The following is a 57,671-nucleotide window of genomic DNA, read 5'->3' as shown; positions in this document are numbered from 1 at the left end:
ACCAGCACATGTAATTGATGATGCTTGAGCAGGATCTAATCCTTCTGGTACTTTTACCGCATAATCAGCTGTAACGATACATTGTTCAGCCATACCACCATCTACTGAATAACCTGCGTTTTTAACTTCACGGCAAAATGTTTCTCTACCAGTTACGCAATATTCACAACGTCCACAAGATTGGAACATCCATGCAATACTTACACGGTCACCTATCTTTAGCGAATTTACATCATCAGCTATTTTCGTAACAATACCTACACCCTCATGACCAAGAATACGGCCATCAGTGTTACCAAAATCATGATTCGCAACGTGTAAATCAGTGTGGCAAACTCCACAATACTCTACATCTACTAACGCTTCGCCTGAGCGTAACGGACGTAATTCTTTTTCAATCACTTCGATGTTTGCTTTGCTGTTTTTATTAACCACTACTGCTTTCATATGTGATCTCCCCTTTAGTGTTTTAGCGTTTTAATGAGTTTATCTCACAACTACTTTCCTCACTACTTTGGCTAGTTATTGTACCAAATTTAAGTGTTCAATCATCATTACATGTTCATCATAACATGACACTTCATAAACAAATTGTGAAATTATGAACAATATTTGAATTATTACACAAATCGGTCTTTATTTTTAATTTTTAAAAATGAGAGTTTATCACTGACTATAAGTAAGTCATACATTTCTAAAAGAAAAAAAATAAATTAACAAACTTCTCAACGATAAAAAAAAGCTCTTTACTCAATATTTTCTACATTTAAACACTTAGTTTCACAGTAATATCCTTTGCCACCAACATAAACTTTTTCTATTTTATTTTTGCTATTGGTTGCTAATTTAACTAATATTTCAGAAGGCGAGTGTAAAGAATAACCTTGTTCAAATACATAGACTTCTTTTTTCAAGTAGTCCTGTTCATAAAGGTAGCAAGCTAATGCACCGTTCGAAGTTCCAGTCGCTGCTTCTTCATTAATGTCGTATAGCGGAGCAAAATTTCTGCATATAATTCGATTGTCATTAAAAGTATATAGATGCATCCCGACAACATTATAATACTTGCTGATTTCTTTAATTTTTTCAAAATTAGGTTGCAGTGCATGTAATTGTGTTTCGCTTTTTATAGGAATTAAAATATCTTTTAAGCCCGTGGAGACAATTTGAATTGGGTATTTATTTTCTATATCTTTACTATCAAAACAGTCGATGAACTCGTTTGGAGATACAACATCATAGAATATCGGTTTATTTTGTTCCATGAATATGATGTCATCTTTTATAGTAATAGTAAGAACACCGCTGTTCGTTTCAATCGTATAGCGATTCCTGAAAAGTTTATTTAAATGCATCAGTATCGCGAAAGAGCCAATTGTGGCATGACCACATAAATCAACTTCTTCTTTTGGAGTAAAATACTCAAATTTATAATCAGCAATTTCAGATTCTGATATAAATGCGGTTTCCGCATAACCCAGTTGTTTCGCTATTGCCATTTTTTGAGTAGTGGTCAATGTATTTGTATTCTCAATAAATACCACTCCTGCTTTATTTCCGCCTTTATGATTCTTGCTAAATGCACTTGCAACATAAACGGATATTTTCATAAGACACCTTCCTCACTTATAGTAAATTATATATAGAAAGCACTACATATAAATACAATTAGATAAATTATCCATAAAATACGAGACAAACTATTTTTAGCATTTGAACTCTCCAAAAATAGTTTGTCTACAATCTGAAAGCTCTTCATTTGAAGAGCTTTTTTATATTCGCTTCATCGAAATCGTTTCACGTATACTTTGTAAATTTTTTAGTGTTTCTTCTTGTCGCTGCAACGACAACCCTACATACAAAGTATCTAATAAGCTTAACTGTGCTAATCGTGATGAACTTGCTTCTGTACGGAATTCAGTCTCACGTGTTGATGTATATAACGTTATATCAGCAAGTTGACTTAATGCTGATTTCTTATAGCTCGTAATCGCAATAATTTTGGCCCCTCTTGCTTTCGCTACTTCTAACGCTTCAAGTAATCCTTTATTGCTACCAGAATGAGAAATGCCAATAACAACTGAATTTTCCGAGAGTAAACCTGCTCCCATAATTTGAAAATGCGAATCAGTATGAGCGATACAAGAAATACCCGTTCTCATAAACTTATGATACGCATCCATCGCAATAATACCAGAGCCACCATTTCCATAAAACTCAATTCGACTTGCTTCTTGCAAAGCTCGTACAGCCTGCTCAAGTGCTGTTTCATTTAGCAAATGTAAAGTATCTTGCAGTCCTGTAATATGCGAATGAAAAACTTTTTTAGCAACAGTTACCATACTATCTTCTGCTGATACCTCTTCATGAATATTTTGCATCGGTGTATGTACAATTTCACGAGCTAATGTAATCTTTAAATCTTGAAAACCTTGCAAACCAAGGTGTTTACATAAGCGGAATATCGTCGCTTCAGAACTACTCGTAGCTTCAGCTAATTCTGTAATAGATTTATGTACAACATCTTGTGGATGTTTCAAAATATGTTCGGCAATACTTCGCAATTTCGGTGATAAACCATTTAACGAAGCCTGAATCTTTCCAATCCCACTCCTTGTACCAGGCATAGCATATCCTCCTCTTCTATCGTAGCTTTATCCTGTAAAAACCGATTAGTTTAACTTTATTGTACCTAATTATTGAAAGAAGAAAAACCTATATTAGGGATTACTATAAATTTTAATTGCTCCTATGTATTCTGTCATACGATATAACAGAATTATTCATGCTTATGAATAATTCTCCCCATGTTTCACTGCGTATAATGCGGCTTGCGTACGATCATCCACTTCCAATTTAGCTAAAACGTTTGAAACGTGTGTTTTCACAGTTTGTTCTGTAATATGAAGTTCTGCTGCAATCTCCTTGTTGCTTCTTCCTTTCGCAATTTCGCGAAGTACCTCTTGCTCTCTTTTCGTTAACATTGAAAAAGGATTTTCTATTTCCTTCTTTACTGCGGTACGCCCCATTAATGCAGGTGTTACTTTCGGGTGAAAATTTGCATTTCCTTGATGCACTGCAATAATAGAAGCGACAAGTTGCTCAGGTTGTACTTCTTTTAATTGATAACCATCTGCTCCAGCTTCAAGTGCTGGTATAACATAATCTTGCTCTGAAAAACTACTTAATATAAGTACCTTTATCGTCTCATCGTATTGCTTTAGACGTTTTGTTGCCTCAATTCCATCCATTTTCGGCATCGATACATCCATTAGCACGACATCCGGTCTTTCTTTTTGCACGAAATGTAATGCCTCTTCGCCATTTTCTGCTTCCCCAATAATTTCAAATTCTTCTCTCGTTTTCAAAAAGAATACAAGTCCTCTTCGAACGATATGATGATCCTCAACTAGTAGCAATTTAATCTTCAATCTTATTCTCCCCTTCAAATCGGCAATTGAATTTCTATTTTTGTACCCTTTCTCAGCTCTGTTATAATTTGAAACGACCCCTTCATTAACTGAATACGTTCCTTCATACTTTTCAGGCCAAGTGCTGACTCCCTTACTTGCTCTTGTATAAATCCTATTCCATTATCTTCTATGTAAAAATGTAACTGGTTATTTTCTATTTTCAAAAGAACATGTACCTTTTCACACGAAGCATGCTTTTTACAATTATGTAGCGCCTCTTGGCTAATACGCCATAAAACTTCTTCTATTTCATCCCCAATTGAAACCATCCCATCAATTCGAACTTCCACTTGAACTCCTAATAACTTCCCGTAATTTTGAATTGCTTCTGCTAACCCTTTCTCTAATCCTTCAGGTCTTAATTGCCAAATTAATAGAGTCATCTCTTGTAATGCTTCTTGTGATAATTCTCCAATATAACTTAACATCTCTTGCAATTCTCTATCTTGCGTCATATTCAAAGTACCTTTCGCTGTTAGCATAATAGAAAATAACAATTGTTTTACTGAATCATGTAAATCACGTGCAAGTCGATTTCTTTCCGCTACCACTACATATTTACGTTCTTTCTCAACTAACTGAATACGTTGTATTGTCGTTCCAATTTGAAATGCAATTGATTCTAATAATGCTAACTCTTCCTCTGAAAAATGAGTCTTATGAGGCGCAGCCACATTTAGTAGACCAAATTTTTCTGATCCAGACCTAAGCGGAATTGTCGCATGATGTGTAACATCTTCTGTCTCTCCCCAATTACATTCAATTGCATCTTCTATTCGCTTACATTCAATAATATTAGTCGCTTTTTCTAATCTCCCATTCACAAAACGTTCTACACACCAACAGTTTCCTTCACACATCGGCTTCTTCTCTTGCCACGTAAGAGCCTCTGGTAAATTTTCGTCTACAAGCATGCTATGCTTTCCACTTTCATCAATAAAGAATATCCACCCTGTTTGTAAATTCATTACTTGTAACAATGTATGCAACACTTTTTCTAACATATCCTGTAAGTTTGTTGCTTCATTTAATAATTCAGCAATTTCTTTTAATGCTTCTAAACGATGCATCTCTTTTTCTTCAAAGTTCATTCTCATCACCAACTACAATTATAACATTAAGAAATTTCTAAATTCTATAAATAAAAAAAGAACCGAATCCCTTCAGCCCTTTCTTTATATCAATCATTTTATTATTGTTATTCTATCCAATGTTGGAATCAGAATTTTTGTTAACAAACGATTCTACTTTAGCTGTCCGATAAAGATTGTCCACCATGGATATGCTGTAAACCTTCAGTAGTAACAACCATATTCGCTGCTGGCATTTGCACTTGATTCTTATGGAACATAGACATTAATTCAAATCTTACTTGTCTAGAAGTTTCAAAATAATCTTCTGGCTTTATTAAACCTGTAATACAAAATTCATAGCCAACATATTTCAAGTTAGGATTTAAGTCTGTAACACCGACGTATTTAAATGGTTCAACAGCGTCATCCTCTACTCTATAAAGAGTTTGATTCAATTTTTCATTGCATATAACACATACTTCTTCTAACAATTCCTTCACTCTTGTTGGATCTTCCTGATAACTTACCGTGATGCGTTCAATTACACGCATCCATCCTTTATTAAAATTTTGTATCGTTCTAATCTCTCCGTGCGGGATGGTAAGTAGTTTTCCTGACCATTCACGAATTTGCATAAAACGAATACTAATCTCTTCAATAGTTCCTGAATTTGTTCCGTTAAAAGTTACAAAATCACCAACTCGAAACTCTTTGTCCGCTAATCTGGCAAAGCCTAATATAACATCTTTTAGCATCTGTTGTGCTGCAAAACCGATGACAACTCCAGCTATCCCTGCACCTGCAATAATACTTTTTATATCTACAAATTGGCTAATTAAATATATGATAAGACTGATGATAATGATATATCTAAAAATAGATCGAATTACACTTTGAATCGTCTGCTCTACCTCTTCATCAAAAAAGCTTGATTTCCTAAAAAACCAATCAATAATACGGTTTATTACAAACGAAATAATGATTAAAACTAAAGCAAATAGTAAAAATCTTAAAAGTAAAAACTCCCTTACATAATTAAAAAATTCTTCCGTATACGTTAATAAGCTCATTTAACCACTTCCTTACTAATTAAAAAATTCATAATCGCCTAAGTTTGTTCCAGAAAAATCTATTATCCTAATCTAAAATGCCGCTACCCTTACTATGTATTTTGACTCTATTACTAATTCACTTTAAACAGTATGTCTAGCTGTTCTTTTTCCTTTCCCTTTAAATATACCCTTTTTAATAACCTAAGGGGGAGCAAATCGTGAAATTTTTTTATACGTTAAAACTTTATTCATCTCATTACGATTTCAACTCATTTATTCATTAACTACGTAAAAAAAGAGCTGAATTTATCAGCTCTTTTATTCAATATTAATTGTTGTCTTACTACTTTTTTCTTCTTTCAATTTTGGCAATTCAATTGTCAGTACGCCATCTTTATAATTTGCTTTAACCTTTTCTTCCTCAACTTGTTTAAAATTAAAGCGTCGAGTTACAGAACCTATAGAACGTTCTTTACGAATATATGTGCCATTCTCATTTTTTTCGTCTACTTCATTATGATTCGTTGCTTGGATCGTTAATATATCTTGTTCAAAATTAACTTGAATGTTTTCTTTTTGAAAACCTGGTAAATCTGCTTTCACTGTATATTTATCAGATTGTTCATGAATATCTACTTTAAAAGTATCCATGTTCATCGGTTTAAAGAAAGCATCTGTCATCCCCTCTAATAAAGAAGGCCCAAAATCAAAAATACCATTTTGACGTTTTGTTATTTCTGGAAATAAATTACGCATATTTTTTCCTCCTTATTGTTTATGAATGAAAGATTATCTCTTTCTGTCTTTATTATAACACTTGGTCAAAAAAGGTCAAAGATTTTGTTTGACCTTTTTTGATGTATATTTTACCAAATAAAACAAATAAGTTATATGTCATCTCTCCCCTTATAAAGAGGAATATATTTACATAATAACGAATAGTTTATTTGCTCTTATTTTTTCTTACGGAGGTTACATACAATGGGATATATTGAAGAACTTAGAAAAGTTGTCGGATCAAGACCACTCAATCTAGCAGGAGTTGCTGTAGCTGTTTTCAATGAACAAGGACAAATATTACTTCAACAAAGGCAAAATGGTATTTGGGGTGTTCCTGGTGGATTCGTTGAACTTGGTGAATCAACAGAAGAAGCTGGGAGACGAGAAGTGCTCGAAGAAACAGGGATTGAAATAGGAACCTTACAATTAATAAGCGTATTTTCTGGAAAAGAATGTTTTGTGAAATTACCGAACGGAGATGAATTTTACCCTATAACAATCGCTTACCTTTGCAAAGATATTACAGGTGGCTTGCTAAAAGCTGATGGAGTCGAATCATTACATGTACAATTTTTTAATTTAAATGAGCTACCACAAAATATTAGCCCATTCATAAAAAAATTAATTGAACAAAATGTCGTCTCAGTTTAAACGCAAAAAAGAGACCTTTTTAAAGGCCTCTTTTTCATTTCACTTCTGCATGTAAACAAGATTTAAAATGTCCAAGTGCAAATTCATGCCCTTGCGCATTAAAAGATGCAACTGCCTTTTCATAAACAACAATTTTAAATCCTTTATTATAAGCGTCTACTGCTGTGTGAAGAACACAAATATCAGTACAAACACCTACAAGATGAACTTCTTCTATTCCTCTTTCTCTTAACTTCATTTCTAAGTCGGTTCCTGCAAATGCACTATATCGTGTTTTATCCATGTAATATACATTTTCAGCATTTTTATATGTTTCGTATACATCTTGTAATTCCCCAAACAAATCTCTTCCACTTGTACCAGCTATATTATGGGGTGGGAATAATTTTGATTCTGGATGATATACATCATTTTTTTCATGTTTATCAATCGCAAAGACAACGTAATCTCCATTTTCAATATATTGCGTCGTTATATGTACAATTTCCTTCTCAATTTCTTGACCTGGTTTTCCGCAAGTTAAAGCACCTTTTTCCGCTACAAAATCATATGTATAATCAATATTAATAAGAGCTCGTTTCATAACTACTATCTCTCCTTCTTCTGTTTCACAGTAAACAATAGAAAATTTGTTATTACGACATCGTATGTACTATTCGACATTTCAAATGAAATACCTACATTTTTCTTGTAAAACTTACCTTAATTCGAGTTTATCATAAAGTGAAACTTTAATCATTGGAGAGTTTGTTCATCTCCAATGATTATTAGTTAAACCAATCGGACAGTTGATCTCCCACCTATTCTCCTCACATATACCGATTTTTAAGGCGAGGTCTTACTGCCCATTAATGCGGGATATAATAGATACACAATGGTAAAACAACTAGCTCCTATTACTAAGTCATGAATTTGGTAATTAAACGTAATTTGAATCACCTCTTGTATCGTAAACCAAATTACTGCCATCATTATACTAATCAAGACGATACGAATACACCGATTCACATCTTCAACCTCTTTCTCTGTCATAGTAGTAGCAAGTGATTTCTTCCTATTTAATCGCATTAGAAAACGAAACAAGTTATTCACTCTTGCACACTCTAGTCCAAATAAAAAAGCACACTACTTTTTTGAGTAATGTACTTTTTATTCTTATTAAGACGCAGGCTTTGTCTCAAATGTTGCTTGATTAAAACTAATAACCTTTCCTTTCGGGTCATTGTTTTCATACTGAACTGCAGTAATCGTATGACTACCTGTTTCAAGCGTCTTTTCTTTTAATTGTACTGTTGTCTGCGTTGTACTAGTTACTTGATGTCTATCTGTATACATTTGATCTACAAATATGAAGGTTTCTTTATCACTTTGAAAATTAGAAAGTTCTAATTCAACTTGCTGAATTAAAGTATCCTTTTTAATGAATACAGTCGGTATATTGCCATTTTCAGAAGTACCATCTGGAGTAATAACTTTTACTTTCCCTTCTCCAATTGACATTGCACCTTCAGGAAATACAACCATATTCTCATCACTTGCGTTTACAACTTGTTCTTCCTGTTTTGATTGCGCGTCCTCTTTTTCCTGTGGAGCACCGCAACCTACTAATAACAATACAGACAATCCAGTGATTATGAATTTTTTCAAAATTCATCCCCCCTGTCATTTGATTATAATTTATTATACAAAAATAACTTTTAAATTTTAAGACAACTTTTAAAACTTTTATGAACATATAGAAGCTTGCTCACGATTAATGTATCATACTTTCCTTAATAGAACATTAATTTTTTTTATGAAATAAATAGTAATTCCTTCTTATTTATCATTTTAGCCCAACAAATCGATATAATACCCGCTCAAAAATAAAAAGACATTGATATGTCCAATGTCTTTTCTATGTAGCACTTTAAAAAACAAATGTTGTGATTTCTTCTACTTCTTTTCTTGGAAGTTTTTTTGGCTTATCTTTCGGAAATCCGAGTGAAATAACCATATTTATTTGTTTTTCAGGCTCAATTTGTAAATATTGGCGCAGTTCATCTTGAGCTAGCAATACTGGCCCTGTCATTGGACAAGTACCAAGTCCCTTTGCATGTGCAGCTAACATTAAGTTTTGTGCCGCTAAACAGCTACTCTTAATCCCTTCTTCTTCCCAAACTGAATCTGGAACAAAAGCAATTGGATCAAATACCTTTTCACGAAACTTTGATTCATATGGTGTTGCCAAACATACGATTAATACTGGTGCCTCCGAGAAAGCTGTTGCATATGGTCCGAAAGAACGTGTAAGTAATTTCCCTGCTTTCTCTTCTCCATTTTCTGCTGCTTTTGTCGCAAGTTTATGTAATGCATCCCATGTCATTTGTTCAATTTCTTTAATCTTCTCTCGATTCATGACAACTAAGAATTCCCACGTTTGTGAATTCGTATCACTCGGTGCGTAACGCGCACAATCAATTATTTCTTTTATATCATTAGTAGATACTTCTTGATCTGTAAACTTTCTAACACTTCGTCTTCCGTGAATTACTTCTTTAAAATCTTCATAATTCATATATTAAATCCCCTTTTTACAGCGTTTTCAAAACTTGTCCTATGCTTGAATTATATCATGAAAAAAAGCCGGAAGAATACCAGCTTTTTTCTTCATGATTAATTTGTCACTTTAAACAAACGAATACTCTCTTCATATGCAGCTTGTAATTTTTTCGTAATTGGTCCTCTTTCACCAGCTCCAAACTGTTCATCACCAATTTGAACGACTGGGAATATTTCAAGTGGCGTCGCTGTAAAGAAGCACTCATCAGCTTCATATACTTCTTGTAATGAAAACTCTCGTTCTTCTACTTCGATATGTAACTCTGTCGCTAATGTAATCACGTAGTGACGTGTAATACCATGTAAAATTAAATGATCCGCTGGATGTGTAATTAACTTATTATTTTTCACGATAAAGAAATTGGAATGACATCCTTCAGTCACAATGCCACCTCGTACTAATATTGCTTCTTGATACCCTTGTTCATTTATTTTGTTTTTGATCATGATATTAGGAAGCAAATTTAAAGATTTTATATGGCAAAACTTCCACCTGATGTCCTCTTCTACTGTTACCTTAATCCCTGCCTCCATTGAAGCAACTGGTCTTGGGAACGAAACAAGATTTGCAAAATATGTCGGTTGTAAATCTGATTCATATACATGATTGCGCGGTTGTGCACCTCTTGATATTTGTAAATATACATTCCCATCTTCTTGAAATTGATTTTTTTCAATCATTTGATATAACTCTTCTACTAATTCTTCCTTCGTAAATGGTGGAATTAGTTTTATTTCTGCCATAGAGTTAAAGAATCGTTCTAAATGTAAATCTAATAAATGAGGCTTGCCATCGTATAGTCTAAATACTTCATAAATACCATCACCAAATTGGAAACCGCGCTCTTCTAATGCGACCATCGGCTGTTCTTCCTTCGTATTAATCATTCTCCCATTAAACAAGATCCAATCTTTATGAGTAGCTTTCATTCTTCCCCACTCCTTTATCACATGATTGATTTTATTGTACAACTTATGTCACCCCGAAAGAAGGAATTTTCTGTATTTTCACAAACAAAAAATACATCACTTCGTAAAAGTGATGTATTTTATCATTTATTTAAGGAAATATTTTTCAATATCATCTAACATAAGATTTGCAGCTACAATACCACCTGCTGTATTCCAAATCACTTCATCTACTTGGAATACTTTATTATTTTTAGAAGCCTGTAGTTGCTTAAAGAGTGGATCTTCTGTCCATTCCTTCGCTAACGAATTTCCTTCATTATTCTTATCTGCATCTTTATCAGACGTGAAATAGAATAAGTAGTCTCCGTCCATATTTGGAATCTGCTCTTTTGTAATTCCTTTTATCGCAAAATCATCTTTATCTTGTAATGGTGGTCGTTTAAATCCAATATCATTTAAAACAACACCCGAGAATGAGTTTTTTTGATAAATACGAACATCACCTGGCACGAAACGAATAATAGAAACTTTAGAATTCAATTTATCGCCTAACTTCTCTTTCATTCCTTCAATGCGTTTTTTATAATCATCAAGAGCTTTTTGCCCTTCTTTTTCTTTATTTACAGCTTTTGTATAAAGTGTAAAGTTTTCTTTCCAATCACCGCGTAATGTTTCTGCATAAACAGTTGGTGCGATTTCTTTTAGCTGATCATATATTTTTTCATGACGCATTTTATTTCCGATAATTAAATCTGGCTTAAGCTTCATTACAGCCTCTAAATTAATATCACGTTCAGTTCCTACAACTTCCGTGTTTTTTAACTCTTTCGCTACATGAGGATACCATTCATCACCAGCACGTGGTTTCGTAGTCCCCACTGGCGTTACGCCCACAGCTAGGAGAGCCTCTGCGCCTTCATTTGTTAAAACAACAACTTTTTTAGGTGTACCATTTACTGTCGTTTCACCCATTGCATGCTTTACCGTATATGAATCTTTTGCTTTCGCTGATATATTATTTTCTTTTTTCTCTTCTTTACTACATCCTGCAATTACAACCATGAGTATCATAATGCAGAACATAATTAGTTTTTTAGTATGTATCATATGTCCTCCCTAGATGAAATCGATTATCATTAACATTTAAAGATTAATGTATCTTATATACATTGTCAATGTATATAAGAAAACTTTTTTAATATATACTATTTAGATTCTATCCGCTTTTCTAATGTTTCTTTTTAAAACATAGTGCATAAGTATGAAAATAAATGTTGTTATTAAAATGCGTATCCTTGTTATACATAACAAGGATACGCATCCATATTGCATTATCATTTTAATTCCTAATATTGAGTATATTTAATATACGCTGGGTCATTATATACCCACTGATTTCCACCAAGGTTTAACCAACCATTTTCATTTATATATACTAAATAAGATTCTGGAGAATTTAATTGGCGGATAACTGCAGATGTAGTTGATGGACCACTTCTTAAATTTACATTCATCCCTTGTATATATGCAACCCCAATCGGGCTTCCATCACTATTGCTTGTCTTTACAAAATTAATGTACGAAGGATCATTATACACCCATTGCCCATTCCCCAAATCTAGCCATCCGTTACTTTCCTGATATACAACGTAAGATTCTGGAGAATTTAATTGACGAATAACTGAGGAAGAAGTTGATGGACCATTTCTTAAATTTACATTTTTCCCAAGAATATAAGCGATTCCCTTCGTTTGAGGTGTCGGTTGTGGGTTAGGGGGTTGTGGATTTGGAGCTACTCCAAAAATAGCTGCTATTCCATTTGCATACGCTTGACTTAGATCTTCAATAAATTGTGGATTTTTTAATAAATTTGCATCAAACGCTGTATCAATAAAAGCAGTCTCAGTTAAAATTGCATCCATTGTGGTTTCTCTTAATACCGCATAATTTTCTTTTTTTGCTCCTCGATCACGAAGACCATATTTTGTTAATACAGGATTGACAGCTGTATGCATTTTTTGTTGCTTTGCATATGCAGTGCTGCTATTGGATAACGCATTATAAATATAACTTTCAAAACCTGTACCCCCGCCGCTATTAATATGAAATGAAATAAAATAATCCGCACCAAAAGCATTAGCAATATTAGCACGTTCAGATAAAGAAATAAACACATCACTATCACGTGTCATTTTAATTGTAATTGGGTAATTTACCGTTAAAATGTCTCGAACGCGTCTAGCAATTTGAAGTGTTAAGTTTTTTTCTACTAAACCATTACCAACAGCACCAGAATCATATCCACCGTGCCCTGCGTCTATAACAAGTTTCATTTTATTGCCCCGCCCCTTTCTTGTAATATGTTTGCATTGCTACTCGTCCTATTTTATGTGAAATGTACAAGTTCTGTTACAATTACAAATAAAAAAACGCCTTATGTAAGGCGTTTTCTATCATCTTGCTTTAACCAATTTAAAATAAATATATACGATTGATAGTGAACATAACGTATGCAAAATAAAATAAATAAAAGTGTTATTCCAGCACCACTATAAAGTAAACCGAACTTTAAAAAAACATTCACAAGTGGTGGAAAGTTCATTAGATTTTGTAATGTACTAAGCATACAAAACATAATGAAAAAGACAGGGACGTATTGTAATTCATACGGCTTTTTTTTCTTACTCATTCTTTTCCGAATGAGTATATGACATAATTCTGCTACTATAAAGCACCCTCCAATTAATACAAGACCAGAAGTCATCGTCATACATCCACCTGCCTTATATTTATTTTATCGCATAAGTAATCATCGTTATATTTTCTTTACATACTCTTCATCTTCTGAAGTAAAACCAAAACTCTCTATGAAAGACTTCGCCTTTTCTGTTAATTCCTCTTGTAGCACTTTTATTTCTTTCACATTTCTTTGTTTCATCATTTCTTCAAATGTAAAATACGTATTTGCACCATAACCGTAACCTTGGTAATCAAAATGAATAATTAGCTGTGATAAAACAGCTCGTTCCTCTTGAACACTATAATCTATTACACCAATATATGTATCATCAACTTTCACACAGTACTGTACCTTTTTCTCACCTAAACTATGCGATTTAAACATTTCTTTAACAACGCTTTCATTTTCTACAGTAACTTTCTCAAACGTAATCATATGTTGTCCATCCTTTTACTATTATTGTATCAATAATACTTCCTATTTATGAAAAAAACCTTAAGACCGTATGCGATCTTAAGGTTTTTCTAATTAAACTAAGCTATACGCACGTTTTGTTTCTTCATGGAACTTATTCGTATCGTATTTATGCTCAACATAAATTTGGTGCCATACCATAAACGCAAGGACAGTCCAAATTTTACGGCTATAATCGCCTTTATCTGCACAATGTGCTTCCAGTAAGTTTAATACATACTGTTTGTCGATTAAATGCTCTGTTTTACTCTCGTTTATAATATTGATAGCCCAATCATGCATTTCGTCTTTTAACCAGTGACGAATTGGTACTGGGAATCCAAGTTTTTTACGATCTAATACGTGATCTGGAACGATTCCGCGTGCTGCTTCACGTAAAATAGCTTTTGTAGTTCCGTTAGCAATCTTAAATTCAGTTGGAATTTTAGATGCAACATCGAATACTTCTTTATCTAAGAACGGTACACGAAGTTCTAATGAGTTTGCCATTGTCATTTTATCAGCTTTTAATAAAATGTCACCACGTAACCATGTGAACATGTCAATGTACTGCATTTTGCTTACATCATCATAATCTTTAATCTCGTTATACAATGGTTTCGTGATATCCATATAGTTAACACTTTCATTGTAATACTTCATTAATTCAACTTTCTCTTCTTCACGGAAGATTTTCGCGTTTCCATAGTAACGCTCTTCAATTGGCGTACATCCACGCTCTAGGAAGCTCTTACCTTTAAATCCTTCTTTAAGAGCACCACTTAATGCTTTTAGAACGCTCTTACCTGGGCTAGGAATGTAAGAGAACATTTTTAGTGAGTTTGGCTCACGATAAATGTTATAACCACCAAATAGCTCGTCTGCACCTTCACCTGAAAGAACAACTGTTACATGCTTACGTGCTTCTTTTGCAACGAAGTACAATGGTACAGCTGCTGGATCTGCTAAAGGATCATCCATATGCCAAATGATTTTTGGGAACTCATCCATAAACTCTTTCGCTGAAATGAATACGTTATGGTTTTTAACGCCTAATTTCTCAGCAGTTTCTTTGGCAACATCAACTTCACTGAAACCACGTTGTTCAAAACCAATAGAGAATGTTAAAAGATTTGGATTCATTTCTCTTGCGATAGAAGCGATAATAGATGAATCGATACCACCAGATAAGAATGAACCTACTGGTACATCACTGCGCATATGCACTTTTACTGAATCGTATAACACATCACGAATTGCTTGGATATGCTCCTCTTTCGTTGCGCTTGAAGCATTGAAATAAGGTTTCCAGTAGCGATGGATCTCCATCTCTTTACCGATTTCTTTTACGAAATAATGACCAGGCTCGATTTTATTAACATCAATTGTTAATGTTTCTGGCTCTGGACCATATTGGTACGTAAAGTAATGTTGTAGTGACGTTGGATTAACTCCTTTATCTTCCATCACATGCATAATACTTTTCTTCTCAGATGCGAAGAATGTAGTATCACCTTGTTGTGCGACGTATAAAGGTTTAATACCGAAGTGGTCACGTGCACCGAAAAGTTTCTTCTCTTCACGATCCCAAATCATAAATGCAAACATACCACGAAGATAGTCTACACATTTTTCTTTCATATGTGCATACAATGCAATGATAACTTCTGTATCAGATTGTGTTGCAAACGTTGCACCTTTTTCAAGTAACATTTCACGTAATTCTACATAGTTGTAAATTTCACCATTAAAAATAATTACATATCGATCATTTTCATAAGTTAGCGGCTGATGTCCTGCCTCTAAGTCAATGATACTTAAACGGCGGAAGCCAAATTGTACATGTTCATCACGAAAATATCCTTCGTCATCTGGACCACGGTGGAAAATCATCGTGTTCATATTTTCAAATTGATGTTTTTCTGTTTCTGAAAACTCTCTAGGGTTTTCACATAAACATCCTACAAAACCACACATACTTCTTACCCTCTTTCGGTTTTCATTCTGTTTCTATACTACTATATCAACCCTATTTATACTAGCATAATCAACTGAATATGGCGACCAAAAACTATAAAAAAATCACTCCATTTCACATTTTTAACAATTTTTTATGAAAACATGAAAACTAGGCACTCACCTTTCTCCGCTTTTGTCATATGATATTGCAAATTGATTTCTAGGAGGGAATACCATGAGTGAAGAAAAAAAAGATTCTTCTCGCCCACCGGTTCGTAATTACTTAAAGCAAATTGATGATTTCTTCGAGCAAACACCTCTTCGCAATGTAATCGCTGATTTAAATCATTTTTTCCAAAAAGGAAACCGTTTATTAACATTCCCTGTAGATTTATATGAAGTTGGTGAAGAACTCGTTGTTACAGCTGAACTACCAGGTATACAAAAAGAGCAAATTCAAATTGAAATACAAAGTGAATACTTAAAAGTCTCTGTAAAAGAAGAGATACTCGAAGAAGAAGAAACATCCCATAACTATTATCGCCGGGAACGTTCCATTTCAGAAGCATCAAGATTGATTAAGTTGCCGTATTCAATTAATAAAAAAGCAGCAAAAGCTTCTTATCAAAACGGCGTATTAGAAATTCGGGCGCCGAAACTTCCCCAACAACATGACATTTTATCCATAGACTAATGCAAAAAAATAAGGGTGCTATGCACCCTTATTTTTAATCCACTAATCGCTTCATATCACGTATAATGTCTTCGTATGGCGTATTACTAATGCCACTATACTTTTTCATTACTTTTCCGTTTTGATCAATTAAATAAAATGATGTACCATGCATGACCTGACCATTCTCCGGCTTATCTACAAGTGATTGGAAATTATCTTTTGAAAACTTCGTAATATCTTCTAACGAATATCCCGTTAATAAATTCCAGTTACTAGTATCCTCTGTAAACTTTTGAATAAAAGCTTTCAGATTTTCTGGTTTATCAAGGTCTGGATCTACACTAAATGAAACAAACTGAACGTCTATCTTCTCTTCTTTTGCCATCTTTTGCAGCTTGGCCATATTTGCAGTCATTGGTGGACAAACTGTTTGACAATTTGTGAACATAAAATCTGCAACCCAAACTTTCCCTTTTAAATCTTTTGTACCAAATTGCTTTCCATCTTGATTTGTAAATTGGAAAGTTTCTAAATCCCAATTTAATGGTTTACGAAGCTTTGAACCTGATTCACTACATCCAGCAAGTACAAAGAGACAAAATACAACCATAAGACCAATTATTTTTTGATAACGCTTCATTTATAAACCTCTTTTCTCTATCCTAAATTTAAATAGGTTATGTTTATAATAACAAAAGTTAACACTACGAGAAAATTGTTTACTACATTTGTTCACGAAATCGTACGAATTTACGTATGTTACTTCTTTATTTCAAGCGAATTACTAGACAAAATATATTTTTTTACTATTATTTCTATAAATAGAATTGATAAAACTAATTTTATTGTTACTTTTGTAAATACCTCTCCCTATTTTTTAACAATTCCTTAAACATTAATCCATGTTTTACACTGTATTCCTTAACAACATTTCGGTACAATACAAATACAACGATTGTAAATGAGGTGATGTTCATGGCAAAGCGCTATGAAAATATGGATAATGTTAGTACAAAAAAATCAATTCGCTCTTTTTTACGCTGGCGTAAAGAACGAAAGCAAAACAAAAAAGATTTTTCTTTCTTAGTAGAACAATCACCCGTTAAACAAAGTGCATTTTTGCAAAGTAATGTAAAAAAAACGACTGTCACATGGATTGGGCATTCTACTTTTCTTATCCAAACGAATGGACTTAATATATTAACAGATCCAGTATGGGCCAATAAATTAAAGCTAGTTACAAGACTTACAGAACCTGGACTCTCTATAGAAGCACTGCCTAAAATTGATATTGTCCTTATTTCACATGGTCATTATGATCATTTAGATTTTTCAACTCTTCGTCAGTTGAATGATGATGTTCTATATCTTGTACCTATCGGATTAAAAAAATTATTTACTCGTAAGAAATTTAAACATGTAGAAGAGTATAAATGGTGGGAAAGTACGATAATTAACGAAGTTTCTTTTCACTTCGTACCTGCTCAGCACTGGACGAGAAGATTCTTATTTGATATGAATACGTCTCACTGGGGCGGATGGATTATTGATAATGAAACGACTATGGAGACCATATATTTTTGTGGCGACAGTGGCTATTTCCAAGGTTTCAAAGAAATTGGTGAACGCTTTTCAATTGATATTGCTCTTATGCCCATTGGCGCTTATGAACCAGAATGGTTTATGAAAGTATCTCATGTTTCACCTGAAGAAGCTGTGCAAGCTTATTTAGATTTAAACGCTACGCATTTTATACCGATGCATTACGGAGCTTTTGCGCTCGCCGATGAAACACCTCGTGAAGCAATAACTAGACTTCGAAATAATTGGAATTTGCGCATGTTACCATGGGAACAACTGCATGTACTCTTTTTAGGCCAAACTTTTATTTATAGTAACACAACAAATGATAAGCAAGTAAATGAAAAAATTGAAACTTTACATGTGTAACGTAACGACTGATTTTCTATATCCAACATATAATATAGAAAATCCTATAATGAAACTTTAATCAGTGGGAGTTTCTTTATCCCCACTGATTATTAACCTTCACCAATCGGGCTTTTACGGACAGCCCGCCACCTAACCTCTTTGCTCCAGCTAAATTTTGAGGTGGGAGTTTTACTGTCCGCAAATAGCGGGATAAAGGGTGTTATCTATGAATGAATATTTACAGACTCGCTATATCATTAGCGGTAGTGCCTGTATAGCTCTTCTTATTTCTTACTTTCTATTTACATAAAAAAGCTACTTGAAATATATTTTCAAGTAGCTTTTTTATTACTCTGCTAAATACATAAATCCGATTGCACCTGGACCTGTATGAGTACTAATTATAGGCGTTGTATAGAAAATTTCTGATTGAGCAAACCCACTCACTTTTTCAACCGCCGCTTTCATACTTTCAGCTAAAGGAATTGCTTTCGCATGCGGAATTGCAACAGCCTTTACAACTTTTCCAGCTGTATCTTGCTCAAATAACTTAGCTAATGTTTTTACAATTTGGCCTTGGCTACGAACTTTCGTTACAGGATTATAAACACCGTCTTCAAGACTAGCAATTGGCTTTATATTAAGTAGCGAACCGATAAACGCTTTTCCTTTACCGATACGTCCACCCTTCACTAAGTTTTCTAATGTATCTACTACTACATATAAACGAGTATTCTTTCTTACTTCATCTACACGTTTTAAAATTTCTTCTAGTGAGCGTCCTTCATTTGCCATTTTTGCAGCTTCAATTACTTGATATGCTAAAGCATGTGTAATAAATTGAGAATCAACAACTGTTACTTTTGTATCGGTCATTGATGCAGCACTATTTGCAGTTGCTACAGTACCACTCATTCCACTTGTCATATGAATGGAAAGTACTTCACTTCCATCTTCACCTAACTTGTCATACATTTCTACAAATGTACCCATTGCTGGTTGTGATGTTTTTGGTAGTTCCTCTGATTTAAGCATTTCTTCAATAAATTCATCTGGTTGTAGATCAACGCGATCTAAATATGTTTGTCCATTTACAGAGATTGATAATGGTAGAACATGAATGTCATACTTCTCGATTACCTCTTGTGATAAATCTGCTGTTGAATCTGTTACAATTTTAATTTTTTGCATATTATATTCTTCCCTTTCCAATACGCTCTCCTTGTTATTATACTAGTATTCCCAATGCTTTCAACAATTTGGAACGAAATTTCATCAAATTAATTATATTTTTATATCTAAAATGAAAAAGACAGAGCTCCTAACCCTGTCTCTACTCTATATCATGCATTTTTTTCAAGAGTATTTGTTTTATATACATTTAAATAATCATTCCACTTCAAACAATTTTGTAAATATTCACGGAAAGAATATGAAAATCTTGGATGTTTTTGTTTTTGAATTTTTGCAATAAATAATTGAAGACGAGACTGAATTAGAAACGATAATGGATGCTGTGCCTGTAGGACAGGGATTTCGAATATTTTAATACAATCCCCTGTTGAATGAGTGAAATAAAAACTTTTCGTAATCACAATATCAATCCTCTTTTTCATTGGATTTTTGAACTTCCTCTACTTTGCGCTGTAAGACGTTGTTTAAAGTGGAGTAAAATCAGACTTATATGATTTCTGTAGTCCTTATGGCTAGAAGATACTCTATTCATCTCCACCTAATCCATCTTCCCGTCCTAAATATCCCTGAGACGGGAACCTCATTACCCATCAATTGTTTAATACATTTAGTATAAGCTTATAAAAGCGCAAAGTTTGTCTAAATTTTGGAGATTCTATAATTTTTTTCTTCTATATATTGTATACGTTTATAGCTATAGTATAACAAATAAATAAAAAAGTGCCTTTATAACGAGGCACTTTTCGACTGCATTTCTTCTCTTTTCTTTTTTCTCTTACTAACAACCTTTGATAAAGCAATACTTACTTCATAAATACAAATAAGCGGCACCGCAACTAAACTATGAGATAAAAAGTCAGGCGGTGATATGCAAGATGCAATGATAATCAACGCTACGTAAGCATACTTTCTTATTGTTATTAAAAATTCCGCCGTAAGTATTCCAATACTAGTTAAAAACATTACAACGACTGGCAATTCAAAAATCACAGCAAATGGAACTGTTAAATTAAGTACAAAATGAAAATACTTTTCTGTCGTAAACATCGTATTAAACATTTCATTACCTATAGTAGTTAAAAAGTGAAATAGAAACGGCATTACAATAAAGTATCCAAAACATAAACCTGCGATAAATAATATAGACAATACCGGTATATACATTATTGTCACCTTTTGTTCATTTGGATGTAAACCCGGTTTTACAAATAACCAAATTTGTATAGCAGCAAAAGGAATTGTACAAACGATAGCAAATACTGTAGCAATCGAGAAAAAAATCCACAATACATCACTTGGACCGAGAACAGTTAATTTCATTGGTAAATCTTTTACAAGCCAAAAATAAATATCCTTTGTAAAAGTAAATCCAATAATTAAAAATAGTACAAAGGATAACACCGTATATATTACTCTTTTTCGAAGCTCAACAATATGTTCTACTACGCTCATTTCCCGATCTTCCATCTCGTTCACCACACTTTATTTATCCATTACAAGGAAAATACATTACAGTTTTTCTTTCTTTTCCTTTTCTTGAAATGCGTCATCTGTCAATTCTTTCGTTGATTTTTTAAACTCTTTTAACGTTTCCCCTAAAGCCTTCCCGATTTCCGGCAATTTTTTAGGTCCAAATAAAATGAGTACTGCTACTAAAATTAAAATTAACCCTGGAAAGCCAATATTTGAAAACATTTCCCCATCCCCTTTATTAGTAGTTTCCTTGTCCTACTATTACATAATTTTATTTTGTCAAAAAAGTTTGAAAACGTCAACAAATCCATTGCCTTTTGTCAAAAAAATTAAAAAATATAATCAATTATACAAATTTCATTTTCTATTGCTCTTGTGTATGATATGGTAAGGGAAATGACATATTATTTTATGATAGTAGAAAGGATTTGCATTATGACTGAAAAAATGACACGAATGACCCAATTTGTAAAAGAAGAAATTGCAAATGCAATTACACATGGTATCGGTGCCATTTTAAGCATCCCTGCCTTAATCATATTGATTATTCATGCTTCTAAGCACGGTACCGCATCAGCTGTAGTTGCATTTACTGTTTATGGTGTAAGTATGTTCTTACTGTACTTGTTTTCAACATTGCTACATAGCATTCATCATCCTAAAGTAGAAAAAATATTTACTATTTTAGATCATTCAGCCATTTACTTATTGATTGCTGGCACGTATACTCCTTTTCTACTTATTACACTTCGTGGCCCATTAGGATGGACGTTACTTGCTATTATATGGACACTTGCAATCGGAGGTATCGTCTTCAAAATTTTCTTTGTACGTCGCTTTATAAAGGCATCAACTTTATGTTACATCATAATGGGATGGCTCATAATCGTTGCTATTAAACCACTTTATGAAAATCTAACTGGACATGGTTTTTCACTACTTTTAGCAGGTGGAATTTTATATTCTGTCGGAGCTATATTCTTCCTTTGGGAAAAGCTACCTTTCAACCATGCCATATGGCACCTGTTCGTTTTAGGTGGTAGTGCGATGATGTTCTTCTGTGTACTCTTTTACGTCTTACCTACAGCATAATAAAAAAGGTTTCAGCTTACTATAAGCTGAAACCTTTTTTATTACTTATGTAATTGTGATGCGATAACTTCCTGTGTATGCTTCGTTAATTCTTTAATATCCATATTCGCATAATCTTCAGGTGTAATCGGCTTAGAAATTGTTACTGTTGCATGAGCTGACTTCATACGATTTCCATTCGCTTCAAACATCTTATATGTACCATCTAACGTTACAGGTAAAATTGCTACACCTGATTTTACTGCAAGATGGAAACTACCAGCCTTAAACTCTCCAACTTCGCCACCTTTACTTCTCGTTCCTTCTGGGAAAATTACGATAGAATGTCCATTCTTTAATAGTTCGATTCCATCTTTAATTGCTTTAAGAGATTGACGACGATCGCTACGATCCATAAATACACAATTCATAAGTTCCATCCAAGTTGGTACAACTGGGAACTTTTTAATCTCTGCTTTTGACACGAATCCAATTGGTTTATTTAAGTAACCTAGTAAAACAGGAATATCCATATTACTTTGGTGATTACTTACAACTAGTACCGGCTTGTCTTTCGGAACATTTTCAAGCCCTTTCACTTCTACTGTCCCTCCAGCTACACGTACCATTTTCTTACCAAACCAATTTGTCGTTTTGTACACAGCATTATCTTTTTCTTTTGGCGCCATCGTATTTACTTGTCTTTTAAGACGCCACATTCTCGGTGTAATCGCAATTACAATTAAAATTAAATAAAAGATTTTAAAAAACGTTTGAATCATACAGAACCCCCACCTATTATCATTCCGACCTTCATTATACTAGACAAACGAAGGAAAAAGAAGAAAAAAAGTCCAAACAGCAAGTGTTTGGACTTTTTAAGCATTCTATATTAGAAACGTTTTGCTAATTCACGAGCATTAGCAATTGCCGCTTCTTTAATTTCTTGTGCTTTTTCAGGGTTTGCATTCATACCTTCAACTGCAATATAATCAGTATCATTTACACCGACAAATCCTAATACAGTTTTTAAGTGATTGCGTCCGAAGTCTACAGCTGCGTATGCTCCTTCAGAATATACGCCACCTGTTGCTTGAATGTGAAGTGCTTTTTTACCTTCTAATAAGCCGACCGGACCATTTTCAGTATATTTGAATGTTTTACCTGCGATTGCTACGTTATCTAAGTATGCTTTTACTACTGGTGGATAGCTAAAGTTCCACATTGGAGTTACGAATACATAACGATCTGCATGCATAAATGTTTCTAAGTTTGTGTTCATTGCTGCTACTTTTTGTTGTTGAGCTTCCGTTAAAGTTTCAAAGCCTTCACCTGCTGCAAATTTACCCCAAGCAGCAAATACATCTGCATCAATTGCTGGTACTGTAGTGTTGAATAAATCAATTGTTACAACTTCGTCTTGTGGATGTTCGTTTTTATAAGCTTCGATGAAAGCTTCCCCCACTGCCATTCCGAAAGAACCTTCTGCTGAATTTGGATTTGCTGTAATAAATAGTACTTTTGTCATTGTATTCTCTCCCTTTTTTCTCTTTATCTTTAATTCAAGATTTGTTTTTTTAAAGTTAATAACTTACCTTATGTAAGTATAATACAAAAAGTTTTAATCAATGTCAATAAAAAATAGCTACTTTTTTTTCGTAAGTTAATGATTTACTTTGTTTCTTTAAAATTCAGTATACAGATATTAAGAACTCTTTCATATAAAAAGGCTACCTCTACAACTTATAGAGATAGCCTACTATTACATATTATTTTTGAAATACATGTTTTACTTTTTCAGCTGGAATATTACTTCCGCCTCTACCTTTTACATCTTCAATCATCATTGTAATGACCATATCTGGGGAATTTAAATCAAATGCAGCGAACCAACCTAGTTCTTTTCCTTCGGCCTCTTTTGATACTTTTAATTCCGCTGTACCTGTTTTTCCAGCAAGAGTCATGCCATCAATTTTAGCAATTTTCCCTGTACCATCTGGATCATTAATTACTTTCGTCATTGCAGTTTTTAATATATCCTGATTTCCTTTAGAAATTACATTTTCTTTCCAAGCTTTTGGTTGTTTATCTGTTTTAATAATATACGGTGACGGAATCGTTCCATCATTTACAATTGGCGCATACGTTAAAGCTAAATGAAGAGGAGTCATTAATACTTGTCCTTGTCCATATCCCGTATCTGCCATTTGAATATCATTTTTAATGCCGTCATTTGCAATTTTAGAAGCAGGGAATCCATATTCAATTGGTAGTTTCTCATCGAATCCGAATTTTTTTGCTTCACTCATAAACTTGTCTTTTCCGATTTTCAAAGCTTCTTGTGCGAAGTAAATATTATCCGAGTATTTCATCGCCTTATCAAGATCAATCGGATTTGCATCTTTCACACGTGTTACATAGTAATTACCCCAAGAAGAATCTTTTGTCCATTTTAATCCTTCAATTTTCAACTCTTCTTTTGGATCAATCGTTTTCGTTTCAAGACCAATTGCAGCTGTAATAGGTTTAAATACAGAACCTGGTACCGACAATTGTGTAAAGCGATTCGTCATCGGTTTTTTCGGATCATTATTCCAAGCTTCGCGTTGTGCCTTCGATGTCCCTCGTGCAATTATATTAGGATCATATGCTGGACTACTTACTAGTGCAATTGTTTCTCCACTTTTCGGATTAATTGCTGCACTTGAACCAGCTTCGCCCTTCATTTCATTATACGTTTTTTCTTGAACAACACTATCAATAGTTAAAGTTACATTTTCTCCATCAACAGTATCTGTTTTTGCCAAGTTTTTAATTTCTTTTCCTTGCGCATCTTCTACAAAGACACGGCCACCTTTTTTACCGCGTAGCTTTTCCTCTAATACTTGCTCTAAACCAGCTTTACCAACTGGGTCATCAGCTTGATAGCCTTTCTTTTGTAGCGTTTTTAAATCTTCAGCATTTACCTTTCCAATATAACCAGTCAGATGAGCTGCCGCTTCCCCTAACGGATATGTACGAACATTTACAGGTTTTGTTGAAACACCTGGTAAATCAATGTACGTATTTTGTGTTGCCCCTTCAGGCAAAATTCCAATTGGTACGAGATACCCTGGTTTTACCCATTTAGCAGCTAATTTTTGATCAATTTCTTCTACAGACATATTTAATAACTTCGCTACTGTTTCTTTCGTTTGCGGAGCAGTATCGCCTAACTTTTCAGGAATCAATCCGATTTCAGAAGCTTTCCCATTCGTTGCAAGACCTTTTCCATTACGATCGTATATTTCACCACGTTTTGGCTGTGTTGTCTGCATACGCACTTTACTATCTTTCGTCATGCCTGGGAAAATAAAATCAGGAGTCCAATCTATTTTCCAAGATTCTTTATCTCCATCTTTTTCTTTCACCATTTTTGCTTCATGACCAAATGTAATTTTACCACCAACTGTATCCATGCTTACTTTAAAAGGAACAGGGCCTTCATCTTTTTTATCTTCTTTTACTTCCCCTGTTTCTACCTTTAAGTCTTTCACTTCGATACCAGAATAAATTTTTTCATATTTCTCAGTAAACTCTTTCTTTGAAATATCTTTTTTTGCATTTTTTGATAGTTGATCATACATATCTGCAAATTTTTGTTTATTCCACGCTTTTACATATGTATCAAACGCTTCTTGTGGTTTTTCTTCTTTACCACATCCAACTAACATGAATGTTAAGCAAAGAAAAAGAATCCCCCATATCTTTCTCAATCGATTCTCCTCCTCTTTCTATATTAGTACTTTTGAAAATTTTAGCATTTTTACATGCTACCTATCATTATAGCACTATCGAATCTCATCTATAAACTTATATTGGTGAATATAAATAAAAAGATTGATGCGAATTCTCACATCAATCTTTTTTATTATTGTTGTTTCTCATATACATGGTAATAATACGTATACGGGTTTTTTTCATCCGTTAAACCTTTTTCTACAAAAATCTCTTTCCAATTTGTCATATCTATTTCTGGGAAGAATGTATCTCCTTCAAATGCATGATGGATTTTTGTTATATATAACTTGTCTACATAAGGTAAAAAGAGATCGTAAATTTGCGCTCCACCAAAAATAAAAATCTCTTCTTCATTTTTACATAGTTCGAATACTTCTTCTACAGAATGAACAACTTCACATCCTTCAACGTGATATCCTTCATTACGAGTTACAATAATATTACGTCTTCCAGGCAGCGGTCTACCAATCGCTTCATAGTTCTTTCTTCCCATAATAAGCGGGTGACCCATCGTTGTTTTCTTCACATATTGTAATTCACTCGGTAAACGCCAAGGTAAATTATTATCTTTACCAATTACTCTATTTTCGTCCATTGCGACCATAAATGAAACAATCATTTTTTCATCTCCTCTACAATTATACTGCAACCGGTGCTTTAATTGCTGGATGCGGATCGTATCCTTCAATCGTTAAATCTTCCATTTCAAAATCGAAAACAGATTTCACATCTGGATTTAATGTAAGTTTCGGGAACGGACGTGGTTCACGTGCCAATTGCTTTTCTACTTGTTCAAAATGATTTGTATAAATGTGTGCATCACCAATTGTATGAACAAATTCCCCTACTTCAAGACCACATTCGTGTGCAATTAAATGTGTTAGTAGTGAATAACTTGCGATGTTAAATGGTATTCCAAGGAATATGTCACCACTTCTTTGATATAGCTGACAAGAAAGCTTTCCGTCCGCTACATAAAACTGGAATAATGTATGACAAGGGGGTAATGCCATACTTGGTACGTCTTCAGGATTCCAAGCAGAAACGATTAAACGACGTGAGTCTGGTGTTTTTTTTATCATTTCAATTACATCTTTTAATTGATCAAGTGTCTCACCAGCTGTCGTTTTCCAAGCTCGCCACTGTTTACCGTATACGTCTCCTAAATAACCATATTTATTTGAGAAATCATCATCTTCTAAAACGTTCTTTTTAAACAATTCCATCTGCTCATCGTACTGTACTTTAAATTCTTCATCTTGTTGTGAGCGAAGACCAAAATCCGTCATGTCAGGACCAGTATACTCATCACTTTCTACCCAGCTCTTAAACGCCCATTCATTCCAAATGTTATTATTATGCTGCAATAAATAGCGAATATTTGTATCACCTTTCATAAACCAAAGTAGTTCACTTGCTACAAGGCGAAACGGTACTCTCTTTGTTGTTAATAAAGGAAAACCTTTACTTAGATCAAAACGCATTTGATATCCAAATACAGATACAGTGCCTGTCCCTGTACGGTCTTCTTTCTTCGTACCATGTTCCATTACATGGCGGCATAAATTTAAGTATTCATTTTCAGCATGTTTCATATGTAGGAAAACCTTCTTTCAATCGTATATGCAATTTATCATAACATGAAAAATGATAAATTTAATAATCCTAATTAATAAAATTTCTTGCGCTAATTCTTACAAAATTATTAACTTTCCAAATATAAAAAGGTTTTCATTTTCTATTACCGAAAGTATAGTGCGGTAGAACAAAATTTATATTTGGAGGTTAGAAGTATGTCTAAAATTGAAACGCCTGTTATGACTTCTTTACAAACAACGGTTGAAAAAATGATGAAGGATTTAAATGTTCCTGGTGCTGCTGTCGCTGTTATAAAAGACGGTGAAGTTATTATTTCAGAAGGTTTCGGCTATCGTAATATAGAAACAAAAGAGGCTGTTACACCGAATACTCGATTCGCAATCGGTTCCTCAACGAAAGCATTTGGCACACTTTCATTAAGCTTGTTAGCACAGCAAAAAAAGTTTAATTGGGATACCCCTATCCAGTCTTATATACCTAACTTTACTTTATCTGAACTACTTGCTAGCTCACAAGTTACAGGACGGGATTTAGCTTCTCATCGAACTGGAGTGAGTCGTCATGAGGCTCTTTGGTACAGTTCTTCCTTATCTCGAAAAGATCTCGTTGAAAAAATAAAACATTTACCACTTGATGCACCGTTCCGGACTGCATTTCTATATAACAACTTAATGTATGCAACAATTAGCTACATTGTTGCATACATTACAAATCAAACGTGGGAGCAATACACTACAGAACATATTTTAGAACCTTTAAATATGAGACATACAAACTTCTCTGTTAACGATTCACAAACTACAGATGATTATGCTTTACCTTACATTGAAAATGACGGTGAAATAAAAGCAGTTCCATTCCGTAACATCGATACAGTTGGCGCTGCTGGGTGTATTAATTCCACAATTGAAGATATGGCAAATTGGGTACTTCTCCACTTAAATGAAGGAAAATTTGGAGATCATGAATTAATCTCCTCTGAATTATTACAACAAATGTATACACCACACAATTCAATTCCAGACCAACCGGTTTTATCACTCCCTGAATCTCCATTAAATAGTTACGGTCTTGGTTGGTTTATTAGCGCTTATCGTGGTAAAAAAGTGATTCATCATGGCGGTAATATCGATGGATTTTCAGCGCTTGTTTCATTCATACCAACAGAAAACATAGGCCTTGTCATTTTAACGAATGCTGGAGGAACATTACTTCCTACTTATCTCGCTAATCAAATTTATGACGAACTACTTGAATTAGAATCCATTGATTGGCATAAGCGTGCTGTAGAAGATACTAAAAAAATGAAGGAAATGATGAAAGAAGCAACTGAATCCCTCCCTGAACAAATTAAAGGGACTACACCTTCGCACAAGTTAGAGGATTATACTGGTACTTTTGAACATCCTGCATACGGAACATTACAAGTATACAAACGAGATGATTCGTTATATGTACAATTTATGGAAATGGATATTCAATTAGGGCATCATCATTACGACATCTTCTCCGCAAAAGTTGACTTATTCCAAATGAAAATGAGCTTATTATTCGCTTATGAAATGAATGTAAGTGGTGAATTCCCATCCCTTCAGTTACATGTACCAACTACATTAAGTACTCAGCCGCTTACATTTAAGAAAATTAAATAATTATTTTAATAGAGGGAAGATACACTTCCCTCTATTTTTATATTAATATTCTCATCCAAATAAAGGATTTTACGTATAGAACAAGGAATCCTTTTATTTAGTTATTTAAACTATAAGGAGGAAAAGCATTGTACACAGAAATCTTCAAAGAAGTTGTTTCGATTACTCATCACGATTATTCCGGTTGTATTGATAAAAAAGGATGGGATGATCCTACTACATATTTACAAACAATTGAGCAACTAGAGAAGCAAAGAGATTTAACACCAGTACAATTCACTGAAATTGTAAATGATTACTTATTAGACTTCAAAGACAATCATATGTTTTTCAAAATGAGCTCTAACGATCAACCTCTTAACAGTGTTGGCTTCCAAGTGAAAAGATACGAAGATCACCTATATATTACATCTACTTCACAAGAAAAAAGAGTAAAAAAAGGACAAACTATCGTTGCATTAGATAATATGAAAATTCCTGAGCTATTAATAAAGTATAAAAAGTATGTAAATGAGAATACATATGAGCGTGAAAAATGGGACTATGTTTTATTAAAATCATCAAATTGTACACTTATAGATAAAGATGGAGTAACCGAAACCATTTCTTTACAAAAATATAAACAAAGCGAATACACACCTATCTATTCATTAAAAAAGTACAATAAAAATACACTCTTAATTACTTTAACTGACTTTGCAAATGCTGCAGCTATTAATCAATTAATCGACTCATACAAAAACGAGCTGGATTCTTTTCAAAACTTAATTATAGATGTGCGATTGAATCGTGGTGGAAGTGATGATGCATTTTTCAACGTACTTCCTTACTTATTTGAAGACAAAGAAATTTCTCTTTTCGATTCTTCAAATACAATGCAATTAAATCATACAGAACGAAATTATTATTTACGAATGCAAGACTTTGAAAAAGATTACGATTCTTCAGACGACCTTTCAAAGTTAGTCGCCGATATGTTTATTCACGATTTAAAAGAGAATTATAAAAAGGGCCTTGTTGCATTTGATACATCTAGACTACCAAAAGAACTCCAAACTTTGAAAATACACGGACGAACAACACCAAGTAGAGTAGCCGTATTAACAGATGTTACATGTGGAAGCTCTGGTGATTCTTTTGTAGAAGCAACAAAAAAATCACCGAAAGTAAAAGTAATAGGTCGTCCTACTGCTGGTTTAAATGATTATTCTAATTTAGCAGTAATGGAATGGGCTGGTACGTTCGCTCTTTACTATCCTACTTCACGGCTTTCTATTATAGATAAAGGCAAAGGAATGTCCGGAATTGGAATACAACCTCATATACATATTCCATGGACTCCGGAACATATACAAGAAGATGTGGATTTAAAGTTAGCATTACAACTACTTCAAAATGAAGAATGGTAAAAAATAAAGGTAGGTGCGAATCACACCTACCTTTTCTATTTCATATCAATCTTATCTGGTTGAAACCAACTTGGTTTTGATAACTCAAAGTTTTTATGATCTTCCAATACAATATGAAGACGCTCTAACATATCATCCAACATATGTGGTGCGGCTCTTAATGTCCAAACAACTGATGAGAAAACTGTCATGCCAACGTACACCGCATATAATTTCCAGAACTCCTCTGGTATTCTCCTATTAAAGTATCCTTCTATTTGTCCGATTGAATACGGAATACTAATGTCCCTTGCAAATAGTGCAATTTTCACGAAATCATGCAGTGGATCGCCCCAGTCATAACCATTAAAATCAACTACACCTACATATTTCCCATCCCGTACAATTATATTTTCTAAATGAAAATCATCGTGTTGAAATCGATTTGGGCGATCCTTTACATACATTTCATTTTCATCTATAAACTTAATAATCTTATCATCATTTTTTATTTTTATTCCGCATGTTTTGTATGCTTCTAAATATTTACTATGTTTTTTCATTGCTCTTTCATGCCATGGAAGTATATCATTAGGAGCTTCATATGTATGCATTTTTGCTAAATCTTTTCCTGCCTCTATGCCAATATCATATTGTTCTTTTGGTGAATACGTAGGCAATAGCTTCTTCGCATCTTCCCCTTCTAAATACGAAAAGATGCCATAGCATAAACCTTCTTCTGCCAACAAACCCATTTCAATTGGTTTTTGTGCTTGCACACTACGATTTTGCATTTCATTTAAAATTTGAAACTCTATTTTCTTTCTTTCATACTCTTTTATATCGCCTGTCCGCAATAAATATTTATCATTATTTGCATTCGTAATTACATATTTCTTATCTGGAGAGAAACCTTTAGAAATTTCTTCAATATTCGCTGCATCTTTTACAATTTGTATATTGTTTTGCCGTGCTGTAATTATCTTCATATCTATTCCCCTTACATTTCTGCATTTGGTGTATAGGCTACTTCTACAATAAATCCATTCGGATCGTAAAAATCAATCGTATAGTACCCTTCTGAATAATGATTCATTTCAATTGGACCACGTATTACCTTCACTTTCGTACTAGAAAGAAAATCTGCTACTTCATCAACTACTTCTCTATGAATAGCTTGATAACAAATATGTCTAGGACCTAACGTCCTTACGATTTCCTCATCTACTTCTTTAAAGTATATTTCACTTTCTCCCGTGCTATATGCTACTTCATTTAATTTTCTCCATCCAATTATGGAAAACAGCTTATTATAAAAAGAAATGGATTCCTCCAAATTTGCTACCCAAAATTCAATATGATGAATACCTGCTCGAAGTGTATTCATATTAAGAATAAACTCCTTGTACTACTTGCACAATTTCCATCGGCTTATGAACCATATAATCGGGTGCGTCTTTTTTCACTGTTTCAATAACATCATATCCCCAAGATACCCAAATTACGTTCACCCCAGCCTTTTTACACGCTGCTACATCTCGCTGTTCATCACCAACGTATAACATATCTTTCTCTGTTATTTTTTTCGATTTTAAAAACCTTTTTATCATTTTATCTTTACCGAACAAATTTTTAGAACAATACACTTCTTGTATATTTTCTATATCATTCTTTTGTAAAAATGCTCGAATATGCTCTTCTGAGTTAGATGATATAACCGCAATACCGTATCCTTTTTTATGTAGTTCATCTAATACATCTTTCATTCCATGGAACAAAACGAGATTTTTTATAGCAGGCTGATATAATTTATAAAATTCCAACGCTAATATCGGTAATTTATACAGTGGTACATCAAGTTGTTTACATCTCTCTGGCATCGTTAATTTACGTAAATGTTCAATTTCGTCTTCCTTTACTGCTTTATACCCATGTTTTTCAGCAAGTTGATTATAAATCGGTACAAATATATTTTGTGAATCTACTAATGTGCCATCAAAGTCAAAAACAATATATTTTTGCATCTCCATACTCCTTTTGCTTCTTTTTTCTAAACCTATGTTATTCAACAACATAGTTGTCTGTCCCTTCTATAAAAATAAAAAAGAACAAGATTTTCTCTTGTTCTTTTTAAGACAACCATTTCGGCGGTACATTCGTATTCCAATAAATATTTCCTAACTCATGATGTCCAGAGTATCCATCATCAAAACGGTGATAATGGAAATTAAAATAATAACCATCTTGTGGCGGATGATCTCTTCTTACATGGAAACGCAATAAATCATTTCCTGATTTCGTATCGTAGACGTGAAAAATCTTTTCATTATTTCCACCAGCTGGTTTTTGAGAAATCGCTAATGATTGTAGTGAATCTTCTGGTACATCACTAGCAAGCTCCGCAATTGCCTCTTCAATTTTCGGTAATATTACATCTTTAAACTCATCTTCAATTACTGGACCAATTTTAGTACCAAACTTTTGCATCGACTGCTTCTCTGCTTCTTGCATTGCATAAGTAATAAAAGTATCGGTGGTTAACCTGTCATTCGTTTCTTCATATGTATAGGACGTGCTCTCCAAACTTTGTTGCCCAGCTGTGCTCGTAGGCTTGTCCGCAGCTTTGGCATTATCAAGTAATATGGAAGGAGGCGTCACTAAACCAAATGTAAACACGGTAATTAATGCGACTAAGGTTTTTCTAAACCAATTTGGCATTTATGTTCCCTCCCCTTTCACTCATTATTTTTTATATAACGGTGGTTTCTTCTATTATACAAAATGATTGTAATTTTTGCACTTTACAATTTTGTTAACGTTCACATATTTTTCACTTGAATATGAAATTGTAAGATTTCATACAATAAAAATACAACAACAATAAGGAGGCGATCAGATGACTTTAGATGTCATGTATTCCGCCGCAAGTATACTCGTTTTAATATATTTTATTTATCAATGTGTTACAGACTAGAAAAAGAGCCGTCAATGGCTCTTTTTTAATGGCAAAAAAACAATCCATACAATTAATAAAATAAAAATAATGCCACCAATCACAGCTGGCAATAAATAAAACCGGGAAAGTATAACTATTCCATATAAAAGTATTGCTGGTAGTAGTAAATAACGATCTGCCTTCCATCTTAACAATAGTAATTTCCCTTCATCACAATATAAACGAAGAAACATCTTATTCGTAAATTCATTCCAATAATCACGTGCATAGCGAGAAATTGCAACTACAGCAAATACGAGAACAATAGCTGTAATCCATCTTGGAGTCATAAATATACTTGCAGTACTGATACATACAATTTGAATATAAAATATTCGTGCAGTACTTGTACGGAAAAATTCTTTCAAAAAAGATTCGATAATACGAGAATCAGCTTTTTTTCCTAAAAGTCTTTTAGAGCGCGGAAACATCCACGGTTTTTTATTCGAACTACTCGGTTTAGCTGCATGACCACCAACTTGCATAATTCCGCTCGTCCAGCGCATGCTTTCCTCTTTTTCTTTCTCGATTTCTTTAAAAAAGAATTTTTTATAATTCATTTTCTCTTTTACTAATACACTACTTAAGAAAATTACTAGACTGATAAATAGAATTGAATACAATGGATTTTTATAAATAAAAAATAAACTAATTCCAAAAAAGGACACGCTCATAGAAAATACTACATTTTTTATAATCCATAAAACCCATCGTTTCCCCACATGTACATGAATAAATCTCGTTAACAACGACAACATAAATCGAAATATAGTAAAGAATACCCAAAATAATAGGACTTGTATCTCTGTTACTCCGATACTTTTCATCAACACTGGTAACATAATAACGACTACTATTATATTCGTTATCGCTATTCGAACAAATGTGTACATCATGCCATACTGGACTAATTTTTGCATATGTGTTGCATACGAAATTAAAAATAAACTATCCGCTTGCTCAAAAAATGAACGAACTCCTCTTGGATATGTTACTAGATAAAATGCGAGTAATCCTAATCCGAAATAAATCGTCTCTTCCATTGATAATTCATTTATCCATAGCGATCGATAATAGATCCCCATAAATATAAGTGCTGGAATAATAATATATAACGCGACTGTCCAATCTGTTACCGAACGTATAGACTTCCATTTCCGCTCAAGTTCATGGCGCAATCTCTTATAAAATTGTTGTTTAATCATGTTGTTCACGCCTTACAATTACATCAAAGCAGTCTAATAATGAACCACCCGGCATTTCCGCTAATATTTGAATAGATTCTAAATGTCCATCTGCGACTAATGTACCTTGTGAAATGAGTAAAAATCTTTCACAAATTTTTTCAGCAGTATCTAATACGTGCGTACAAAGTAAAATTCCTGCCCCGCGCTCTTTTTCTTTATATAAATAATTTAAAAACTCTTTCGTAGCTACTGGATCTAAACCGATAAAAGGTTCGTCAATGATATAAAAATCTGGCTCAGTTAAAAACGCCAATATTAGCATAGATTTTTGTTTCATGCCTTTTGAAAACTTTGATAAATACTCATGTTTATGCTTATTCATTCGAAAAGTATGTAATAATTGTTCCGCTCGTTCTTCCCAACTTCCCATTTCACTTCCACGAGCTGCCATTAATAATTCAATATGTTCCCAGAGCGTCAAGTAATCATAGTATGTTGGATGTTCTGGTACGTATGCATACGGATTTTTCTTTTCACCGAATGATATTTCACCGTCCATATTTACAAGTAATCCGAGTATCGTTTTAATCGTCGTACTCTTCCCAGCACCATTTGCTCCAATAAGAGCAACTAGTTCACCTTTTTCGATAGAAAAAGCTATATCATGAATTGTTTTTTCGCCTATTTCATATCCAGCTGAGCGGATATTTACTTTTAACATGCATTCCCCTTCTTTCCATTTCCAATACAATCAAGGAAAAGAATAACATATAACTATCTATATATCATTATAAAATATTTATTTTCATAGCAGGAAAAAACATTTTTTAACAGAATATTAAATGTTTGATTACATTTTATTGGAGTTGATAATATGTCTTTTCAAATTCGTGAAGCAACGATAGATGATATAGACGCACTTTGTTCTTTAACGAAAGAATTAAAAGGTTCCTCTATTTCCTATGAAGATATGAACAACCGCCTACAATTCGTACAAATGAGTCCGTTTGATTTTTTATATGTTTACGAGGAAGAAGAAGCTATATTTGGATTACTTGGATTTCGTATACGTGAAAATTTAGAAGATGTAACACGTTATGGAGAGATTTCAATTATTAGCGTTGATTCTAGCATACGACGGAAAGGCATTGGACAAGTTTTGATGGATTATGCCGAGCAATTAGCAAAGAAACATAATTGCATTGGCACATGGCTAGTTAGTGGAACAAAAAGAGTAGAAGCTCATCCTTTTTACAAAAAATTAGGTTATGAAGTAAATGGCTACCGATTTGTAAAATATTTTTAAACTACTTTATAAAGTGAAGGGACTATAACTATGACAAACATTAAAGCAATTTTCATTGATCGTGACGGTACAATTGGTGGTGACACTACAATACATTATCCAGGATCTTTTACATTATTTCCATTCACAAAAACATCCTTGCAAAAACTAAAAGCTAAAAATATAAAAATTTTCTCTTTCACAAATCAACCTGGTATCGCAGATGGAATAGCAACTGTAGCCGATTTTGTACAAGAATTAGAAGGCTTCGGTTTTGATGATATTTATGTATGTCCTCATAAACACGGTGATGGTTGTGAATGCCGTAAACCAAGTACAGGCATGCTGCTTAAAGCAGCAAAAAAACATGGGCTTGATTTAACACAATGTGCTGTAGTTGGTGATCGCTGGACTGATATTGTTGCAGGAGCAAAAGTAAATGCGACAACGATTCTAGTCCGAACAGGCGCTGGGTATGATGCTTTGCATACGTACCGAGACAAATGGGCACATATTGAACCAAACTACATTGCAGATAACTTTGAAGATGCAACAAACTGGGTTTTAAATCAACTATAATACAAATGAAGATTTTGATGCACTCAAAATAATTTAAAACATAGTTAAAATAGCCTTTTTGGCAAATAATTGTCTTCCACAAAACGGATTACCTCAAAAGGTAGCAAGTTCCCTTTTGATAAGCAAACATTGCAATTCAAATTTTATTTTTTATTAGTAACAGCAATTAACGTAAAGAAGGAATAGCTTAGTGGCTATCCCTTCTTTATTGACTTCTATTATTTACATTTGTTATCTTTTTTTATTGAGTATTCTCATCGTTTTTATACTCCAAAATATCCCCTGGCTGACACTCCAAAGCTTTACATATCGCTTCTAATGTTGAAAAACGAACCGCTTTTGCTTTCCCATTTTTCAAAATAGAAAGATTCGCCATCGTAATTCCAACCTTCTCCGAAAGTTCCGTTACACTCATCTTTCGTTTTGCTAACATGACGTCAATATTAATAATAATTGTCATATCCGCCACCTCAGACCGTCAAATCATTTTCTGATTTTATGTTAATTGCTTCTTGTAGAAGGCGTTGAAGAATAGCAGCAAAAACAGCGATAACGAGCGAAGCAAAAACGATAATAAGTCCCACTAACCCAATAGGAGGGTCCATTTTTTTCGCTATAAAATGAAAAAGTGGTAAACCTAATACATACAAACCACTGATTGTAACTGCACAGCGCTTTATATTCTTTAACGACTTTACAGATAATTCCGAGAACGCTGTGTTCTCATCAATGTACTGTAAAAGATTGAAAGCCTGATAAAGAGCAACGTAAAAAGGCACAGCTGCTCCATACATCACAATGAAAACAAGATATTTTATCAGAGTAATATTAGGATACAAATTCGCTGCGAAATTCGCCATTTCCGGCACTAAAAATATGCATAAAGCAAGTACTGCAATTCCAACAAGAAAAATAATTACTTTTAAGAACGTTGTTGAACTTCGTTTAAGATTCATTTACAATACCTCATTTATTTAATGATAACATAATTTTATCATATTATTTATCGTTTAACAATAAATAAATATCGTTTTCGTCATGTTTAATTTAGGCAAAAATAAAAAAGAATTTCTCATTACAAAGAAATTCTTTTTCTTGAAAATGTCTCTTTCAACTTAATTTTTTAAAACGTTAATTCGTAATGGAAATAACGATTATCTCTCAAATAACCATTTTCAGCATATAATCGTTGTGCTGATAAATTATCAATCTCTGTTTGCAATTTTACACCTTTTGCTCCATTCTCTAATGCGTATTCTTTAGCAGCTTCTAATAATTTTTTACCTGTTCCGGCTCCACGCTTCGCCGCTTGTACAAATAAATCATTTAAAATCCATAATTCTTTCATTGAAATGGAAGAAAATGATGGATATAGTTGTGTGAACCCAATATATTCGCCGTCTTCAACTGCTACGAAAATAACGGACTCTTTTTTCTCAATTCGATTTCGTAAAAATACTTTTGCACCTTCTAAATCAGAATCCTGCCTATAAAACATGCGATAGTTATTAAAAACTGATGCTAGTCCATCTAAATCTGCAATTGTTGCCTCATATATTCTCATTTTACTCCATTCCCCTTCCAATACTGTCTCATTATATCCGTTGCCCATTTAGGCTGGTGTATTTCTTCTTTCGGTATAAACTCTTTCATTATTGGTTTTATATCCAATATAGGAGTACCATTAATAGCATCTAATCCCTCAACAATAATTGATTTACCTTCTCTTTTGATCACCTTTACAATTGTTACACCTATGCGATTCGGGCGATTTTTTCCGCGCTGTGCAAAAATACCTACTTCAGGATAATCTTTATTATTTCTAGGATGTCTAGCAAAATACTGAATTTGCTCGTCAGTTACTTTATGAAAATAAAAAACAACTTCAATATGGGAAAAATCTTCAATCCCTTGTATACTTTCTTCTGCATACATTTCAGTTAAAGTTATACGGGATCTTACTTCTCCCCACTCATCATCTTTTATTTCCTTTCTTTCATTATGTACAAATGCGATTGGTTGAACTGAAAACATACGCATTCCCCCTTAAATGTAACCACTTACATTATAAAATATTTTCTGAATGTTTTCCAGATATATGAATCGAGTTTACATAATATAATTATACTCTATCTAGAGCTACCTTGACTGCTTCAATTGCATGTATATGAGTCGTATCAAATATCGGGACAGATACGTTTTCTTGCTTTATTAATAACCCTATTTCTGTACAACCTAATATGATTCCCTGTGCTCCTTTTTGAACTAACTCTTCGATGACTCTTTTATAATATTCTCTAGATTGAGATACTATTTTTCCTAAACATAATTCTGTATATATTACTTCGTTTACTTTTTCTCTATTTGTTCCTGATGGTACTATTACTTTTATATCATGCTCTTCAATACGTGACTTATAGAAATCTTGCTCCATTGTATATTTAGTTCCAAGCAGACCAACCTTTTGAATGTCTTTTCTTTTAATTTCTTTTGCAGTTGCATCGGCAATATGTAAGACTGGAATATCAATTTTCTCCTTTATTTTTCCAACTACCTTATGCATTGTATTTGTACAAATGATTATAAAGTCTGCTCCTCCCTTTTGTAATGAATATGCCGCATTCCCTAGAATTTCTCCAGCACCATCCCAATCTCCGCTAGACTGACATCGTTCAATCTCTTCAAAATCCACACTATTAATCAAACATTTTGCTGAATGTAGCCCTCCTAATCTCTCTTTTATTTCTTCATTAATAATTCGATAATATTCCGAAGTTGATTCCCAACTCATACCACCTATAAGACCTATCGTTTTCATATTAAACACCTACCTAAACTTTTTTTATAAAACTAATAACAACGTTTTATTATGTATATTATACACAATAAAACAAGACTTTAAGTTTGGAATATAAAGTCTTGTTTTAACGTAAATTGTACTTTCATTTCCAAGGAAATTTTTATAGAATATTCTGAAATTAATGATCTGATGTTTTTATAAATTCTTTATACTTATAATTAAAACACTCTCGATACAGCTCTTTGATTTCATCATATGATGGAACACGTAGGTTATTAGCTGGGCTACCACTTTCAATTGCATCTGATGCCATTTTAGAAATAGCATTTTCAAATTCAATTTCATCGATTCCGTATTCTTTTAAATTTGGAATACGAAGATCAAAGCAAAGTTTTTTTATTTCACCAAGTGTGTAGTCTGCTACTTCCTCATCAGAATTCGAATACAAATCCTTATTTAAACTACGTCCAATTTTTGCTAACCTTTTCATTGCACTTGTTTTTGTAAACTCTAACACTGTAGGTAATAGTATGGCATTTGATATTCCATGCGGTACATGAAATAATGCTCCCACTGGCCTTGACATTCCATGAACTAATGTAACTGATGCATTAGAAAATGCAATTCCAGCTTGTAAGGAAGCAATCATCATCGCTTCTCTTGCCTCCATATTACGTCCATCTTCATATGCTATACGTAAATATTTCATAATACTTTCAATAGCTGAAAGAGCTAGTACATCTGTAAGTGGTTGTGAAACTTTAGAAATATACGCTTCAATTGCATGACATAACGCATCTATTCCTGTTGCTGCCGTAATTTGTGGTGGTAACGAACTTGTCAAAACTGGATCTATAATTGCTACTTTCGGTATAAAACTAGGATGCTTCATCATCATTTTTACATCTGTTTTTTTATTCGTAATTACTGCTACACTTGTAACTTCCGAACCAGTACCAGAAGTTGTTGGAATTGCAATAAGTGGTAGTGGATTGTTTTCTATTTCAATATCCTTTTGGACATAATCCTCAACTTCTCCACCATTTGTATATAAAACCGCTACTGCTTTCGCAGCATCAATACAACTTCCACCACCAATACCGATAATAAAATCACACTTTTCCTCTTTACAAAGAGATAACGCTTCTAACACGTGTATATTTGTAGGCTCAGCATCTACTTTATTATATGTACTAACAGTAATACTTTTCTTATTTAGTTGTTGTATACACTTTTCAACATATCCTAATTTCTCCATAATTGTATCAGTAACTATAAAAGCTCTTTTCCCTAACTTTTTTGATTGTTCCCCCAGTTTTTCAAGCGAATTCCTTCCATATAATACCGACTTTGGCATACGAAACTCAGAAACTTCTTGCAAGTACTCCACCCCTTCTTATCCTAATTAATATTTTATGATATAAATTATCGATTTGATGAATCTTTACGATTCGAATGTTTAATAGAGCCCTGTTAAAGTATAGAACGCGATAACTAAAAATACAGCAACCGTTTTCAAAATTGTAATAGCAAATATATCTTTATAGGACTGTTTATGTGTTAATCCTGTTACTGTAAGAATAGTAATAATAGCCCCGTTATGCGGTAGTGTATCCATTCCTCCTGATGCCATTGATACGATACGGTGCATAACTTCTAATGGAATATCAAATTGATTGGCCGCTGCAATAAATTTATCTCCCATTGCACTTAATACTATTCCCATACCTCCTGATGCAGAGCCTGTAATTCCAGCTAAAATATTCGTCGTTACTGCACCATTCACTAACGGATTTGTGAAAGTAGCAGAGATACCATCTCTCATAATTGCGAAGCCTGGAAGTGCTGCAATGACACCACCGAATCCAAACTCAGCTCCTGTATTCATCGTTGCAAGTAGTGCTCCACCAATACTTGTATTCAATCCAGCTTGGATACCTGTTACTACTCGCTTCCAATATAATAATAACGTTGTTAAGATCCCTATAATAAGTGCCAATTCTACAGACCAAATTCCTACTACTGTACTTAATTCTACTTTTCCAAATGCTTTCATACCAATTGCAGAAAAATCAAAACCGCTTGGATACCACTTCGGTATCATAATAGTAAACACTTTATTCATTACACCTACTAAAATAAGTGGTATAAATGCAATAAGTTGTTGTGCTCTTGTGATTTCAATGTTATTAATTAATGGCATATTTTTTTGTTCTAATTGCAAAGATGCTGCCATTTCAGTATTTCCATCATTAAAACCAAAATATCCTTCACCTGCTGCTTTTGCCTTCTTACGTCTACTCTCTAAATATAGTAAACCTAATGTAAGAACAAAAATTGCTCCTACAATCCCAAGTATCGGTGCAGCATAAATATCCGTTTTAAAAAATGTTGTAGGTATTACATTTTGAATTTGTGGTGATCCAGGTAGCGCATCCATTGTAAACGTTACTGCTCCAAGAACAATTGTTCCAGGGATTAAACGTTTTGGAATATTAGCTTGTCGAAACAACTTAGCTGCGAACGGATAAACAGCAAACACTACTACATACACACTAACACCACTATACGTTAAAATAGCCCCCATTAATACAATCGCTAATATAGTACGTTTTTCACCAACTAACTCAATAATCGTTTTTGCGATAGAATCTGCAATTCCTGACATTTCCACTACTTTTCCAAATATTGCTCCTAATAAAAACACAGGAAAATATAACTTTATAAATCCAACCATTTTCTCCATAAAGATATTAGAAAAGAAAGGTAATACATAACTAGGTTCTGTCAAAAATACTGCAAATAATGCAAATATCGGTGCGAATAGAATAACAGAAAAGCCTCTGTATGCTACGAACATAAGTAAACTTAGTGCTAATAATATAATAACTAACTCCAATTTTACCCCTCCATTAAACAGAATATTCTAAAATTTATTGATAAACTTCTACTAATCTTTTAATTCTGACATCCCTCCTCTTATTCATACAATTTTTTCATGCTAAAAATGTCTAATTATAAATATTCGATTACATATGAAAAATCCCTTTAAACAGAAACGAATTCCTCATCATACGTTATAAAGGGATTGTTAGTACCTATATTTACTGATTTATTAAAATTTTCCCTACACAAAAATGATACAGTTCTTCAACATCTTTCACTATGTAAGTCGCACTAACTTCAGTCAGTTCTTTCTCACAGCCATAGCCATATAAAACACCAATTGAAGCAATTCCATTCTGATTCGCACCTATTATATCGTGCTTTCTATCACCAATCATTATCATTTCTTCTTTATTTAGTTCTTCATTTGTTTGTAAAATATGAGCAATTATTTCTTCTTTTTTTATTCTCGTACCATCTAAATTACTTCCAATGATATCTTCGAAATAATTCGTTAATTGAAAATGCTCTATAATTTGTTTCGCAAATACAGTGGGCTTTGAAGTAGCTACGAATATGCGATTTCCTGAACTTTTTAATTGTTGCAAGAGCTTCGGAATCCCCTCGTATACATTATTTTCAAACAATCCACGCTGCTTTAAATACTCACGGAAGTAAAAAACTGCACGTTCAACCTCTCCTTCACTCATATTATATCTCTCTACGAATGATTGCTGAATAGGAGGACCTATAAATGAATCTAACTCACTTATATGTACTTCTTCAATTCCTACTTTTTTTAACGCATACAAAACCGAATTTACAATCCCTTCTTTCGGATCCGTTAAAGTTCCATCTAAATCAAATAGAAATGTTTTATACATGTTTCATTCCTCCACTTAATTTGCTGTATAAATAACTGCTAACATCTCTTCCACTTCTCCCTATTATACTATCATTATCTATTTTTTCGAAAAATCAATTTCCATATGTCACATACTTTCAGTTACAAAATACGATAGATATGATAAAGTAAAAAAGTTACAATTATTTTAATAGAAACTGGTGAAACAAATGTCAATTACGTTAATTTTTATAATGGCTTTCACAATTGTAATACACGCAGTTGAAACAAGCTCTTATAGTATTCGATTAGCGGGGGTTCGTTTAAAGAAGATTGCTGTCGCATTATCCGTCGTAGGAATCGTATTACTCATTTCAAGAACGTCAAACTTACTACAAGCCTTTTTACTTGGCGGGATTGTGGACGAAGCAAAACTAGATCCTTCTATTGATTTAGAGCATATTATACGTCTTGTACTATTATCTGCCTCTATCGGTACATTGCTTGCGATTATACTGTATCCAACTTTGACAAAACTATTTGGATATGTCATTCAAAACTTTGAAACAGACGGTTCTTTCATTCGAATGATGAAAACGAATAACATTCAAAAATTAAAGTACACAAAAAAATATGTCCGCTTTCCAAAGTTAGAAATGATTCATAGACTGCGTATCGGCGGTATTCCAAAGCGTATAATGCTTATTAACATGTTCGCTACTGCAATTTATACAGCGGGAGTTCTTTCCGCACTATATGCTTCTTTTTTAATTCCAGCTTTCGCAACAAAAGCCACTACAGCTTCTGGTCTTATTAATGGTTTTGCTACTATTTTATTAACAGTGCTACTAGATCCACGTATTGCTCTTTTAACAGAGCGAGCTCTTCAATCAGAAGAAGGTGCTGAAGCAATGAGTAAAATGTATGCTTGGCTAATGATTTCTAGACTTTTTGGTACATTACTAGCTCAACTGTTATTCATACCAGGTGCTTACTGGATTACATGGATTATAAAGCTTATGAATTAAATTTACTCTCTAAAAAAAAGCAGGTGAGATAACAAATGACTATACAAACAGAACAAGATATCATTCGCTTAATAGAAAACGACGAATGGATGATGAATGTATTACAAATGGCAAAATCACTAGAGTTACCTGATTGGTGGGTTTGTGCCGGCTTTGTTCGTTCTAAAATTTGGGATACTTTACATGACTATGAAGCTAAAACGGCTATGCCTGATGTTGATGTAATTTATTATGATAGTCTACATCAAGATGAGATATACGAACAATCATTAGAAACGAAATTAATGAATATTGATGCTACTATCCCTTGGTCTGTAAAAAATCAAGCTCGTATGCATGTAGTGAATAATATGCCACCATATTCTTCTTCTGTTGATGCTATTTCTAAATTTCCTGAAACAGCAACGGCATTAGGAGTTACATTAGATGACCAAAACAATATTATATTAACATCTCCATGCGGAATTGAAGATGTACTTGCATTACAAGTGAAACCGACAGCTCATTTTCTTGAAACAAAAGAACGTATACACATATACAAAAATAGAGTTATAAAAAAGAATTGGCAAAATAAATGGCCTAACATAACAATAGTTTATCCAGAAATTTAGAAAGAGTGCTTCTCATTTATAGAAGCACTCTTTTCTTCATTTCAAAAAATGCATGACTGTTTCTGCAAATCTATCTGCTTCCTCATAATGAGGTGAATGGCCACTCTCTTCAAATACGATATACTTGCCGTTTCGGGCATCTTTATTAAATGTTTTAATTTGTTCTTCACACGTTACTACATCATGTTTTCCTACAATTAATAACATTGGATTCTGTACTTCTTTTATTTTATATAATAATGATTTATGACATGCACCCTCTAATTTTAATCTATCAAAATGAATTTGAGAGCGATTTGAAAATACTTCCCACTCTTCATCGCTATATAAACTATAGTCTGTTTCATCTTCCTTATAATTGTAAATCTCCATTCTTTTTTCTTCTAATTCAGCGCTTAATCTTATATAAGCTTCTAACAACTCTTCTGAACTAGCATAGCTAGATGAATAAGCAAGAGACTCTTCTGCTACTTCTTCTTTTCCATACTTTTTTAATAAATGCCCTGTCTTTTGCAACAAAGCTCTACTTGTTAATGCAAAATCAAAAGTTGGTCCTTCAAATATTATTTTCTCTATTGAACTTGGATATATCGACGCATAAAGCAATGCTACATATCCACCGAAAGAATGTCCAATTATAGACCACTTCTCAATTTGTAATACTTTTTTTAATTCCTCACAGTCTTCAATCAAATCATTTAATCCAAAAGCTTCGCCTTCAGTAATTTTTTCTGAACGACAAACACCTCTTTGATCTATCATAATTACATATAAAGAATCTTTTAAACGTTCCGCTTGGTGAAATGAAAAATCATAACAACTCTCTCCTGGACCACCATGCAAGTATAAGACTGGCTTATTTTTAGGATTTCCATGTGTTTCAACGTATAGCTTTTTCCCTCTAATATTCATATACTCTCCTGTTTCTATCAAATTCGCCATAAACATCACCATCTTCTTTTTTTACTGAATATTATAACATTCAATGTTAAATAATCCCTATTACATTTAAGAAGACGATAATTATTGCAAGTGGTGCTACAAATCGAAGTAAAAATGCCCAACAAGTAAATACTTTCTTTCCATAATTTCCACCTACAAAAAACTCTGCTTCTAGTACTTTCTTTTCCATCTTGAATGATACGAAAATACTAATAAATAGTGCTCCAAGTGGCATTAATATATTACTAGATAAGAAATCTACTGCATCAAAAATATTCTTTCCAAAAATCGTAATATCACTCCATACTCCAAATGATAACGCAGATGGTATGCCTACTAAGAAAATGCAGAAACCGATCATCCATGATAATTTCGTTCTTCTGTCTTGTTCACCATTTGCTAATGCTGAAACAACAGTCTCTAGTAGAGAAAACGCTGATGTTAATGTTGCAAATGTAAATAGCGCAAGAAATACTGTTAAGAACAATCCACCGAGTGGAATTTGACTAAATACTGATGGTAATACGATAAATAATAGTCCAGGCCCTTCTGTTGGTTCCATTCCTAATGAGAATACCGCTGGGAAAATAGCAAGACCTGCAAATAAAGAAACAAATAAATTCAATCCAACAATTGTTATTGCTGATTTTGGTAAACTTTCTTTTTTATTTAAATAGGAACTATACGTAACCATAATCGAAATCCCGATACTAATCGCAAAGAATGATTGCCCCATTGCAAACAAAATACTTTCCGAAGTAATCTTTGAGAAATCTGGTTGTAAAAAAAACTTCACACCTTTCATTGCATCATCAAGTGTTAACGAACGAATAATAAGAGCGACAAATAAAACGAACAATGCTGGCAACATATATTTACTTGCTTTTTCAATTCCATTTTGTACACCTTTTGATACAACCCATATCGTAATGAACATAAAAGCGAAATGTCCCATAATAGCCCAAGTGGGATTCCCAATTGTTTCAGTAAATAACGCACCGTAATTTTGTCCTGGAGTAATCAGTTGTCCAGTTATTCCTCTGAATAAATAAATTAATACCCATCCACCTACAACACTATAAAACGAAAGTAGTATAAAACACGTTCCAACGCCAAGGCGTCCGATCCAGTGCCATCCTGTATTTGGTGCGATGCTTTTAAATGCTCCAACTGCTTGTTTCTGCGTACTGCGTCCAATCATAAATTCAGCTATAAGTAGCGGTAGTCCAATTAAAACAGTAAATAATATAAAGATTAAAAAGAACGCTCCTCCCCCACTCTTCCCAGCGATATAAGGAAACTTCCATATCGCACCAAGTCCAATTGCTGATCCGGCTGCTGCCATTATAAAACCTAATTTCGAAGTCCATTGCTCCGTCTGTTTCATCTCATTTTCCTCCTAATTAAATCCTTTTATATAAATAAATAAATTCTATAGACCTATCCAAATAAACCCTCCATTTCTTCTTCCATATAATAAAAAAATGGCCTAGCATCTCTATATAAAGAGACGCTAAGCCATTTACTTAACGCGGTACCACCCTTATTGATTCCATTATGAATCCACCTTAGTAGTAATCGTTTGATTACAAACCTAATATCGAAGGTTAACCGTTAAGATTTACTAAGAATGTGATTCCGTTCCACCTTACTGCTCCTAGGCGAGTTCAGGATGTCATTTGACTATGTCGCACCAACCCATAGCTCTCTGTACAAATACATGACCTTACTACTCCTATTCAACACATTTTAATATTTAGAATATATTTTCTTTTGAAATTAATATGAAGTATATCGGTTATATTTGTAACTGTCAAGGGATATATTATTTTTTTGTCGAAAAAGATTTCTCAAGACGTTAATATTGGTCTAATAGCTCTAACATGCCATTCACAAAAAAGTCATTTGGATCATGTGTAAATACTATAGATTGTTCAATCGCCTTCACATCTACTTCATATTTCTTTAGTTCTCGTTGTATTAATCTTTCGCCATATCGGACAATAGTGCTTGTAGTCCATCACGTACTTGTCCTTCCGTTAAAACGTACTTTACGATGACTTCAAAAAATAATACAACCCTTTATTTTTTCTTCCACTCTCGTTATACACTGTACAACGCCACTACAATCTATAAAAATTTAATACTTCGTGCACTTATAAAATTATAATGTGTCTACCTATTTCTATCCTAAAACGCAAAAAAGCACTTGTTTCCTTTAGTTGACAATCAAGTGCTTTAAGTTCAAATGTTTTTAAGTAACATGTATTTGTAAGTTTTGCAGTAACAGTATGGCACCTTTTATATGCCGTGACAACTACTATGTAAAAACTTACGAGTTTGTACGATTTTGTTAGTTTAGTATACATACCGTGTGTTTATATTCATTGCCCAGTAAAATATCATCTCACCTAAGCTCGTACTTCGTTTTCTATTCTATCATTGCACATAATACTCTATGATGGTACAACCATCATGAAGTACGAACTTCAAAATGACCTTTTCTTTTTTTGTACACTTCACATATACTTTGTTTTTCATTTATATGTGTATTAAACAATACAAACTTTATCACTTTTGTAAATTGCCATTATACACCTATCTATCTTTTTCATCCTCTTCATATGCTAATGCAATTGTTACTATTTCCTCTGGTGATAACTCTTCATCATGCAAAAAAATTAAGTCACTTGGAGCTGGATGAGGTACATTACTTTCTAATATATCAATATACTCACTCACTTCTTCATTAGACAACTTCGGATTACATATTTTTTCTACAAGTTCAATTAATTCCTCTTTAGATAGTTTATTTTCCATAACATTCATCCTTTCCTAAATCAATGTCCTTTTTTCCCAAAATGATATGCTGGATCTAAGATGTTTTGATGCATTTTTGGTGAAGTAATTATTAAATTATCAAGATTATATACTTCTCCACCTTTATCTATAGGCTGTTTATGATGAAGTATATATGACTTGTGTTTACCATAATGTTCAATCTTAGGAGTAATTGGTGCATTTCCCTCTAACATTCTTGTAACATTTCGGCTATTAAACTCTTCTGCAAAACTTGAGTTTGCAACTGACTTCCAAAACTCTTTTCTAAAGTCATCAAAAGAATTAAAATCTTTCCCTATTAGCTGCTCTCTAACCTCTTTTGGTATTACTCCTATTGAACCTTTATTATACATAAATTGTTTTTGAGTTTGGAGACTTCTTTCTAAGTTAAAACTTTGATTTACAGTCCCAGGTTGATACCTTGGATTCTTATTTGTATTCTTTCCCGTACCCTTATTTAAAACCAAAAGCGATAATTGGGTTACCAATTATCGCTTACTAAGTCAAACCATTTGATGTACTATAAAGTAACAATTATTTTATTATCTATAATAGTTCTAAAATTGGTGTAATTTCTCATCATGTTATTACCATATGCACTAACTGCTTCATTACCATACACCATACTTTCATAGTTATCTTTAAATTCTATTTTTATTGACTCTTCCAAACTGTCATAGTATCTTTTGATAGCTTCTTCTGCCAATTCACGCGACCCGTGCGTTAATATAAAATTAATATCTACCATATAACCCTTTTGAGGATAAAAACCCCTTTCAACAACCTCTTTTACAAAGTTGTTCAAATCATTCGTGCACCTTTCTACAATTGGCATAAATACACTATTTAACCAATTGGTGAATTCGTTAACTGTCCGCTCCCACTCTTCCTCATTTGCTATGTTCCAATATAACTGATTGCTTGGTACATTGTATTGACGTGTATTAATATGAAATATTTTATCTTTAGATTTTAAAGGAAAAATTGCGCATTCACCATAAAATACTACATTTTTATCAGATATATTATTCCAACTTGTATAACAGAGTACCTTATAAATGAAATTTTTATCTTTTTTACTCATCCAATGACCCGACTTAGAATATTTCCAACCATTATCTAAATACTTTTCAGATATTAGAATTACATACGCGCTCAAATGCTTTATTCGCTTTCATTTTACATCTCCAATTCAAACTACCTAAGATTCATATGTTTTAAACCCAATCCTCAAATCTTGAGTATTCTTCCTAAAAACCGCCAATAATTTATTACAATTTTCAGTTGGTTTATATTTAAATCTTAAATCAAATATAAAGCCATCTACTAACTTAGCATCCGGATAAACACTATAGATTTGCCCACTTTCAATAAAAGATACATAGGCATTAATTTTATCTTGTAACAATGCTAAGTGCTGAAGTTCATTTTCCCAGTCTAAATGATCTGCAATCATTAATGCTAACTTATTTTCATCCATACTCTTGCCAATTCCATCTATCTTATTTTTGTCTAATATCGACACTTGTCTCTCACCTCATTTATTCATCAAAATAAGTTGTCCCTTCAGGACGAACAATTTGTGGTCGTGTTCCACTAGGCACTTCGTATCCCCCTGAAAAATCTCTCTTTCCTTCACCTACGACTGCCCCACCAGAATTCTTCAATTCAGGGAATCCCTTTTCTTGATTAGTAGTATATGGAGCAGTAGCGGAACTTTTATATTCTTGTATAATAACATTCCCATATTCATCAGATGCAATTGCATCAACTCTTACCTTAGTCCCTTCATGCGTAACAATGATTATTTCTCGTTGAGCATTTTCATACTGCTGTGAAAATAGATTAAAACTTTCATCAGAAAATTCTTGCCTCTGCTCTTTAAGTGATGCCCATTTTTCACTTGCTTCTTTCCACTCCAGTGGCTCTTTAGGCGATTCACCATTCTTATATTTCCTTTCACAATATACATCATACTTCGTTTGCAACTCAGCATCTTTAAACCTACCGTATTATCAAGTAAATCAGAATTCCCTTTTCCAACTTTCTCCGTACCCTTATAGTTGTTATCTCACGCTAATTTTTAATTAGGGATTTTTTCAATACACTTAACAAAAGAGACCTCAAATATGAGGTCTCTTTTGTTAAGTCTTCTTCATCTATAACTTCCTCTTTACTTATTCAATATCAGACAATCTCCCTTATTGAAATATAATAAAATCCTAATAAAAACGCGTTCTTCAAAAAGTTCTTTTTCTGCCCTTCGAATCTAGTAAAATGGCTATAAGATATTACAAATTTAAGCTACGCTTAACTTGCACTAATAAATCCATTAATCCATTTCTTTCTGGATTTTTTTCCACTTCTTTTTTCACATGTTCTTCCAAATAATTATAAAAAGTTTCAAAGTCCAAATACACTTGTTGTTCAGACTCAACAGCTGGAGAATCTAATTCAACCAACACATGCTTATCATCTAAAGGTATAGGTAGCTGTGACATATCAAATTCATCTAAATCCGACCGAAAATGAACAAATACTATTTCTTGTCCAAACCCCTCTTTTTTTACAAAAAAACTCAAAGCTCTTTCCAAGTACTTACCGTTTATAAAGTTAAAATATATTGACATTAATTCATCGTTTTTCTCTTTATCTTCAATAAATTCAAAATTACTATTCATTTTATCCTCCTATAAACATTGTATCTTATAATATCAGTCTAAAATTGGGAAAAAGTTAGTTATCTCTCCAGTATCATTTAAATAACCTCTGAACTTCAATCCATTTGAAGCAGTACCTTCAACAAGCCTACCATGTATTGTTCCCTTTTGCATTGCTTCTTTTCCCCACTGATATATCTTACCATCACTAATCATTGCTGGATCGTATATTGTTTTAGGCTCCTTAATATTTTTATACGAAACAGGTTCTGCAATATTTCCAGCCATATCTTTTCTAGGTATTTTGTATTCTATCTCATAAATCCCTTCAATTGAAGAATGTGATTTTTTAGATATAATTAAGTCTTCTACATCAACACCCTGATTTTTTAAAGCATTGTAAAATTCATCCATGTTATGTCCACCACTAACTCCTTTCTTAGTGCTTATATTCTCAACATTTTTCAAATGATTTTTAGCATTATCTCCAAATTTAAAGTTATTAGCTCCAACCGTACCCTTAACAACCTTACTCTCCATATACTGATAAGCCTCTTTCAGAGAATGCTGTCCTCCCTCTGAGACCCTTCCTACTCCAGGCATGACATAAGCTTTCCCTACACCTGGGATCCATTTGTATTCCAGTAATGTTTTTACTGCGTACTGAATTTTTTCATTCCCCTGCAAGAAGATTGTTTTTACGGTTGTGGTACCTTTGTTCCATAGGTTTCCGATTTTGTTTGCAAGTCCTTTTGCTGTGGAGGCTACAAAGTTTACGCCTTCTTTTACTTTGTGGCTGGCTGTTTTTATACCATCGACGGATACTTTTTAGTGCCTATTTTTCAGTTTTTATAATTTTAATCTAATATAATATGAACTTTCTCTTTATTATATATCATTTTTATACTGAGACGAAAAAAGCACTTGTTGCCTTTAATTGACAATCAAGTGCTTTAAGTTCATATGTTTTTAAGTAGCATAAATTTATAAGTTTTATAGTAACAGTATGCCAGCTTTTATACATCATGACAAATACTATGTTAAAACTTACGAGTTTGTACAAGTTCGTTAGTTTCATATACAGCCTATGTGGTTTATATTTATCCCCCGGTAAAATATCATCTCGCCTAAACTCGTACTTCTTTTTCTACTCTATCATTGCACATCGTACTCCATGATGGTACAACTTTCATGAGTTATTAATTCAATTTAGATATATCTATTACTGTAAATTTTTTAGAGGTTATTATTTTTTACTTCCTCAAACCACTCATCAGCAAAATCATCAGCCGTTTTTATATCCTCATTTGTATGTATTAAATCATACTTATATTCAGCTTTAAACTTGCCACTCTTAGCATCGTATATTAATTTCATCTCAGTTGGCATATCTTTTTCGTATTCTTTGCATAATGTTTCAAATTCTTTCATACTATTTTCTCACTCCTTAGATTAATTTTTAAGAACTTTAAGACCAGGATTACCATCAATAAGGTAATTAACTATAAATTTTTCTGGAAGTATATCATTCAGTACTGAGTAGCCTCTGAATATACGCATTTTAACATTGGCTTTTCCCTCTTTTTATTTTTTAGCATGATGCAAAAAAGCTTACTCCTCCTCAAATTTCGAGTTAGAATAAGCCTTCTACGTATGTCGATCAAGTCTGTTTAGCAAGTTTACACAGAATTCAAAATAAACCTCTATATCATTTGCAATACTTGTTCCTTAACACCTTCGTCAAACTTAGCACCTTCCACATTTGCTCCCTTCCAAACTACATTGTCAAGTTTGGCACCGGTAAAATCCGCATCCGTAAAATTCCCATTTAAAAGGGTCGCTCCTGTTAAATCTGCATTTGTTAAATCCGCATTTCTAGCATCTACTTCTGATAAATTAGCATTTTCCAAATACGCTTTTTCGAAGTTACCATCAGTAAGATTGGCACTACTAAAATCCGTCTCAGTGCACTCTGCTTGTTTAGCATTGATTCCAGATAAATTTGCATGGCGAAAAGTAGCATGATTTAAAATTGTTCCAACTAATTCTCCATATGAAAAATCAACTTCGTCAAAACATGTTTCAAAACAACTACTTATATTCAATTTTGCATATTTCATATTCGATGTAGAGAAATCCGCTTCACCAAACCTACAATCTGCAATGTGTATTTCCTCTAAATTACAACTTCTGAAATCAGCAAACTCAAAATCACAATCAAAAAACGATGCTCTCATTAATGAAGAAGCTCTTAACAGAACTCGTTTTGCCATGATACGCTCTGCCATTACCTCTGACAAATCTGAAAAAGTAAGGTCTAAATCACTCATATCTAACTGATCTATAACCTCATCATTGTATTGAGATCTATTTAATATTTCCATGACTCTTATTCTATCATTACCATTCTCATTCATTATTATGATCTCCTTTCATTTAGCTTTTCAGATAGTCCTTCCAAGCAACATTTGGAGAATAAGTTACCCCCATCTGATCTTCATCAAAACTTGGTATAGCCATTACTTGTGCTTGTTCCAAATACTTCATTACTTGTAGCCAATTATCAAGTAATGTATCACTATCACTCTCTAATGGATTATTTAAAATATCAATACAAAGGCCACCCCAATCTAGCTCAGATACCACAGCTGGACTATTTTGTAATAATTCCTTATCAAACATTTCTAAAATATGACCGCTAAAGTATGTTCTAGCCCCTATCCCTAAGGGACCGTTAGGAAGAAACCTAACTGGTATTGGTTGGGAAGATATTTCCATCCACATTTGTAATCGCTCACGTTGGGTATTCCACGGATATGATAAAGGCCAAAAAATTTGAGTTACTCCATAACTTGGTTTCGCAATTTCTGCAATTTGGTCAGATAACTCAAAAAAAGCAGGCCATAATTTTTTAGGTATCGATTTATGAAACTCAAACTTCAAAAATGAGCGATGACTCCAGTTAACTTCAAAACTCCCACTATAGTTCACCGATTTATCACGATAAAGGTAAACTTCTGATACTTTATGCTCTGAAACTACTTTTTCCAGGATTTCCTGACGATTATATTCTACTCGTACCATTTCACTGTTACCCCAATGAGTAGGAGCAAATTTTTCATTTGACTCAAACACATCCAAAAGACGACCTAATACTTCTTCTTCGTTAAAAGATACTGTAGGATACATTGTAATTGAGAAAAAATCAGGTTTCATGTATATCCCCCTTAATACTAAAAAATATAGTCACATAATAATTTTTATTCATAGTTTTTTCCATCGGCCTCCACCAGGTAAACGTGAATTGCCCTCCCATTTATGAGTCACTTTTCCACTACTTGGGTCAGTATAGTAAATTCACTCTTTTCTCCTAAAGGCCCACTTGGTCTTGGCTTAGGAGGAATCCCATTTAAATCGGGTTTGTCACTTGATATTGTCACAACATGACTCCCATTTTTATCTTCGAGCATTTCTCTTTCAGCTCGCATTTGGCTGTCGTTATGAATAGTTTGCTCTTTTTCACCCATTTTGTGTTTGTGATCATGAACTAAATCAATTTCCCCCTTATCATTACGCCCAATGCTATCTGGACGCGTAAGATGCCCTTCACTAGATGTATATGTAACAACCTCACCAGCATTATTGTCCTCTAATTGGCGATCAAGATGTTCTCCCAAAGCTTTTCTCCCTTTTATTTCTTATTCTCTTCCACGCTCTTGGCTCTTTCTTAAATTTTCAGTCCTAGCATCCCAATCTTTACGCTCTAAAGGTTTTTTCGTTTCTTCACAATGACGATCATATCTAATATCATCTGCTGCTTTATAATCTCCTCGCGCTTTAGCTTCATCTATTTTCTTTCGATAGTATTCTTCTCGTTCTGAAGTTAGTTTAATTTTGTTTGGGTTTGTATTACTACCTTTACCCGTACCCTTAACAACCTTACTCTCCATATACTGATAAGCCTCTTTCAGAGAATACTGTCCTCCTCCTGAGACATTTCCTACTCCAGCCATGGCGAAGCCTTTTCCCTCGCCTGGGATCCATTTGTATTCCAGTAATGTTTTTACTGCGTGCTGGATTTTTTCATTCCCCTGCAAGAAGGTTGTTTTTACGGTTGTGGTACCTTTGTTCCATAGGTTTCCGATTTTGTTTGCAAGTCCTTTTGCTGTGGAGGCTACAAAGTTTACGCCTTCTTTTACTTTGTGGCTGGCTGTTTTTATACCATCAACAGCTGCTTTTCCAGCTTTTCCAGCTTTTCCAGCCACCATTGATATTCCTTCGCCTAGCCCTTTTCCTGCTTTTACAATTGTCTTTCCGAAGCTAGAAGCGACATACTTTATTCCTTTTCCAGCAAGGCTCGCAACTTTCCCGACGGGAATAAAGTTTAAAAGGGTCCACCCTGCGGCGATGAGTCTTTCTTTTGTTGATAATTCTTCGCCTGTGATAGGGTCTTTACCAGTAACCGCTCGAATTGCATCATTAATTCCGATGAATTCAGCTGCTCCTTCTAATCTATTTTCTTATACTATTTGCTGAAACAACATATGTACTTATTATTTATTATACTATCCTCTCTTCTATCTTAAAATGCAAAAAGCACTTGTTGCCTCTCATAGACAATCAAGTGCTTTAAGTTCATATGTTTTTAAGTAGCATGAATTTGTAAGTTTTGCAGTAAAAAATGTGATACCTTTTGTATGTCATAAAAACTACTACTTTAAAACTTACGAATTTATACGAGTTCATTAGTTTCATATACAATCCATGTGTTTATATTCATCGCCTAGTAAAATGTCATCTCACCTAAGCTCGTACTTCGTTTTATATTCTCTCATTGCACACAGTACTCCATAATGGTACAACCATCATGAAGTACGTACTTTCTAACAGCCTATTCTTTTTCTTTTCACTGCAAATATACTTTCTCTTTATTCACTTATATATACTTATACATGTCTATTTTCAACAGCATAATTTTATTATTTTGTTCAATATATAGAATCCCATCAAGTTATAGTATATATTTATCATATCCTATTATACGTTCTATTATTGTTTACTATACACACTAATTAACTCACTCTTAAAATCATCATACATTAAAAATGCTTCTTTTAATATATCTTCTAATTCTTCATAGCTTCGATAAACTGGTTTTTTAATCCTTTCTCTTGGGTTAATTAATAACCTTGAGTAAACGCTCCAAGGACTTCCCAGTCTCACCTCATCATTATGATATACCACCCAAATAAACTCTGTCATTCCATATTCTAAAATTATATTAAACCATATCATATAATTTGGAGAATTATCTATAACCCCTACTTTAAAAAACTTCTCCTTCTTATCAAAAGTTGAAACATATCCTAATCTTTTAAATATTTCATTTACTTTTTCTATATCATAATCCTCTAATCTATCATTTAAATCATTAGGATTACCTCTAAAGTTTTCAGACATTTTTTTATACCTATCTACAAATCTAATTTTTTCCAATACCACTTTGATTTCAGGCTTCATCTCAAAACTCATTCTCTATTCCCCCATAAACCTTAATTCTATTCTATATTCTTTTGCTATTTCTTTGTACTTTTCAATATCAGTAATATTTTTATTTGTAGCTGGAATTTCTAATATTTGTTTTCCTTCCAATGGCTTACCATCTAACTCAGGATAAGCATTTGAACGTATTTTTGTACCTGCAGAATATTTCTTATTCATTTCTTTTAAATATTCTCTATAAGTTTTTTCATCAATCATATCTAAATCTGTTGCTTTCCTTGAGATTATTTCTTTAGCAAAAGGATCATATGAATCTAATCTTTTTCCATTTTCCAAGTGTATTTCATGATAATCATAAATATCCCTGTTTCTTACAGTCTTATTAAACTTATTTCCCCTTGCCATAGGAGAATCATTTAACCAATAATCTCTTGCTTCTTTCCATTCTATCCTATCCCTCGTAGTTTTACCTTCTTTTGCTTTACGTGCAAGATATTTTCCATAATCAGATTCTAAATTTGAATCTATAAATCTCCCATTAGAAGCTAGAAGATTTTTACTCGTACCCTTAACACCCTTCTCTCCTACACTTTTCATATACTGATAAGCATCTTTCAGAGAATGCTGTCCCATCTCTCGGACCATTCCTACTCCAGGCATGACATAGGCTTTTCCCAACCCTGGGATCCATTTGTACTCCAGTAATGTTTTTACTGCGTGCTGGATCTTTTCATTCCCCTGCAAGAAGGTTGTTTTTACGGTTGTGGTACCTTTGTTCCATAAACTTCCGATTTTGTTTGCAAGTCCTTTTGCTGTGGAGGCTACAAAGTTTACGCCTTCTTTTACTTTGTGGCTGGCTGTTTTTATACCATCAACAACTGCTTTTCCAGCTTTTCCAGCCACCATTGATATTCCTTCGCCTAGCCCTTTTCCTGCTTTTACAATTGTCTTCCCGAAGCTAGAAGCGACATACTTTATTCCTTTTCCAGCAAGGCTCGCAACTTTCCCGACGGGAATAAAGTTTAAAAGGGTCCACCCTGCGGCGATGAGTC

The 57,671-nt window shown here is 33.4% G+C and carries 61 protein-coding genes, 7 pseudogenes and 1 other annotated feature (1 of these 69 running past the window's edge); of the genes and pseudogenes, 10 read left to right on the top strand and 58 right to left on the bottom strand.

Translation table 11 applies throughout. The features are described 5' to 3' along the window. The 7 genes from adhP to ACTJJY_RS21780 form a co-directional block, all read right to left on the bottom strand. Nucleotides 1-447, bottom strand: the 5' portion of a protein-coding gene (adhP, locus tag ACTJJY_RS21810; RefSeq protein ID WP_440606519.1) for an alcohol dehydrogenase AdhP. The gene continues 591 nt to the left of window position 1, outside the view; only the first 447 of its 1,038 coding nucleotides appear in the window; its start codon is at nucleotides 445-447; its stop codon lies off the left edge, out of view. 299 nt (nucleotides 448-746) lie between these two features. After that, nucleotides 747-1,610 (bottom strand): PhzF family phenazine biosynthesis protein, encoded by an 864-nt coding sequence (locus tag ACTJJY_RS21805; protein ID WP_440606518.1) that lies wholly within the window; start codon nucleotides 1,608-1,610, stop codon nucleotides 747-749. Nucleotides 1,611-1,772: 162 nt separating this feature from the next. Beyond that, nucleotides 1,773-2,627, bottom strand: coding sequence for a MurR/RpiR family transcriptional regulator (locus ACTJJY_RS21800; RefSeq protein WP_440606517.1), 855 nt, complete (start codon nucleotides 2,625-2,627; stop codon nucleotides 1,773-1,775). Nucleotides 2,628-2,789: 162 nt separating this feature from the next. After that, a complete protein-coding gene (gene casR / locus ACTJJY_RS21795; protein WP_088362949.1) occupies nucleotides 2,790-3,431 on the bottom strand; it encodes a two-component system response regulator CasR in 642 nt (213 codons plus the stop codon). A 14-nt stretch (nucleotides 3,432-3,445) separates the two neighbouring features. Then, nucleotides 3,446-4,543 (bottom strand): two-component system sensor histidine kinase CasK, encoded by a 1,098-nt coding sequence (casK, locus tag ACTJJY_RS21790; RefSeq protein WP_170925745.1) that lies wholly within the window; start codon nucleotides 4,541-4,543, stop codon nucleotides 3,446-3,448. 179 nt (nucleotides 4,544-4,722) lie between these two features. Continuing rightward, nucleotides 4,723-5,616, bottom strand: coding sequence for a mechanosensitive ion channel family protein (locus tag ACTJJY_RS21785; RefSeq protein ID WP_440606516.1), 894 nt, complete (start codon nucleotides 5,614-5,616; stop codon nucleotides 4,723-4,725). A gap of 300 nt (nucleotides 5,617-5,916) precedes the next feature. Then, a complete protein-coding gene (locus tag ACTJJY_RS21780) occupies nucleotides 5,917-6,354 on the bottom strand; it encodes an Hsp20/alpha crystallin family protein (protein WP_440606515.1) in 438 nt (145 codons plus the stop codon). Between the two features lie 225 nt (nucleotides 6,355-6,579). Here ACTJJY_RS21780 and ACTJJY_RS21775 point away from each other — a divergent pair, with 225 nt between their 5' ends. Then, nucleotides 6,580-7,029, top strand: coding sequence for an NUDIX hydrolase (locus tag ACTJJY_RS21775; RefSeq protein WP_440606514.1), 450 nt, complete (start codon nucleotides 6,580-6,582; stop codon nucleotides 7,027-7,029). 34 nt (nucleotides 7,030-7,063) lie between these two features. Here the strand turns inward: ACTJJY_RS21775 and ACTJJY_RS21770 are convergent, their stop codons facing one another. From ACTJJY_RS21770 to asnB, 10 genes are all read right to left on the bottom strand, one after another. Next, complete coding sequence (locus ACTJJY_RS21770; protein ID WP_000816771.1) at nucleotides 7,064-7,612, bottom strand: cysteine hydrolase family protein; 549 nt, start codon at nucleotides 7,610-7,612, stop codon at nucleotides 7,064-7,066. 242 nt (nucleotides 7,613-7,854) lie between these two features. After that, complete coding sequence (locus tag ACTJJY_RS21765; RefSeq protein WP_015406474.1) at nucleotides 7,855-8,061, bottom strand: hypothetical protein; 207 nt, start codon at nucleotides 8,059-8,061, stop codon at nucleotides 7,855-7,857. A gap of 126 nt (nucleotides 8,062-8,187) precedes the next feature. Continuing rightward, a complete protein-coding gene (locus ACTJJY_RS21760; protein WP_000713495.1) occupies nucleotides 8,188-8,676 on the bottom strand; it encodes a hypothetical protein in 489 nt (162 codons plus the stop codon). Nucleotides 8,677-8,938: 262 nt separating this feature from the next. After that, nucleotides 8,939-9,586, bottom strand: a complete 648-nt coding sequence (locus ACTJJY_RS21755) for a nitroreductase family protein (RefSeq protein ID WP_440606513.1) — start codon at nucleotides 9,584-9,586, stop codon at nucleotides 8,939-8,941. A 98-nt stretch (nucleotides 9,587-9,684) separates the two neighbouring features. Then, nucleotides 9,685-10,560: a D-amino-acid transaminase gene (gene dat / locus ACTJJY_RS21750; protein ID WP_106822127.1), complete on the bottom strand. Its 876-nt coding sequence runs from the start codon at nucleotides 10,558-10,560 to the stop codon at nucleotides 9,685-9,687. Between the two features lie 126 nt (nucleotides 10,561-10,686). Then, nucleotides 10,687-11,649, bottom strand: coding sequence for an ABC transporter substrate-binding protein (locus tag ACTJJY_RS21745; RefSeq protein WP_440606512.1), 963 nt, complete (start codon nucleotides 11,647-11,649; stop codon nucleotides 10,687-10,689). 239 nt (nucleotides 11,650-11,888) lie between these two features. Next, nucleotides 11,889-12,875 carry an N-acetylmuramoyl-L-alanine amidase gene (locus ACTJJY_RS21740; RefSeq protein WP_440606511.1) on the bottom strand — a complete coding sequence of 329 codons (987 nt, stop codon included), beginning with the start codon at nucleotides 12,873-12,875 and terminating at the stop codon, nucleotides 11,889-11,891. A gap of 101 nt (nucleotides 12,876-12,976) precedes the next feature. Further along, the gene (locus ACTJJY_RS21735) at nucleotides 12,977-13,306 is read right to left on the bottom strand and encodes a hypothetical protein (protein ID WP_000200465.1); all 330 of its coding nucleotides are present in this window, start codon (nucleotides 13,304-13,306) and stop codon (nucleotides 12,977-12,979) included. A 51-nt stretch (nucleotides 13,307-13,357) separates the two neighbouring features. Next, the gene (locus ACTJJY_RS21730; RefSeq protein WP_000627519.1) at nucleotides 13,358-13,717 is read right to left on the bottom strand and encodes a GNAT family N-acetyltransferase; all 360 of its coding nucleotides are present in this window, start codon (nucleotides 13,715-13,717) and stop codon (nucleotides 13,358-13,360) included. Nucleotides 13,718-13,810: 93 nt separating this feature from the next. Continuing rightward, nucleotides 13,811-15,712, bottom strand: a complete 1,902-nt coding sequence (gene asnB / locus ACTJJY_RS21725) for an asparagine synthase (glutamine-hydrolyzing) (protein WP_000333826.1) — start codon at nucleotides 15,710-15,712, stop codon at nucleotides 13,811-13,813. Between the two features lie 217 nt (nucleotides 15,713-15,929). Between asnB and ACTJJY_RS21720 the strand changes: the two genes are divergently transcribed. Beyond that, complete coding sequence (locus ACTJJY_RS21720) at nucleotides 15,930-16,388, top strand: Hsp20/alpha crystallin family protein (protein WP_023521831.1); 459 nt, start codon at nucleotides 15,930-15,932, stop codon at nucleotides 16,386-16,388. Between the two features lie 34 nt (nucleotides 16,389-16,422). Here ACTJJY_RS21720 and ACTJJY_RS21715 read toward each other — a convergent pair whose 3' ends face one another. Beyond that, on the bottom strand, nucleotides 16,423-17,010 hold the full coding sequence (locus tag ACTJJY_RS21715; RefSeq protein ID WP_000833332.1) for an SCO family protein: 588 nt from the start codon (nucleotides 17,008-17,010) through the stop codon (nucleotides 16,423-16,425). Between the two features lie 335 nt (nucleotides 17,011-17,345). Between ACTJJY_RS21715 and ACTJJY_RS21710 the strand changes: the two genes are divergently transcribed. After that, nucleotides 17,346-18,320: an MBL fold metallo-hydrolase gene (locus ACTJJY_RS21710; RefSeq protein WP_440606510.1), complete on the top strand. Its 975-nt coding sequence runs from the start codon at nucleotides 17,346-17,348 to the stop codon at nucleotides 18,318-18,320. A gap of 330 nt (nucleotides 18,321-18,650) precedes the next feature. Here the strand turns inward: ACTJJY_RS21710 and ACTJJY_RS21705 are convergent, their stop codons facing one another. From ACTJJY_RS21705 to ACTJJY_RS21690, 4 genes are all read right to left on the bottom strand, one after another. Continuing rightward, nucleotides 18,651-19,493: a DegV family protein gene (locus tag ACTJJY_RS21705; protein ID WP_021036079.1), complete on the bottom strand. Its 843-nt coding sequence runs from the start codon at nucleotides 19,491-19,493 to the stop codon at nucleotides 18,651-18,653. 152 nt (nucleotides 19,494-19,645) lie between these two features. Then, complete coding sequence (locus tag ACTJJY_RS21700) at nucleotides 19,646-19,897, bottom strand: DUF2535 family protein (RefSeq protein WP_000629012.1); 252 nt, start codon at nucleotides 19,895-19,897, stop codon at nucleotides 19,646-19,648. 325 nt (nucleotides 19,898-20,222) lie between these two features. Further along, complete coding sequence (tatC, locus tag ACTJJY_RS21695; protein WP_440606509.1) at nucleotides 20,223-20,963, bottom strand: twin-arginine translocase subunit TatC; 741 nt, start codon at nucleotides 20,961-20,963, stop codon at nucleotides 20,223-20,225. 42 nt (nucleotides 20,964-21,005) lie between these two features. Continuing rightward, nucleotides 21,006-21,191 carry a twin-arginine translocase TatA/TatE family subunit gene (locus ACTJJY_RS21690; protein WP_000492442.1) on the bottom strand — a complete coding sequence of 62 codons (186 nt, stop codon included), beginning with the start codon at nucleotides 21,189-21,191 and terminating at the stop codon, nucleotides 21,006-21,008. 213 nt (nucleotides 21,192-21,404) lie between these two features. Here ACTJJY_RS21690 and trhA point away from each other — a divergent pair, with 213 nt between their 5' ends. Beyond that, a complete protein-coding gene (trhA, locus tag ACTJJY_RS21685; RefSeq protein WP_000136889.1) occupies nucleotides 21,405-22,061 on the top strand; it encodes a PAQR family membrane homeostasis protein TrhA in 657 nt (218 codons plus the stop codon). Between the two features lie 41 nt (nucleotides 22,062-22,102). On the opposite strand, the gene ACTJJY_RS21680 is transcribed toward trhA, so the two are convergent. The 5 genes from ACTJJY_RS21680 to ACTJJY_RS21660 all read right to left on the bottom strand — a co-directional run bounded on the left by ACTJJY_RS21680 (nucleotide 22,103) and on the right by ACTJJY_RS21660 (nucleotide 27,415). Then, nucleotides 22,103-22,822 (bottom strand): lysophospholipid acyltransferase family protein, encoded by a 720-nt coding sequence (locus tag ACTJJY_RS21680; RefSeq protein ID WP_065228784.1) that lies wholly within the window; start codon nucleotides 22,820-22,822, stop codon nucleotides 22,103-22,105. Nucleotides 22,823-22,932: 110 nt separating this feature from the next. Continuing rightward, nucleotides 22,933-23,568, bottom strand: a complete 636-nt coding sequence (locus ACTJJY_RS21675) for an FMN-dependent NADH-azoreductase (protein WP_000170028.1) — start codon at nucleotides 23,566-23,568, stop codon at nucleotides 22,933-22,935. Nucleotides 23,569-23,809: 241 nt separating this feature from the next. Beyond that, complete coding sequence (pbpC, locus tag ACTJJY_RS21670) at nucleotides 23,810-25,795, bottom strand: penicillin-binding protein 3 (protein WP_440606508.1); 1,986 nt, start codon at nucleotides 25,793-25,795, stop codon at nucleotides 23,810-23,812. 155 nt (nucleotides 25,796-25,950) lie between these two features. Next, nucleotides 25,951-26,439 (bottom strand): dihydrofolate reductase, encoded by a 489-nt coding sequence (locus ACTJJY_RS21665; RefSeq protein ID WP_000637205.1) that lies wholly within the window; start codon nucleotides 26,437-26,439, stop codon nucleotides 25,951-25,953. Between the two features lie 19 nt (nucleotides 26,440-26,458). Next, nucleotides 26,459-27,415 (bottom strand): thymidylate synthase, encoded by a 957-nt coding sequence (locus ACTJJY_RS21660; protein WP_000679600.1) that lies wholly within the window; start codon nucleotides 27,413-27,415, stop codon nucleotides 26,459-26,461. A 198-nt stretch (nucleotides 27,416-27,613) separates the two neighbouring features. Here ACTJJY_RS21660 and ACTJJY_RS21655 point away from each other — a divergent pair, with 198 nt between their 5' ends. Then, entirely contained in the window at nucleotides 27,614-29,071 is a 1,458-nt protein-coding gene (locus ACTJJY_RS21655; RefSeq protein ID WP_440606507.1) for a serine hydrolase, read from the top strand. Between the two features lie 128 nt (nucleotides 29,072-29,199). Continuing rightward, a complete protein-coding gene (locus ACTJJY_RS21650) occupies nucleotides 29,200-30,480 on the top strand; it encodes a S41 family peptidase (protein ID WP_440606506.1) in 1,281 nt (426 codons plus the stop codon). Nucleotides 30,481-30,515: 35 nt separating this feature from the next. Here the strand turns inward: ACTJJY_RS21650 and ACTJJY_RS21645 are convergent, their stop codons facing one another. From ACTJJY_RS21645 to ACTJJY_RS21620, 6 genes are all read right to left on the bottom strand, one after another. Then, on the bottom strand, nucleotides 30,516-31,448 hold the full coding sequence (locus tag ACTJJY_RS21645; RefSeq protein WP_440606505.1) for an aminoglycoside phosphotransferase family protein: 933 nt from the start codon (nucleotides 31,446-31,448) through the stop codon (nucleotides 30,516-30,518). Nucleotides 31,449-31,459: 11 nt separating this feature from the next. Then, the gene (locus tag ACTJJY_RS21640) at nucleotides 31,460-31,846 is read right to left on the bottom strand and encodes a VOC family protein (protein ID WP_001094668.1); all 387 of its coding nucleotides are present in this window, start codon (nucleotides 31,844-31,846) and stop codon (nucleotides 31,460-31,462) included. Nucleotide 31,847: 1 nt separating this feature from the next. After that, nucleotides 31,848-32,483 carry an HAD family hydrolase gene (locus ACTJJY_RS21635; RefSeq protein ID WP_440606504.1) on the bottom strand — a complete coding sequence of 212 codons (636 nt, stop codon included), beginning with the start codon at nucleotides 32,481-32,483 and terminating at the stop codon, nucleotides 31,848-31,850. Between the two features lie 106 nt (nucleotides 32,484-32,589). Then, nucleotides 32,590-33,177 carry a YpjP family protein gene (locus ACTJJY_RS21630; RefSeq protein ID WP_001134421.1) on the bottom strand — a complete coding sequence of 196 codons (588 nt, stop codon included), beginning with the start codon at nucleotides 33,175-33,177 and terminating at the stop codon, nucleotides 32,590-32,592. Between the two features lie 267 nt (nucleotides 33,178-33,444). Beyond that, nucleotides 33,445-34,659, bottom strand: coding sequence for an ABC transporter permease (locus tag ACTJJY_RS21625; RefSeq protein ID WP_440606503.1), 1,215 nt, complete (start codon nucleotides 34,657-34,659; stop codon nucleotides 33,445-33,447). Next, nucleotides 34,652-35,362 (bottom strand): ABC transporter ATP-binding protein, encoded by a 711-nt coding sequence (locus ACTJJY_RS21620; RefSeq protein ID WP_440606502.1) that lies wholly within the window; start codon nucleotides 35,360-35,362, stop codon nucleotides 34,652-34,654. The genes ACTJJY_RS21625 and ACTJJY_RS21620 overlap by 8 nt, the downstream gene beginning before the upstream one ends. Before the next feature lie 153 nt (nucleotides 35,363-35,515). On the opposite strand from ACTJJY_RS21620, the gene ACTJJY_RS21615 reads away from it, so the two are divergent. Further along, entirely contained in the window at nucleotides 35,516-35,947 is a 432-nt protein-coding gene (locus ACTJJY_RS21615) for a GNAT family N-acetyltransferase (RefSeq protein ID WP_440606501.1), read from the top strand. A 30-nt stretch (nucleotides 35,948-35,977) separates the two neighbouring features. Beyond that, on the top strand, nucleotides 35,978-36,505 hold the full coding sequence (locus ACTJJY_RS21610; RefSeq protein ID WP_000181782.1) for an HAD-IIIA family hydrolase: 528 nt from the start codon (nucleotides 35,978-35,980) through the stop codon (nucleotides 36,503-36,505). 241 nt (nucleotides 36,506-36,746) lie between these two features. On the opposite strand, the gene ACTJJY_RS21605 is transcribed toward ACTJJY_RS21610, so the two are convergent. From ACTJJY_RS21605 to ACTJJY_RS21570, 8 genes are all read right to left on the bottom strand, one after another. Continuing rightward, on the bottom strand, nucleotides 36,747-36,965 hold the full coding sequence (locus ACTJJY_RS21605; RefSeq protein ID WP_000152534.1) for a helix-turn-helix domain-containing protein: 219 nt from the start codon (nucleotides 36,963-36,965) through the stop codon (nucleotides 36,747-36,749). A gap of 10 nt (nucleotides 36,966-36,975) precedes the next feature. Further along, nucleotides 36,976-37,461, bottom strand: a complete 486-nt coding sequence (locus ACTJJY_RS21600; RefSeq protein WP_440606500.1) for a DUF2975 domain-containing protein — start codon at nucleotides 37,459-37,461, stop codon at nucleotides 36,976-36,978. Nucleotides 37,462-37,628: 167 nt separating this feature from the next. Continuing rightward, nucleotides 37,629-38,069 (bottom strand): GNAT family N-acetyltransferase, encoded by a 441-nt coding sequence (locus ACTJJY_RS21595; RefSeq protein WP_001223866.1) that lies wholly within the window; start codon nucleotides 38,067-38,069, stop codon nucleotides 37,629-37,631. Next, the gene (locus ACTJJY_RS21590) at nucleotides 38,066-38,539 is read right to left on the bottom strand and encodes an SAM-dependent methyltransferase (RefSeq protein WP_000493251.1); all 474 of its coding nucleotides are present in this window, start codon (nucleotides 38,537-38,539) and stop codon (nucleotides 38,066-38,068) included. The genes ACTJJY_RS21595 and ACTJJY_RS21590 overlap by 4 nt, the downstream gene beginning before the upstream one ends. An 88-nt stretch (nucleotides 38,540-38,627) precedes the next feature. Further along, entirely contained in the window at nucleotides 38,628-39,323 is a 696-nt protein-coding gene (locus ACTJJY_RS21585) for an aspartate/glutamate racemase family protein (RefSeq protein WP_440606499.1), read from the bottom strand. 160 nt (nucleotides 39,324-39,483) lie between these two features. Further along, on the bottom strand, nucleotides 39,484-40,686 hold the full coding sequence (locus ACTJJY_RS21580; protein WP_440606498.1) for an iron-containing alcohol dehydrogenase: 1,203 nt from the start codon (nucleotides 40,684-40,686) through the stop codon (nucleotides 39,484-39,486). A 78-nt stretch (nucleotides 40,687-40,764) separates the two neighbouring features. Then, on the bottom strand, nucleotides 40,765-42,204 hold the full coding sequence (locus tag ACTJJY_RS21575) for a GntP family permease (protein WP_440606497.1): 1,440 nt from the start codon (nucleotides 42,202-42,204) through the stop codon (nucleotides 40,765-40,767). A gap of 205 nt (nucleotides 42,205-42,409) precedes the next feature. Next, on the bottom strand, nucleotides 42,410-43,075 hold the full coding sequence (locus ACTJJY_RS21570; RefSeq protein ID WP_440606496.1) for an HAD family hydrolase: 666 nt from the start codon (nucleotides 43,073-43,075) through the stop codon (nucleotides 42,410-42,412). A gap of 190 nt (nucleotides 43,076-43,265) precedes the next feature. Here ACTJJY_RS21570 and ACTJJY_RS21565 point away from each other — a divergent pair, with 190 nt between their 5' ends. Then, entirely contained in the window at nucleotides 43,266-44,063 is a 798-nt protein-coding gene (locus ACTJJY_RS21565; protein ID WP_000028911.1) for a lipid II flippase Amj family protein, read from the top strand. A 35-nt stretch (nucleotides 44,064-44,098) separates the two neighbouring features. Beyond that, a complete protein-coding gene (locus ACTJJY_RS21560; RefSeq protein WP_440606495.1) occupies nucleotides 44,099-44,674 on the top strand; it encodes a nucleotidyltransferase family protein in 576 nt (191 codons plus the stop codon). Nucleotides 44,675-44,710: 36 nt separating this feature from the next. Here the strand turns inward: ACTJJY_RS21560 and ACTJJY_RS21555 are convergent, their stop codons facing one another. The 17 genes and pseudogenes from ACTJJY_RS21555 to ACTJJY_RS21475 form a co-directional block, all read right to left on the bottom strand. Further along, complete coding sequence (locus ACTJJY_RS21555) at nucleotides 44,711-45,616, bottom strand: alpha/beta fold hydrolase (RefSeq protein WP_440606494.1); 906 nt, start codon at nucleotides 45,614-45,616, stop codon at nucleotides 44,711-44,713. Between the two features lie 46 nt (nucleotides 45,617-45,662). Further along, nucleotides 45,663-47,003 (bottom strand): sodium-dependent transporter, encoded by a 1,341-nt coding sequence (locus tag ACTJJY_RS21550; RefSeq protein WP_078993359.1) that lies wholly within the window; start codon nucleotides 47,001-47,003, stop codon nucleotides 45,663-45,665. 116 nt (nucleotides 47,004-47,119) lie between these two features. After that, nucleotides 47,120-47,368, bottom strand: a binding site (T-box leader). Between the two features lie 109 nt (nucleotides 47,369-47,477). Further along, nucleotides 47,478-47,641 (bottom strand): annotated as a pseudogene (locus ACTJJY_RS21545) (recombinase family protein); the annotation flags it as partial. Between the two features lie 573 nt (nucleotides 47,642-48,214). Further along, nucleotides 48,215-48,436 (bottom strand): bacteriocin immunity protein, encoded by a 222-nt coding sequence (locus ACTJJY_RS21540; RefSeq protein ID WP_440606493.1) that lies wholly within the window; start codon nucleotides 48,434-48,436, stop codon nucleotides 48,215-48,217. A gap of 20 nt (nucleotides 48,437-48,456) precedes the next feature. After that, nucleotides 48,457-48,879: pseudogene (locus ACTJJY_RS21535) on the bottom strand (hypothetical protein); the annotation flags it as partial. A gap of 98 nt (nucleotides 48,880-48,977) precedes the next feature. Then, nucleotides 48,978-49,635 (bottom strand): annotated as a pseudogene (locus ACTJJY_RS21530) (hypothetical protein). Between the two features lie 23 nt (nucleotides 49,636-49,658). Further along, nucleotides 49,659-49,982 (bottom strand): DUF6572 domain-containing protein, encoded by a 324-nt coding sequence (locus ACTJJY_RS21525; RefSeq protein ID WP_440606492.1) that lies wholly within the window; start codon nucleotides 49,980-49,982, stop codon nucleotides 49,659-49,661. Nucleotides 49,983-49,998: 16 nt separating this feature from the next. Continuing rightward, the gene (locus ACTJJY_RS21520) at nucleotides 49,999-50,445 is read right to left on the bottom strand and encodes a toxin (protein WP_377822427.1); all 447 of its coding nucleotides are present in this window, start codon (nucleotides 50,443-50,445) and stop codon (nucleotides 49,999-50,001) included. 303 nt (nucleotides 50,446-50,748) lie between these two features. Next, nucleotides 50,749-51,138: a hypothetical protein gene (locus ACTJJY_RS21515; RefSeq protein WP_440606491.1), complete on the bottom strand. Its 390-nt coding sequence runs from the start codon at nucleotides 51,136-51,138 to the stop codon at nucleotides 50,749-50,751. A gap of 33 nt (nucleotides 51,139-51,171) precedes the next feature. Next, entirely contained in the window at nucleotides 51,172-51,762 is a 591-nt protein-coding gene (locus tag ACTJJY_RS21510; protein WP_377823038.1) for a CdiA family toxin C-terminal domain-containing protein, read from the bottom strand. A 591-nt stretch (nucleotides 51,763-52,353) separates the two neighbouring features. Then, nucleotides 52,354-52,548 (bottom strand): annotated as a pseudogene (locus tag ACTJJY_RS21505) (DUF600 domain-containing protein); the annotation flags it as partial. 272 nt (nucleotides 52,549-52,820) lie between these two features. Beyond that, nucleotides 52,821-53,534, bottom strand: a complete 714-nt coding sequence (locus tag ACTJJY_RS21500; protein ID WP_120460420.1) for a pentapeptide repeat-containing protein — start codon at nucleotides 53,532-53,534, stop codon at nucleotides 52,821-52,823. A 19-nt stretch (nucleotides 53,535-53,553) separates the two neighbouring features. After that, entirely contained in the window at nucleotides 53,554-54,333 is a 780-nt protein-coding gene (locus ACTJJY_RS21495) for a hypothetical protein (protein WP_090976435.1), read from the bottom strand. Between the two features lie 48 nt (nucleotides 54,334-54,381). Next, nucleotides 54,382-55,049: pseudogene (locus ACTJJY_RS21490) on the bottom strand (ADP-ribosyltransferase); the annotation flags it as partial. Next, nucleotides 55,035-55,637, bottom strand: a pseudogene (locus ACTJJY_RS21485) (pre-toxin TG domain-containing protein); the annotation flags it as partial. The pseudogenes ACTJJY_RS21490 and ACTJJY_RS21485, both read right to left, overlap by 15 nt. A 529-nt stretch (nucleotides 55,638-56,166) precedes the next feature. Beyond that, entirely contained in the window at nucleotides 56,167-56,649 is a 483-nt protein-coding gene (locus tag ACTJJY_RS21480; RefSeq protein WP_440606490.1) for a hypothetical protein, read from the bottom strand. 3 nt (nucleotides 56,650-56,652) lie between these two features. After that, nucleotides 56,653-57,671, bottom strand: a pseudogene (locus tag ACTJJY_RS21475) (hypothetical protein); the annotation flags it as partial.

It is taken from the genome of Bacillus sp. 22475, assembly GCF_052044835.1.
Lineage (GTDB): Bacteria > Bacillota > Bacilli > Bacillales > Bacillaceae_G > Bacillus_A > Bacillus_A cereus.
Note: the sequence above shows the minus strand (reverse complement) of the source record. Positions and strands in the feature narration are given on the sequence as shown.

What these genes read in the sequence shown, in the direction of transcription:
- ACTJJY_RS21805 (WP_440606518.1), bottom strand. Translation starts at nt 1,610, where the DNA reads ATGAAAATATCCGTTTATGTTGCAAGTGCATTTAGCAAGAATCATAAA.
- ACTJJY_RS21800 (WP_440606517.1), bottom strand. Translation starts at nt 2,627, where the DNA reads ATGCCTGGTACAAGGAGTGGGATTGGAAAGATTCAGGCTTCGTTAAAT.
- casK (WP_170925745.1), bottom strand. Translation starts at nt 4,543, where the DNA reads ATGCATCGTTTAGAAGCATTAAAAGAAATTGCTGAATTATTAAATGAA.
- ACTJJY_RS21785 (WP_440606516.1), bottom strand. Translation starts at nt 5,616, where the DNA reads ATGAGCTTATTAACGTATACGGAAGAATTTTTTAATTATGTAAGGGAG.
- ACTJJY_RS21780 (WP_440606515.1), bottom strand. Translation starts at nt 6,354, where the DNA reads ATGCGTAATTTATTTCCAGAAATAACAAAACGTCAAAATGGTATTTTT.
- ACTJJY_RS21775 (WP_440606514.1), top strand. Translation starts at nt 6,580, where the DNA reads ATGGGATATATTGAAGAACTTAGAAAAGTTGTCGGATCAAGACCACTC.
- ACTJJY_RS21770 (WP_000816771.1), bottom strand. Translation starts at nt 7,612, where the DNA reads ATGAAACGAGCTCTTATTAATATTGATTATACATATGATTTTGTAGCG.
- ACTJJY_RS21765 (WP_015406474.1), bottom strand. Translation starts at nt 8,061, where the DNA reads ATGACAGAGAAAGAGGTTGAAGATGTGAATCGGTGTATTCGTATCGTC.
- ACTJJY_RS21755 (WP_440606513.1), bottom strand. Translation starts at nt 9,586, where the DNA reads ATGAATTATGAAGATTTTAAAGAAGTAATTCACGGAAGACGAAGTGTT.
- dat (WP_106822127.1), bottom strand. Translation starts at nt 10,560, where the DNA reads ATGAAAGCTACTCATAAAGATTGGATCTTGTTTAATGGGAGAATGATT.
- ACTJJY_RS21745 (WP_440606512.1), bottom strand. Translation starts at nt 11,649, where the DNA reads ATGATACATACTAAAAAACTAATTATGTTCTGCATTATGATACTCATG.
- ACTJJY_RS21740 (WP_440606511.1), bottom strand. Translation starts at nt 12,875, where the DNA reads ATGAAACTTGTTATAGACGCAGGGCACGGTGGATATGATTCTGGTGCT.
- ACTJJY_RS21735 (WP_000200465.1), bottom strand. Translation starts at nt 13,306, where the DNA reads ATGACTTCTGGTCTTGTATTAATTGGAGGGTGCTTTATAGTAGCAGAA.
- ACTJJY_RS21730 (WP_000627519.1), bottom strand. Translation starts at nt 13,717, where the DNA reads ATGATTACGTTTGAGAAAGTTACTGTAGAAAATGAAAGCGTTGTTAAA.
- asnB (WP_000333826.1), bottom strand. Translation starts at nt 15,712, where the DNA reads ATGTGTGGTTTTGTAGGATGTTTATGTGAAAACCCTAGAGAGTTTTCA.
- ACTJJY_RS21720 (WP_023521831.1), top strand. Translation starts at nt 15,930, where the DNA reads ATGAGTGAAGAAAAAAAAGATTCTTCTCGCCCACCGGTTCGTAATTAC.
- ACTJJY_RS21715 (WP_000833332.1), bottom strand. Translation starts at nt 17,010, where the DNA reads ATGAAGCGTTATCAAAAAATAATTGGTCTTATGGTTGTATTTTGTCTC.
- ACTJJY_RS21710 (WP_440606510.1), top strand. Translation starts at nt 17,346, where the DNA reads ATGGCAAAGCGCTATGAAAATATGGATAATGTTAGTACAAAAAAATCA.
- ACTJJY_RS21705 (WP_021036079.1), bottom strand. Translation starts at nt 19,493, where the DNA reads ATGCAAAAAATTAAAATTGTAACAGATTCAACAGCAGATTTATCACAA.
- tatC (WP_440606509.1), bottom strand. Translation starts at nt 20,963, where the DNA reads ATGGAAGATCGGGAAATGAGCGTAGTAGAACATATTGTTGAGCTTCGA.
- ACTJJY_RS21690 (WP_000492442.1), bottom strand. Translation starts at nt 21,191, where the DNA reads ATGTTTTCAAATATTGGCTTTCCAGGGTTAATTTTAATTTTAGTAGCA.
- trhA (WP_000136889.1), top strand. Translation starts at nt 21,405, where the DNA reads ATGACTGAAAAAATGACACGAATGACCCAATTTGTAAAAGAAGAAATT.
- ACTJJY_RS21680 (WP_065228784.1), bottom strand. Translation starts at nt 22,822, where the DNA reads ATGATTCAAACGTTTTTTAAAATCTTTTATTTAATTTTAATTGTAATT.
- ACTJJY_RS21675 (WP_000170028.1), bottom strand. Translation starts at nt 23,568, where the DNA reads ATGACAAAAGTACTATTTATTACAGCAAATCCAAATTCAGCAGAAGGT.
- ACTJJY_RS21665 (WP_000637205.1), bottom strand. Translation starts at nt 26,439, where the DNA reads ATGATTGTTTCATTTATGGTCGCAATGGACGAAAATAGAGTAATTGGT.
- ACTJJY_RS21660 (WP_000679600.1), bottom strand. Translation starts at nt 27,415, where the DNA reads ATGAAACATGCTGAAAATGAATACTTAAATTTATGCCGCCATGTAATG.
- ACTJJY_RS21655 (WP_440606507.1), top strand. Translation starts at nt 27,614, where the DNA reads ATGTCTAAAATTGAAACGCCTGTTATGACTTCTTTACAAACAACGGTT.
- ACTJJY_RS21645 (WP_440606505.1), bottom strand. Translation starts at nt 31,448, where the DNA reads ATGAAGATAATTACAGCACGGCAAAACAATATACAAATTGTAAAAGAT.
- ACTJJY_RS21640 (WP_001094668.1), bottom strand. Translation starts at nt 31,846, where the DNA reads ATGAATACACTTCGAGCAGGTATTCATCATATTGAATTTTGGGTAGCA.
- ACTJJY_RS21635 (WP_440606504.1), bottom strand. Translation starts at nt 32,483, where the DNA reads ATGCAAAAATATATTGTTTTTGACTTTGATGGCACATTAGTAGATTCA.
- ACTJJY_RS21630 (WP_001134421.1), bottom strand. Translation starts at nt 33,177, where the DNA reads ATGCCAAATTGGTTTAGAAAAACCTTAGTCGCATTAATTACCGTGTTT.
- ACTJJY_RS21625 (WP_440606503.1), bottom strand. Translation starts at nt 34,659, where the DNA reads ATGATTAAACAACAATTTTATAAGAGATTGCGCCATGAACTTGAGCGG.
- ACTJJY_RS21620 (WP_440606502.1), bottom strand. Translation starts at nt 35,362, where the DNA reads ATGTTAAAAGTAAATATCCGCTCAGCTGGATATGAAATAGGCGAAAAA.
- ACTJJY_RS21615 (WP_440606501.1), top strand. Translation starts at nt 35,516, where the DNA reads ATGTCTTTTCAAATTCGTGAAGCAACGATAGATGATATAGACGCACTT.
- ACTJJY_RS21610 (WP_000181782.1), top strand. Translation starts at nt 35,978, where the DNA reads ATGACAAACATTAAAGCAATTTTCATTGATCGTGACGGTACAATTGGT.
- ACTJJY_RS21605 (WP_000152534.1), bottom strand. Translation starts at nt 36,965, where the DNA reads ATGACAATTATTATTAATATTGACGTCATGTTAGCAAAACGAAAGATG.
- ACTJJY_RS21600 (WP_440606500.1), bottom strand. Translation starts at nt 37,461, where the DNA reads ATGAATCTTAAACGAAGTTCAACAACGTTCTTAAAAGTAATTATTTTT.
- ACTJJY_RS21595 (WP_001223866.1), bottom strand. Translation starts at nt 38,069, where the DNA reads ATGAGAATATATGAGGCAACAATTGCAGATTTAGATGGACTAGCATCA.
- ACTJJY_RS21590 (WP_000493251.1), bottom strand. Translation starts at nt 38,539, where the DNA reads ATGTTTTCAGTTCAACCAATCGCATTTGTACATAATGAAAGAAAGGAA.
- ACTJJY_RS21585 (WP_440606499.1), bottom strand. Translation starts at nt 39,323, where the DNA reads ATGAAAACGATAGGTCTTATAGGTGGTATGAGTTGGGAATCAACTTCG.
- ACTJJY_RS21570 (WP_440606496.1), bottom strand. Translation starts at nt 43,075, where the DNA reads ATGTATAAAACATTTCTATTTGATTTAGATGGAACTTTAACGGATCCG.
- ACTJJY_RS21565 (WP_000028911.1), top strand. Translation starts at nt 43,266, where the DNA reads ATGTCAATTACGTTAATTTTTATAATGGCTTTCACAATTGTAATACAC.
- ACTJJY_RS21560 (WP_440606495.1), top strand. Translation starts at nt 44,099, where the DNA reads ATGACTATACAAACAGAACAAGATATCATTCGCTTAATAGAAAACGAC.
- ACTJJY_RS21555 (WP_440606494.1), bottom strand. Translation starts at nt 45,616, where the DNA reads ATGGCGAATTTGATAGAAACAGGAGAGTATATGAATATTAGAGGGAAA.
- ACTJJY_RS21550 (WP_078993359.1), bottom strand. Translation starts at nt 47,003, where the DNA reads ATGAAACAGACGGAGCAATGGACTTCGAAATTAGGTTTTATAATGGCA.
- ACTJJY_RS21540 (WP_440606493.1), bottom strand. Translation starts at nt 48,436, where the DNA reads ATGGAAAATAAACTATCTAAAGAGGAATTAATTGAACTTGTAGAAAAA.
- ACTJJY_RS21515 (WP_440606491.1), bottom strand. Translation starts at nt 51,138, where the DNA reads ATGAATAGTAATTTTGAATTTATTGAAGATAAAGAGAAAAACGATGAA.
- ACTJJY_RS21500 (WP_120460420.1), bottom strand. Translation starts at nt 53,534, where the DNA reads ATGAATGAGAATGGTAATGATAGAATAAGAGTCATGGAAATATTAAAT.
- ACTJJY_RS21495 (WP_090976435.1), bottom strand. Translation starts at nt 54,333, where the DNA reads ATGAAACCTGATTTTTTCTCAATTACAATGTATCCTACAGTATCTTTT.
- ACTJJY_RS21480 (WP_440606490.1), bottom strand. Translation starts at nt 56,649, where the DNA reads ATGAGTTTTGAGATGAAGCCTGAAATCAAAGTGGTATTGGAAAAAATT.